This is a genomic window from Paenibacillus polygoni, from assembly GCF_030263935.1.
Lineage (GTDB): Bacteria > Bacillota > Bacilli > Paenibacillales > Paenibacillaceae > Paenibacillus > Paenibacillus polygoni.
Genome location: NZ_CP127162.1, coordinates 603,399 through 661,069 on the forward strand (window position 1 = coordinate 603,399; position 57,671 = coordinate 661,069).

The 57,671-nt window shown below is 42.6% G+C and carries 47 protein-coding genes, 3 rRNA genes and 2 riboswitches (2 of these 52 cut by a window edge); of the genes, 46 read left to right on the forward strand and 4 right to left on the reverse strand.

Annotated features, from left to right (window positions below; genetic code table 11):
• The 6 genes from QPK24_RS02960 to guaA all read left to right on the forward strand — a co-directional run.
• A protein-coding gene (locus QPK24_RS02960; protein ID WP_285746035.1) for a polysaccharide deacetylase family protein crosses the window boundary here: on the forward strand, positions 1-509 show its final stretch. The gene continues 865 nt to the left of window position 1, outside the view; 509 of the gene's 1,374 nt are visible here — the last part of the coding sequence; the start codon falls outside the window, past its left edge; its stop codon occupies positions 507-509.
• 358 nt (positions 510-867) lie between these two features.
• The gene (locus QPK24_RS02965; RefSeq protein WP_285746037.1) at positions 868-1,698 is read left to right on the forward strand and encodes a TerC family protein; all 831 of its coding nucleotides are present in this window, start codon (positions 868-870) and stop codon (positions 1,696-1,698) included.
• A gap of 196 nt (positions 1,699-1,894) precedes the next feature.
• The gene (locus tag QPK24_RS02970) at positions 1,895-2,863 is read left to right on the forward strand and encodes an AAA family ATPase (protein WP_285746039.1); all 969 of its coding nucleotides are present in this window, start codon (positions 1,895-1,897) and stop codon (positions 2,861-2,863) included.
• Between the two features lie 4 nt (positions 2,864-2,867).
• The gene (locus QPK24_RS02975; RefSeq protein ID WP_285746041.1) at positions 2,868-4,076 is read left to right on the forward strand and encodes a DUF58 domain-containing protein; all 1,209 of its coding nucleotides are present in this window, start codon (positions 2,868-2,870) and stop codon (positions 4,074-4,076) included.
• A gap of 32 nt (positions 4,077-4,108) precedes the next feature.
• Positions 4,109-6,382, forward strand: a complete 2,274-nt coding sequence (locus QPK24_RS02980) for a transglutaminase-like domain-containing protein (protein ID WP_285746043.1) — start codon at positions 4,109-4,111, stop codon at positions 6,380-6,382.
• Positions 6,383-6,544: 162 nt separating this feature from the next.
• On the forward strand, positions 6,545-8,083 hold the full coding sequence (guaA, locus tag QPK24_RS02985) for a glutamine-hydrolyzing GMP synthase (RefSeq protein WP_285746045.1): 1,539 nt from the start codon (positions 6,545-6,547) through the stop codon (positions 8,081-8,083).
• Between the two features lie 151 nt (positions 8,084-8,234).
• On the opposite strand, the gene QPK24_RS02990 is transcribed toward guaA, so the two are convergent.
• A complete protein-coding gene (locus QPK24_RS02990) occupies positions 8,235-8,699 on the reverse strand; it encodes a helix-turn-helix domain-containing protein (RefSeq protein ID WP_285746047.1) in 465 nt (154 codons plus the stop codon).
• A gap of 249 nt (positions 8,700-8,948) precedes the next feature.
• Here QPK24_RS02990 and QPK24_RS02995 point away from each other — a divergent pair, with 249 nt between their 5' ends.
• The 37 genes from QPK24_RS02995 (at position 8,949) to QPK24_RS03175 (ending at position 53,435) form a co-directional block, all read left to right on the forward strand.
• Positions 8,949-9,140: a DNA-binding protein gene (locus QPK24_RS02995; RefSeq protein WP_285746049.1), complete on the forward strand. Its 192-nt coding sequence runs from the start codon at positions 8,949-8,951 to the stop codon at positions 9,138-9,140.
• Positions 9,141-9,156: 16 nt separating this feature from the next.
• Positions 9,157-10,263, forward strand: a complete 1,107-nt coding sequence (locus QPK24_RS03000; RefSeq protein ID WP_285746051.1) for a site-specific integrase — start codon at positions 9,157-9,159, stop codon at positions 10,261-10,263.
• Complete coding sequence (locus QPK24_RS03005; protein ID WP_285746053.1) at positions 10,232-10,558, forward strand: plasmid mobilization protein; 327 nt, start codon at positions 10,232-10,234, stop codon at positions 10,556-10,558. The genes QPK24_RS03000 and QPK24_RS03005 overlap by 32 nt, the downstream gene beginning before the upstream one ends.
• Positions 10,545-10,670, forward strand: a complete 126-nt coding sequence (locus QPK24_RS03010; protein WP_285746055.1) for a hypothetical protein — start codon at positions 10,545-10,547, stop codon at positions 10,668-10,670. Before QPK24_RS03005 ends, QPK24_RS03010 begins: the two co-directional genes overlap by 14 nt.
• A gap of 21 nt (positions 10,671-10,691) precedes the next feature.
• Positions 10,692-13,055, forward strand: coding sequence for a phage NrS-1 polymerase family protein (locus QPK24_RS03015; RefSeq protein ID WP_285746057.1), 2,364 nt, complete (start codon positions 10,692-10,694; stop codon positions 13,053-13,055).
• Between the two features lie 68 nt (positions 13,056-13,123).
• Positions 13,124-13,366, forward strand: a complete 243-nt coding sequence (locus QPK24_RS03020; RefSeq protein WP_285746060.1) for a hypothetical protein — start codon at positions 13,124-13,126, stop codon at positions 13,364-13,366.
• A gap of 129 nt (positions 13,367-13,495) precedes the next feature.
• Entirely contained in the window at positions 13,496-13,855 is a 360-nt protein-coding gene (locus QPK24_RS03025) for a plasmid mobilization protein (RefSeq protein ID WP_285746061.1), read from the forward strand.
• The gene (locus tag QPK24_RS03030) at positions 13,852-15,528 is read left to right on the forward strand and encodes a relaxase/mobilization nuclease domain-containing protein (protein ID WP_285746063.1); all 1,677 of its coding nucleotides are present in this window, start codon (positions 13,852-13,854) and stop codon (positions 15,526-15,528) included. The genes QPK24_RS03025 and QPK24_RS03030 overlap by 4 nt, the downstream gene beginning before the upstream one ends.
• A 168-nt stretch (positions 15,529-15,696) precedes the next feature.
• Positions 15,697-16,425 (forward strand): class I SAM-dependent methyltransferase, encoded by a 729-nt coding sequence (locus QPK24_RS03035; RefSeq protein WP_285746065.1) that lies wholly within the window; start codon positions 15,697-15,699, stop codon positions 16,423-16,425.
• 59 nt (positions 16,426-16,484) lie between these two features.
• Positions 16,485-16,928: a GNAT family N-acetyltransferase gene (locus tag QPK24_RS03040; protein WP_285746067.1), complete on the forward strand. Its 444-nt coding sequence runs from the start codon at positions 16,485-16,487 to the stop codon at positions 16,926-16,928.
• Positions 16,929-17,650: 722 nt separating this feature from the next.
• Entirely contained in the window at positions 17,651-18,361 is a 711-nt protein-coding gene (gene deoD / locus QPK24_RS03045; RefSeq protein WP_213536158.1) for a purine-nucleoside phosphorylase, read from the forward strand.
• A gap of 209 nt (positions 18,362-18,570) precedes the next feature.
• A complete protein-coding gene (locus tag QPK24_RS03050) occupies positions 18,571-19,965 on the forward strand; it encodes an MFS transporter (RefSeq protein ID WP_213536147.1) in 1,395 nt (464 codons plus the stop codon).
• Between the two features lie 14 nt (positions 19,966-19,979).
• On the forward strand, positions 19,980-21,158 hold the full coding sequence (deoB, locus tag QPK24_RS03055) for a phosphopentomutase (RefSeq protein ID WP_285746069.1): 1,179 nt from the start codon (positions 19,980-19,982) through the stop codon (positions 21,156-21,158).
• Between the two features lie 251 nt (positions 21,159-21,409).
• Positions 21,410-22,150 (forward strand): GntR family transcriptional regulator, encoded by a 741-nt coding sequence (locus tag QPK24_RS03060; protein WP_285746071.1) that lies wholly within the window; start codon positions 21,410-21,412, stop codon positions 22,148-22,150.
• 315 nt (positions 22,151-22,465) lie between these two features.
• Positions 22,466-24,124, forward strand: a complete 1,659-nt coding sequence (locus tag QPK24_RS03065; RefSeq protein ID WP_285746073.1) for a DUF262 domain-containing protein — start codon at positions 22,466-22,468, stop codon at positions 24,122-24,124.
• A 279-nt stretch (positions 24,125-24,403) separates the two neighbouring features.
• A riboswitch (purine riboswitch) is annotated at positions 24,404-24,503 on the forward strand.
• A gap of 171 nt (positions 24,504-24,674) precedes the next feature.
• Positions 24,675-26,042, forward strand: a complete 1,368-nt coding sequence (locus QPK24_RS03070; protein ID WP_213536154.1) for an NCS2 family permease — start codon at positions 24,675-24,677, stop codon at positions 26,040-26,042.
• A 717-nt stretch (positions 26,043-26,759) separates the two neighbouring features.
• Positions 26,760-28,311: ribosomal RNA gene (locus tag QPK24_RS03075) — 16S ribosomal RNA — on the forward strand.
• 370 nt (positions 28,312-28,681) lie between these two features.
• Positions 28,682-31,612: ribosomal RNA gene (locus QPK24_RS03080) — 23S ribosomal RNA — on the forward strand.
• Positions 31,613-31,815: 203 nt separating this feature from the next.
• Positions 31,816-31,932: ribosomal RNA gene (gene rrf, locus QPK24_RS03085) — 5S ribosomal RNA — on the forward strand.
• The 16S, 23S and 5S rRNA genes sit together here, the layout of an rRNA operon.
• Positions 31,933-32,203: 271 nt before the next feature.
• Positions 32,204-33,202 (forward strand): ketoacyl-ACP synthase III, encoded by a 999-nt coding sequence (locus tag QPK24_RS03090; RefSeq protein ID WP_285749057.1) that lies wholly within the window; start codon positions 32,204-32,206, stop codon positions 33,200-33,202.
• A gap of 165 nt (positions 33,203-33,367) precedes the next feature.
• Entirely contained in the window at positions 33,368-35,509 is a 2,142-nt protein-coding gene (locus QPK24_RS03095) for a DNA topoisomerase III (protein WP_285746076.1), read from the forward strand.
• A 93-nt stretch (positions 35,510-35,602) separates the two neighbouring features.
• The gene (locus QPK24_RS03100; RefSeq protein ID WP_201450772.1) at positions 35,603-35,740 is read left to right on the forward strand and encodes a hypothetical protein; all 138 of its coding nucleotides are present in this window, start codon (positions 35,603-35,605) and stop codon (positions 35,738-35,740) included.
• A gap of 236 nt (positions 35,741-35,976) precedes the next feature.
• The gene (locus QPK24_RS03105; protein WP_407082949.1) at positions 35,977-36,264 is read left to right on the forward strand and encodes a DUF1294 domain-containing protein; all 288 of its coding nucleotides are present in this window, start codon (positions 35,977-35,979) and stop codon (positions 36,262-36,264) included.
• A 65-nt stretch (positions 36,265-36,329) separates the two neighbouring features.
• Positions 36,330-36,764: a universal stress protein gene (locus QPK24_RS03110; protein ID WP_285746080.1), complete on the forward strand. Its 435-nt coding sequence runs from the start codon at positions 36,330-36,332 to the stop codon at positions 36,762-36,764.
• Between the two features lie 253 nt (positions 36,765-37,017).
• A riboswitch (purine riboswitch) is annotated at positions 37,018-37,119 on the forward strand.
• 165 nt (positions 37,120-37,284) lie between these two features.
• Positions 37,285-37,770, forward strand: coding sequence for a 5-(carboxyamino)imidazole ribonucleotide mutase (gene purE / locus QPK24_RS03115; RefSeq protein ID WP_285746082.1), 486 nt, complete (start codon positions 37,285-37,287; stop codon positions 37,768-37,770).
• Positions 37,767-38,981, forward strand: a complete 1,215-nt coding sequence (gene purK, locus QPK24_RS03120; RefSeq protein ID WP_285746084.1) for a 5-(carboxyamino)imidazole ribonucleotide synthase — start codon at positions 37,767-37,769, stop codon at positions 38,979-38,981. The genes purE and purK overlap by 4 nt, the downstream gene beginning before the upstream one ends.
• Positions 38,978-40,273, forward strand: coding sequence for an adenylosuccinate lyase (gene purB, locus QPK24_RS03125; protein ID WP_285746086.1), 1,296 nt, complete (start codon positions 38,978-38,980; stop codon positions 40,271-40,273). The genes purK and purB overlap by 4 nt, the downstream gene beginning before the upstream one ends.
• Positions 40,274-40,422: 149 nt before the next feature.
• Complete coding sequence (locus tag QPK24_RS03130) at positions 40,423-41,292, forward strand: phosphoribosylaminoimidazolesuccinocarboxamide synthase (RefSeq protein WP_285746088.1); 870 nt, start codon at positions 40,423-40,425, stop codon at positions 41,290-41,292.
• 603 nt (positions 41,293-41,895) lie between these two features.
• On the forward strand, positions 41,896-42,141 hold the full coding sequence (purS, locus tag QPK24_RS03135) for a phosphoribosylformylglycinamidine synthase subunit PurS (RefSeq protein WP_191802743.1): 246 nt from the start codon (positions 41,896-41,898) through the stop codon (positions 42,139-42,141).
• Positions 42,142-42,144: 3 nt separating this feature from the next.
• The gene (gene purQ, locus QPK24_RS03140; protein ID WP_285746091.1) at positions 42,145-42,834 is read left to right on the forward strand and encodes a phosphoribosylformylglycinamidine synthase subunit PurQ; all 690 of its coding nucleotides are present in this window, start codon (positions 42,145-42,147) and stop codon (positions 42,832-42,834) included.
• Positions 42,812-45,055 (forward strand): phosphoribosylformylglycinamidine synthase subunit PurL, encoded by a 2,244-nt coding sequence (purL, locus tag QPK24_RS03145; RefSeq protein WP_285746093.1) that lies wholly within the window; start codon positions 42,812-42,814, stop codon positions 45,053-45,055. Before purQ ends, purL begins: the two co-directional genes overlap by 23 nt.
• Positions 45,040-46,521, forward strand: a complete 1,482-nt coding sequence (gene purF, locus QPK24_RS03150; RefSeq protein WP_285746094.1) for an amidophosphoribosyltransferase — start codon at positions 45,040-45,042, stop codon at positions 46,519-46,521. The genes purL and purF overlap by 16 nt, the downstream gene beginning before the upstream one ends.
• A gap of 708 nt (positions 46,522-47,229) precedes the next feature.
• On the forward strand, positions 47,230-48,270 hold the full coding sequence (purM, locus tag QPK24_RS03155; protein ID WP_285746096.1) for a phosphoribosylformylglycinamidine cyclo-ligase: 1,041 nt from the start codon (positions 47,230-47,232) through the stop codon (positions 48,268-48,270).
• Positions 48,270-48,914, forward strand: a complete 645-nt coding sequence (gene purN, locus QPK24_RS03160; protein WP_285746098.1) for a phosphoribosylglycinamide formyltransferase — start codon at positions 48,270-48,272, stop codon at positions 48,912-48,914. Before purM ends, purN begins: the two co-directional genes overlap by 1 nt.
• A gap of 224 nt (positions 48,915-49,138) precedes the next feature.
• Complete coding sequence (gene purH / locus QPK24_RS03165) at positions 49,139-50,686, forward strand: bifunctional phosphoribosylaminoimidazolecarboxamide formyltransferase/IMP cyclohydrolase (protein ID WP_285746100.1); 1,548 nt, start codon at positions 49,139-49,141, stop codon at positions 50,684-50,686.
• Between the two features lie 281 nt (positions 50,687-50,967).
• Entirely contained in the window at positions 50,968-52,233 is a 1,266-nt protein-coding gene (gene purD / locus QPK24_RS03170; protein WP_285746102.1) for a phosphoribosylamine--glycine ligase, read from the forward strand.
• A 590-nt stretch (positions 52,234-52,823) separates the two neighbouring features.
• Positions 52,824-53,435, forward strand: coding sequence for an alpha/beta hydrolase (locus tag QPK24_RS03175; RefSeq protein WP_407082986.1), 612 nt, complete (start codon positions 52,824-52,826; stop codon positions 53,433-53,435).
• 397 nt (positions 53,436-53,832) lie between these two features.
• On the opposite strand, the gene QPK24_RS03180 is transcribed toward QPK24_RS03175, so the two are convergent.
• Positions 53,833-54,117 (reverse strand): DUF4176 domain-containing protein, encoded by a 285-nt coding sequence (locus QPK24_RS03180; protein ID WP_191802756.1) that lies wholly within the window; start codon positions 54,115-54,117, stop codon positions 53,833-53,835.
• Positions 54,118-54,336: 219 nt separating this feature from the next.
• On the opposite strand from QPK24_RS03180, the gene ilvA reads away from it, so the two are divergent.
• The 3 genes from ilvA to QPK24_RS03195 all read left to right on the forward strand — a co-directional run bounded on the left by ilvA (position 54,337) and on the right by QPK24_RS03195 (position 56,944).
• Positions 54,337-55,617, forward strand: a complete 1,281-nt coding sequence (ilvA, locus tag QPK24_RS03185; RefSeq protein WP_285746106.1) for a threonine ammonia-lyase IlvA — start codon at positions 54,337-54,339, stop codon at positions 55,615-55,617.
• A gap of 176 nt (positions 55,618-55,793) precedes the next feature.
• The gene (locus tag QPK24_RS03190) at positions 55,794-56,138 is read left to right on the forward strand and encodes a helix-turn-helix domain-containing protein (RefSeq protein WP_285746107.1); all 345 of its coding nucleotides are present in this window, start codon (positions 55,794-55,796) and stop codon (positions 56,136-56,138) included.
• Positions 56,135-56,944 (forward strand): IS3 family transposase, encoded by an 810-nt coding sequence (locus QPK24_RS03195; protein ID WP_249716869.1) that lies wholly within the window; start codon positions 56,135-56,137, stop codon positions 56,942-56,944. Before QPK24_RS03190 ends, QPK24_RS03195 begins: the two co-directional genes overlap by 4 nt.
• 87 nt (positions 56,945-57,031) lie before the next feature.
• Here the strand turns inward: QPK24_RS03195 and QPK24_RS03200 are convergent, their stop codons facing one another.
• Positions 57,032-57,412 carry a VOC family protein gene (locus QPK24_RS03200; RefSeq protein ID WP_285746109.1) on the reverse strand — a complete coding sequence of 127 codons (381 nt, stop codon included), beginning with the start codon at positions 57,410-57,412 and terminating at the stop codon, positions 57,032-57,034.
• A 101-nt stretch (positions 57,413-57,513) separates the two neighbouring features.
• Positions 57,514-57,671: the 3' portion of a hypothetical protein gene (locus QPK24_RS03205; RefSeq protein ID WP_285746111.1), read on the reverse strand. The gene runs 814 nt beyond the window's last position; only the last 158 of its 972 coding nucleotides appear in the window; the start codon falls outside the window, past its right edge; it ends in the stop codon at positions 57,514-57,516.

The following is a 57,671-nucleotide window of genomic DNA, read 5'->3' on the forward strand; positions in this document are numbered from 1 at the left end:
TCATTGAATATTACCAAGCGCATAATTATGAATTTAGAGGCCTGAATCCTGCGGAGAAACCCGTTCAGTTTCAAGTGAAAAAGCAAAATTCTCAAGAAAAGGTGATTCAGCCAAGCAAAGAATGGATAAATAATCATATCACTGAGAATGCTGCTCTATTTGGTACAGGACCTTCCCTTGTGATTGAAGCAGGGAAACTTGTGACAAAGCTTGCGCCTGGTGAATATCAAGAAGTTGAAGGCGAACTTCTGGTTCCGCTTCGAGTTCTTGTAGAGCGATATGGGGGTACAGTGAAGTGGAACGGTACCGATCGGTACGCAGCGGTTAAATGGGCTGGGAATGAGATTACAGTAGATCCAGCACAGCAACTGCTTGACTCAATAGAAGGCCGAGTAGAGATGAGATCGGGCTCTCTATGGGTTTCCCTTCGAGATCTTCTTTCTGCCGCAGATTATAAGATTAAGTCGATCGATCGGAATCAAGCTGAATTTATTATAAAAGCGAGCTAGTCTGCGTATTGGGTTCAGTGATATTACGTATTCAGTTCAGTGATATAGGAAAGATAAATGTTGCTGCATGAGTTAGAAGAGTTTTATAAATAATTCTTGACTATAAGCTTTGATTTTTATATGTTTATTACACGGTTTAGCTGATCATCATATCAGTTAAGCAGGAACGTGTTTAAAGGGGAGTAGCTGTTACAGCAAAGTCGTCAGTTCGGGAGAAAATCCCCGGCTTTGTTGGCAACCATTCGTTGTTAGCGAGACCTTTACCACACTCTGTGGTAGAGGTCTCTTTTTTTGTTGGAGACCTTTGCCAAGCCGGCAAGGTCTCTTTTTTATTTTATTATTTTAGGAGGATGTTTTTATGGATTTACTCTTAGAGTATGGTTGGGTACTTCTTGTACTCATTGTACTAGAAGGGCTGCTTGCCGCAGATAATGCGCTAGTCCTTGCCATTATGGTGAAACATTTACCAGAAGATCGACGTAAGAAAGCTTTGTTCTATGGTTTAGTGGGGGCCTTTTTCTTCAGGCTCGGATCCTTGTTCCTGATTTCCTTCTTGGTTGACGTTTGGCAGGTACAGGCGCTTGGTGCGATCTATCTCTTGTACATTTCCATTAACCACACCATCAAGCATTTCCTTAAAGGAAAAACAAAGACGGACGAGGCACAAGATGCACCGAAAAAGCCTAAGAAACAATCTGGCTTCTGGATGACCGTATTCAAAGTAGAAGTCGCGGATATTGCTTTTGCTGTAGATTCCATTCTGGCAGCTGTTGCTTTGGCTGTTGCACTGCCTCCAAGCGGACTTCCGAACATCGGCGGTTTGGACGGAGGACAGTTCATTGTTATCTTCCTCGGCGGATTTATCGGACTTATCATTATGCGTTTTGCAGCAACCTTCTTCGTGAAACTTCTGCAGCAACGTCCGGGCCTCGAAGTTGCGGCATTCCTGATCGTAGGCTGGGTAGGGGTTAAGCTTGCAGTGATTACGCTGGCACATCCGGATGTTGGCTTAATTGATTCACACTTCCCGCATAACACCATTTGGAAAATTTCATTCTATTTCGTCCTTGTAGCAATTGCTGCACTCGGATGGTTCCTTTCTTCTAAGGTAGAAGTTGAGGGCAGCGAGAATGCGATTAAAGAAGTCGAAGAACAACAACCGGCAAAAGATACAGACACGTCCAAGTAATCGAATAACTTGCTTATCGAATAACGTGCTAATAGTAAAGTCTGGAGATTCCCTCCAGGCTTTTTTTGTTTTGTATCTCGATGTCTATTTACTCTATGTGAGGGGAATACTAGCAAACATAGAATAGAAACCAGAAGAGTAGAAATAAAGTTGTTGAAAAACGAGTAATACTGCGGATACAGGAGGGATGCTGGCCATGGAATATATGAAGTCTAGTGATTATGCTGCAGAGCTGCTTGAGAGAGTGACTGAGCGGGTAGAGAGCGTCATTGTAGGAAAACGGCGAGAAATTAGGTTTATTCTCATCGCGATGCTGTCGGGAGGACATGTGCTGCTAGAAGACGTGCCGGGTACGGGGAAAACAAAGCTGATTCGCACACTCGCTTCCTGCCTTTCTGCGAGTTTTGGCCGAATTCAGTTTACGTCTGATGTGTTGCCTTCAGATGTGACAGGAACTTCTGTATATAAACCGATAACGGGAGAATTTGAATACCGTCCGGGTCCGGTAATGGCTAACATTGTTCTTGGGGATGAGATCAATCGTGCTTCGCCTCGAACCCAGTCAGCGCTGCTTGAAGCGATGGAAGAGAAGAGTGTTACTGTAGATGGGGCGACTTATGCACTACCGAGGCCTTTCCTGCTGATGGCTACTCAGAACCCGTTGCAATTTGAAGGCACTTATCGTCTTCCGGAAGCTCAGCTCGATCGTTTTCTTATTAAATTAAGTCTCGGATACCCTGGTATTGAGGAGGAGGTCGAGATTATGAATCGGCAGGAGTCAGGTTCTCGATCTCTCGTCAAACCTGTCATGTTAGCGGAAGAACTTGTTAAGATGCAGCGTGAAGTGTCTGGTGTCTTTGTAGATCCTGTAATCAAAAAATACATTGCTGAATTTGCGGCAGCATCACGCAAACATAAAGACCTTTTACTCGGGATCAGCCCGAGAGGAAGTCTTGCATGGATGATTGCTTCTCAAGCCGCCGCTTACCTGAATGGCCGTTCTTATGTCATTCCTGATGATTTAAAGGAAGTTGCTTTGCCTGTCTTAACTCACCGAATTCGTACCCGATATGAGATGGTGCAATCTTCCGATGCCGAACGTATCATAGCGGACTTGTTGCAGCACATCCCTATCCCTGTACCGTCCTCAAGAATGAGGGGGTGAGTTTATGTGGAGAACCGTAATCAGTCCGCTGATTATGATTATACTTACGAGCCTTCTCTTTTTTCTATATCAGATTCAGGGCGGAAGGACTCTGCTATTCCTGTTGGTATCTTGTATGATCTTGATCTGTTACGGTGTGTTAGCTCAGTTTATCGGTCCTCGGCATGTCCACATAACAAGAGAATTTCGACCGGGCAGAGTGGCGGCAGGCGAGAGAGCAGAAGTTAGAATTCATGTCAGCATAAATAGCTGGCTGCCTTTATTGTGGTTAAAGATTGAAGAAGAGGCCGCTCCTTTCAAACATATTCATATTATTTTTCCACGCAAACGCAGCTATGAATGTTCTTATTCCTATCATCTAAAAGCAGTACACCGGGGAGTGTATGCTTATGAACACTGTAAAATCACATGGGGAGATGCATTCGGCTGGTTTACATGCAGCAGACGTGTACATGCGCCGGGAGAGCTGATTGTACACCCTTCCTTCCACCCGGGTCATCCGGGATTAGAAGAAGGTTACGGAGAATCGCAGCATCCGCAGCACACCCGAAACAGTCTGGTAGAGGAGTGGAAAGGGTATGAAGTGAGGGAATATACCCCTCGTGACGGATTTCGTTTTATACACTGGAAAAGCTCTGCAAGAAAAGGGAAACTTCAAGTTCGTATCCCAGAAAAAAGTGTGGCTAATAACATATATCTTTTACTGGATAATGGAAAAGACTCATACACGCATAAGGGAAAAGAGCAAGGAAATGAACTGTCATGGCAAGCCTATGATTCAGCAATCTCATTATGTGCAAGTATGTTAAGGGATGCATATAACAAAGGAGAAACGCCTGTAATAGCCACTTATGTTGTCCAATCGGGGAGAGCATCGTTCCAAGGGGAGATAAACACGAGTGAAGCGGTATTTTCAAATGGGAAATTGCTCCGTCAGTTGGATTTCTTAGCCCGGTTGGAGCCAGGAGAAGGGTTACGAAATACACGGGACCTCTCCATACCCGCAGGGACAGAAGTATATATGGTCACCGGCAGTTTAAATGAGCAAAATTCAAAGCTGGCTAGGGAGCTGAATACACAAGGAGTACGTGTTCGACTCTATGAAATGACAGATTGGAAACAGGAACATAAGACACATCAAATCAGAGAAAACTCGTTAGCGGCAGAGCTAGAGAAAGAACAGATTCGGGTGAAGACGATTGCTTCATTCTGAGCTTGTCCAAAGGATAGAGAGGAGGAACACGGGTGGAGACAACAGATCTAAATGTAAAGGGAAAAGGATATATCGAACCTTGGTTATACCGCGTTGGCATCTCTTTTCTGTTATATATCATGTTTATGGAGTGGCTCATGCCCGCTGGCTTCGGAGAGCAGACCGACATTCCTGCATCGATGAGGGTCATGTTCCTCCTTACGGCAGGGCTCCTTCTGGTCGGCAGTCTGCATATCCCTCTACGATACATGATCTTTTTAAGAGCAGGTTGTGCCCTGTTTTTTTTATGGTGGATGCTGGTCCCCTCTGCGGGAGAGAGCTGGGTATTTAATTATATCTATACGCTTCAAAGCGATATCGCAAGCTGGGAGAGATCAGGACATTTTCGGAATGTGAGTGAAGAAACAAGAGCGGTCTTCGTTGTGTTCGGATGGACGCTTTTTGTGACCTCTGTTCAAATGCTGGCTATTCAGCTTCGGACCGTGCTTCTATTTGGTGTGGTTACGATTGTCTATTTACTCTGCATGGAATTGCTAAGCGGTATCTATTCCCCAGGCGGGATGATACGTATGATTTGTTGTTTTCTTTTAGTACAATCCCTATTGCAAATGCCAAGATTAGTAGGGACATCAAAAGTACTGGTAAAGGATAGAAAATCTCATTTGATCTGGGCTGGGACAGCGATTGGGACAGTGCTTGTAACGACGATGATGACATCCTCTATTGCTTCTGCAATTCCTGCAAAAGCAGAAAATAAAGAAGTCCTGACAAGGATATGGGACAAGATCTCCGAGTGGTCGAGTGCTGACACGAAGACGAATGCAGTACCTGCTTTTTCAACGACAGGGTATGATCCGGCAGGGAGAGACATGGGAGCTCCGCTTATTCAGAGTAATACCGTATATTTTACGGCCACAACTCCTGTTCGGGCATACTGGAGAGGTCAATCTCGCAGCATCTACGACGGGAGAAGCTGGAAGCTGAATGAATCAGCAGGTCAATCCTTTGAATATATCAGTACTGGGCAGAGACTCAGAGAGGACGAGATTGAAGAGAACCCGTATTTTCGTATCGTAAAACAGACAATTAGTCTTAAGGAACCTGCTAAAGGCGGTTCTGATATTTTTGTAGGCGGGGTCCCTCTGCGATTATCGTTCAGAGATCGTATGGGAGACGGTACAAAGAAGGAAAGTGGATTAACAGGAAACGGTAACGAGTCTGACTTTCCATACATATGGAGTGATATATCTTCGGGGAATGTAAGATTTGATGATAAGCCAAAAGCACAGCCGATTCAGCATTATAGTATGGATGTACTGATTCCTGTACAAGACAAAACAGTGCTTCGTAAAACGGTGGGAGAAGATCCCCCTTCGATCCAGAAGACCGATCTTCAGCTTCCATCTAGTCTACCTGAAAGGGTCACGAAGCTGGCGAATTCAATAACTAGTGATACAGATACGCGTTATGACGCGGTCATGGCTGTATCGAATTATTTAAAATCGAACTACACGTATACACTAAATACTCGTGTTCCGGCAGTAGATCAAGATTTTGTGGATGATTTTCTGTTTGTAACCAAGAAAGGGTATTGTAATCATTTTTCTTCAGCCATGGTGATTCTCCTGCGGAGTAAAGGGATCCCTGCAAGATATGTACAGGGGTTTGCTCCAGGTCAGCAAGATGAACAAGAGCCGGACAAGTACACTGTTACTCAAGGGGATGCACATGCCTGGGTGGAAGTGTATTTCCCGGGAGCCGGATGGTTTCCATTTGAAGCCACACCTGGCTTCGATCCGGCAGCTGAACTGCAAGCGGCATCTGCTGCTGATGAACCGAAAACGGGGGCTATGAAAAATGGCGAGTTTGCTATAGATCTGAGTCAGTTGATGACTCTCTTTCAGACAGGGCTGAGAAGCATTGCTCAGCCGAGTACACTAGCATGGTCTGCAGCAGCGGTGCTGTTGCTTGCAGCAGTGATTACAGCGGGGCATGTTTACGGCCCAGTTATACAGCTCCGGCTTCGGATGATTTGGCCGCGCCGGACCTTTCCAGACCGAGAGCGCCTGCTTCACATCGGTGCTCCTGTATGGGACATGCTCGCTAAGCGTTATGGTGAGCGGGACAGCAGACTTACGCTGCGGGAATATATCGCAGGGCTGCCTGTGGAAGAGGACGCCCTGCGTGAGGAAGTGCGGCAGTTCGCCAAAGACTGGGAAACGATGGTCTACAGCCCGGCAAGTCCTTCCCGAGGAGAGAGCATCGCTTTTTTACAGAGTTGCCTGCGTATGGCAAAAGTTTTGTGAATGATTCCCTTAAAAGTAATAAGTAGAGATGGTGATCATACCATCTTTTTCAACATACTTTTTTTTACAATATTTTATTAATAAGAAGAACGCGAGCTTTCCTTGACGTCAGGTTTTGTCGGCAAGTATAATTAGTCTCATTGAATTGAGGGAGGCACGGTAATGATAAAGCCAAATGAAATTGTTGTTGTTCTAGATTTCGGGGGACAGTATAACCAACTAATTGCAAGAAGGATCCGCGATCTCGGAGTATACAGCGAGTTGCTTCCATATAACACACCTGCTGAGAAGATACGTGAACTTGCACCAAAAGGGATCGTATTCTCCGGTGGACCATCCAGTGTATACGCTGAGAATGCACCGCATGTAGACCCTGCTGTTTATGACTTGGGATTGCCGATTTTCGGTATTTGCTATGGTATGCAGATGATGGCCCAGCAATTAGACGGTAAAGTAGAACGTGCTCACAAACGTGAGTATGGTAAAGCAGATGTATTGTTTAACGAAGGATCTGACCTTGTAGCAGGTCTTGAATTGAATCAAACGGTATGGATGAGTCATGGAGATCACGTTGTTTCCTTGCCTACAGGTTTTAAACTTGATGCAGGAACAGAAAGTGCTCCAATTGCAGCAATGAGCCATCCAGAACGTAAATTTTATGCAGTTCAGTTCCACCCAGAAGTACGCCATTCCTTGAATGGTAATGATATGATCCGTAACTTCCTATATAACGTGTGCGGTTGCGAAGGCAACTGGAGCATGGAGACTTTTATCGAAGACAAAATCAAGGACATCCGTGAACAAGTTGGCGACAAAAAAGTGCTTTGTGCCCTCAGCGGCGGCGTTGATTCTTCTGTAGTAGCAGCACTGCTTCACAGAGCAATCGGCGATCAACTTACTTGTATGTTTATCGACCACGGTCTTCTTCGTAAAGGAGAAGCAGAGAGCGTAATGGAAACTTTCGTAGGTAAATTCGATATGAAAGTGTTTAAAATTGATGCTCGTGAACGCTTTATGTCCAAGCTTGCTGGAGTAGAGGATCCAGAACAAAAACGTAAAATTATCGGTAACGAATTTATTTACGTATTTGATGAAGAGTCCAGCAAATTCGATGATTTCACATTCTTGGCACAAGGAACACTTTATACAGATATCGTAGAAAGTGGTACAGCTACAGCTCAAACGATCAAATCTCACCACAATGTCGGCGGACTTCCTGAGAACATGAGATTTGAGCTTATTGAGCCGCTGAACGCACTCTTCAAAGACGAAGTTCGTAAAGTCGGTGAAGAATGTGGATTACCAGAAGAGATCGTATGGCGTCAGCCATTCCCAGGTCCGGGTCTAGCAATTCGTGTACTTGGCGAAGTAACAGAAGAAAAACTGAAGATTGTTCGTGATTCTGACTACATTTTGCGTGAAGAGATTGCTAAAGCAGGTCTTGACCGTGAAATTTGGCAGTACTTCACCGCTCTTCCTAACATGAAGAGTGTAGGGGTTATGGGCGATGCTCGTACGTATTCCTACACTGTAGGTATCCGTGCAGTAACATCCATCGACGGTATGACAGCAGACTGGGCACGTATCCCTTGGGATGTGTTAGAGAAAATCTCTGTTCGTATCGTTAACGAAGTAGATAACGTAAACCGTATCGTTTATGATGTAACTTCTAAACCGCCTGCAACGATCGAGTGGGAATAAGAACTGTAATCGCTTGAAGCCTTGAAAACACTGGATTTTTCGAGTGAAAAAAAGGCGACTGATAACAAAATGATAACAGATTGATAATTTTAGTAAAAAATTGACCTGTCTGAGGGTAAAAATTCAGACAGGTCTTTCTTCTTTTTTGGGTCTATTTGTTGTTCTTTTTCACAGTGCTTTCTGGATAGTTGTATCTCCACTGATTGTACTCTTCTTCTGTGATCTCCCCTGATTCAAATCTTGCACGCTGCTCATGCCATTCATAAAGCATTCTGAATAGTGTGACATATGCTTGTCCTCTTTCTTTTTCAAGCTTCAAGCTAAGGTCGCCATCAGCATAATCAACATGAATGCCATACATGTCTTCTAGGGCAAAAAAAGTATGCATAAGCCCCTCATAAGAATCTATGTCAGGAACCGTCAGAGACTGAGGAGAAACTTCGAATATTTCTGCCAGCTGATCGATAAGCTCTTTTTTCGGTCCTCTTACGCCGTTCTCATATTGTGACATTCTTACATGTGCTGACTTCTGGGGATAACCAAGTTTCTCTCCCAAATATTCCATTGTCATTCCGTGCAGCTTACGGAAATGCCTGATTCTCTCGCCTGTGGCCATGTGTATATCCTCTCTTTCTAACTAAGAAATACTATAACAAAAATGCTTACATTTATCAATGCGAATTGAGAAAGTCTGGAAATTTTACTGGCTAGTGGTCGTTTTTTACAAAGGTAGGTAATATCTAGACGTAATAAAAAATAGATAATGTAAACAAATTTGTTTATTGACTCAGTAAAAGTATGGGTATATAATGTGAAATGTAAACAAATTACGTTACATTAAGTAATTTGGAAAGGAGGAAAAAGCATGTCAGCAAAGATTTTCATGACAGCCAGCGAAGTCGCTGCAGAATTAGGGGTTTCAGAATCTTTTGCATACAAAGTAATGCGAGAGATGAACAAGGAACTTAAACAGAAAGGTTACTTTACTATTTCAGGTAAAGTCGATCGGAAATATTTTCATGAAAAATTTTATGCAACAAAACTAGAAGAGAAATAGCAGGAGGTGAACAATTATGTCAGTTTTCAGAAATGAAGACAACGGAACATGGTATGCAATGGTTCGGTATGATGACTGGACTGGTAAAAGGAAGCAGAAAATGAAGCGAGGCTTCCGTACAAAGAGGGAGGCACTTGCCTGGGAAAGAGAGTTTCTACTGGAGAAACAGGCAGACCTTGATATGACATTTGAAAGCTTCTATGAACGTTACAAGGCTGATGTGATACCAAAGATAAAGCACAATACATGGCTTACAAAGCAGCACATTATAGAAACTAAGATTTTGCCGTATTTTAAGGGGCGTAAAATATCAGAGATTACACCGGCTGATATAATTGCGTGGCAGAATAAGATGAGGGTCCAGCCTGACCGTTACGGCAAGCCGCATTCTAAGACGTATCTGAAAACCATTCACAATCAATTAAGTGCAATTTTTAATCATGCATACAGATACTACGGGCTCAAGGTGAATCCTGCAAGAAGAGCAGGTAATATGGGCTCAGAGGAAACAGGGGAAATGCTTTTCTGGACAAAAGAAGAATATCTTAAATTCTCAGATGCAATGATGGATAAGGACTTATCCTTTTATGCATTCGAACTTCTCTACTGGACAGGAATCCGTGTAGGAGAGCTGCTGGCACTCACGCCATCAGATTTTGACCTTGAAAACAGGAAGCTTCATATAACCAAGTCATATCAAAGATTAGAAGGTAAAGATATCATTACTACTCCTAAAACAAAGAAAAGCAATAGAACCATTATTTTGCCTCAGTTTCTTGCAGATGAAATTGGAGACTATATCAGCAGCTTCTACAGTATAGAACCTGATACAAGGCTTTTTCCTGTGACAAAGAACTTCCTGTATCACGAAATGAAAAGAGGCTGCAAGGAAACAGGGGTAAAAAAAATCCGTGTACATGATTTACGCCATTCCCATGTGTCGCTGCTTATTCATATGGGATACTCAGCACTTGCAATAGGCGCCAGAGTTGGGCATGAAGCAGAGAACATAACCTATAGATATGCTCATTTGTTTCCAACTGTGCAGACGGAAATGGCAGAAGATTTGAACGTTGAAAGGAGCAATAACTATGTCGGAGAAAAGCCTGGACAAAAAAGGTAGATGGAGAAGTGTCACAGTCGGATTTCGGGTTTCTCCAGAGGAAAACAAGCAGATTGATACAATGGTGGGCTTATGTGGTATGACAAAGCAGGATTACATTACAAGCCGCCTTCTTGAAAGGGATATTATTGTAAATGGAAACCCGAGAGTGTTTAAGGCACTGAGAAATACGCTTTACGATGTACTAGAAGAACTAAAACGGATAAAAGCCGGAGACGAAGTAGAGGATGAGCTTCTTGACACAATTCGAATGATTTCTTGGATTATGGAGGGCTTATCACATGAAGCTAGATAAAATAAAAGATCGCTTTATTAACCTGTGGCAAGGCAAAGCGATCCTAAAGACACGGCGGTCTTCATATAACACACATATTCTATCATTAAGACTGCCTGTAATCAAACTATAAATGGAGATTATGGAGGCAGATATGAATAACAAACAAGCACTTGATGCAAATGTCCCGAAAAAGCTTAAGAAATACGGAATTTTCTGCTGCTGGAAGTACGAAAAGAGAGACGGCAGAATGACTAAAATACCATACAATCCAAACAACGGAAACAACGCTAAAAGTAATGATAAAACGACATTTGGTTCATACGATGATGCAGTAATAGGCATGAAGGAAATGGGTTTTGATGGCATCGGCATCGGCGTATTTGACAATGTGTGCGCCATTGACATTGATGACTGCGTATCGGCAGATGGAAGACTGTCATATCTTGCAGAAGACATTGTCAAGATCATGCAGAGCTATACAGAGTACAGTCCCAGCGGTGAGGGCATTCACATTCTCTTTACTGTGGATAATTTTGAATACGATAAAGACTCTTACTACATCATGAATCGAAATAAAGGGCTTGAAGTATATATAACAGGTGCCACAAACAAATACGTCACAGTTACAGGAAACAGAATCGGAATCTATGAACTAAAGGACTGCACACAGCAGCTGCAAATCGTTTTGGACAAGTATATGAGAAGAGAAAACCCTGTCGTAAATGGGGAAATTGCCGTAAATGAAAAATTCGCCGCAAATGATGGACTACCGGAAAGAGCTTTCAATGCCAAAAACGGACAGAAATTCAAAAAACTGTATTATGGTGACTGGTCAGGTTACGATTCACAGTCTGAGGCCGATCAGGCACTGTGCAACCTTCTTGCATTTTGGACAGGGAAGAATCCTGAGCGAATGGACGAGCTTTTCAGAAGTTCCGGTTTGATGCGGGATAAATGGAACCGAAAGCAAAGTGGAAGCACATATGGCGAAATCACAATACAAAAAGCATTGAAAAGCTGCACTAAAATAGCACCACCCTATGCAGGAGGCATAGATGGTGAATCAGAGTTTCCACCTATAAAGGAACTGAGTACTGAAGAATACGATTTGCCTACTTTTCCGGTAGAAACCCTTCCTCCTTTTATCGGTGATTATGTAAGGGCGGTTTCAGAGCATACTCAGACATCTCCTGATATGGCAGGTACAATATCTCTTGGTGTGCTTGCCGTGTGTCTTCAGGGTAAATACCGGATTGAGGGCAGCCCGGGATACTATGAACCTCTCAGTTTGTACACTGTGGTCATAGCCGAGCCAGGAGAACGGAAGTCTAGCGTTATGACGGCCATGACCGACAGTCTTTATGAGTATGAGGAAAAGTACAACAAAACCCATTTAAAGGAAATGCGTGAGAATAATCTCCAAAGAGATAAACTGGAGCAGCAAATAAGCTTTTGCGAGGAAAAACTGAAAAATAAGGACGATGAGGAACTGGAACGTGAAATCCTGAACATGCAGGAGAAGCTTGACAGCATCCCTGAAATAAAGCCCTTAAGACTACTTGCAGATGATGCATCCGTGGAAGCTTTGACAAGTCTTCTTGCCAATAACAACGGAAGAATAGGACTCATATCTGCAGAAGGAGGAGCCTTTGACAACATCAAAGGACGGTATTCACAGGTACAGAATATCGATGTATGGCTGAAAGGGCACTGCGGTGACCCTATTTTGATAGATCGATTAGGACGGATAGAAGAGAAAATACGTCATCCACATTTGTCTGCAATTCTTGCAATTCAGCCTTACGTTTTAACTGAAATCATGTCAGACGAAAAACTGGGTGGAAGAGGACTTCTTGCAAGGTTTCTATACTGTTCTCCACCTACTTTTGTAGGTAAACGGAAGTTCGGAGCTCCAGGTATTCCTGAGGATGTGAAAGATGAGTATAAGAGACTGATTGGTAAACTTGTAGACATTCATGCAGGAGATGAGCCGGAGACTCTTAAGCTATCACCGGAGGCCATGGAACGAATGGAAATATTCTTTGCTGAGCATGAAGCATATCTTAGTGGAGAAGGACAGATTATTGCTGAATGGGCAAGCAAATACATTGGAGCGGTTTTACGGATTGCAGGTTTGATTCATGTGGCAAGCGAAAGCAATGACTTGATTGTATCGGGAGAAACAATTGATAAGGCAATTGCCATAGGAAGATATTTTCTTGAACACGCAAAGTTTGCATATGCTCTTGCAGGAAATGACAAGACCCTTAAAAGAGCAAAATTCATTTTGTTGAAGATTAAAGAGCGCGGAGAATCCGCTATTAAATTGTGGCAGCTGGATAAAGACTGCAGAAACAAACTGTTTAAGAATAAAGCTGATATAAGGGAAGCACTGCAGCTTCTAGAAGAATGCGGATATTTGAAAGTAATGCATCCGGAAGTTGTCGCAGGTCCGGGAAGAAAACCTGATGATTATGTTAAAGTCAATCCTCTTGTCTTTGAACTAGACTTTTAATTTGCGCCATTGTGCCATTTTTTCCAAATCCCCCAATTACGGCAGGGGTGTTAAGAAGGGAGACAAAAATGACAGAGCAAGAAAGGGAAATATATCTAAAGGGATATGCTAATGGTAGAAAAGATCTATGCAAGTACTTGCGAGATGCTTTTCACAGGAATGAAGCGAAAGCAGATGAGGAAAGTGGAAAACCAGAAAATCTTCGTGTATCTTCTTTTTACCGAGGAATGTCATGTGCTTTTGGACAATGCAGGATGATAGTTCTTGATGCCGATTATGACATCACAAAATTTAAGTCTATCGATAGATAGCAAGCACTGCCTCCTGGTGCCAGTCGGCGGGTTTCAGGGGCTTTGGCCCCTATGACCCCGGCTCCGCATCAGCGGAGTTGCTTGCGCAAGAGGCTTCGCCTCCAGGTGAAAAAGGGAGTGATTTCACATATGGGAAAGAGATTAAATCTACGAATGGAAGATGAAATCTATGAGAAAATCAAAGAAAATGCAGAAAAAATCGGTCTATCCATGAACAAATATATTATCCATGCAGCTGCAGATCCTGTGATTATAAGGTATAACTACGATGCTGTTAGAGAGCATTTAAAGGAAATACAGGGAATCCACAATGATATTTTAGAGTTGATTGGACATATTGTGCAGGAAGAAACTGTATTTATGGCTGATATGGACAAGCTTTACAGGATTGCAGACAAACTTTTAGAGTCTGAAAAGTCTCTTTTATCCGCTTGTAAAAAGGAAAGAAATGTAATTTTAAAGATAATTTCAGGAGAAAAATCGTCATGATTTGCAAGATTTGGCCCATAAAATCAGGTAAAAAGAGTCTGGATCAGGGCATAAAAGCATCAATAAAATACATAACTGATAAGAAAAAAACAGAAATTCAGTATGATTTTGATGCTGAAAACAGCATGAATGATGTCTCTTCCGCACTCAGATATGTAAAAAATGATGAGAAAACAAAGAAAATTTATGTCTCCGGATATATGTGCAGCCCTGAAACTGCAGCTGAAGAGTTCGCTTTTACAAAGATGATCAACCTATCAAACATCGGAAAAGAGCTTGAAGATGACAGTGAAAACCAGGCATTTCACATTGTTCAGTCTTTTCCAGACAATCTTGATATATCAGATGAGGAGGTTCATCAGTGTGGAATTGACCTTGTGAAGAAGCTTGGAAAGTATCAGGCAGTGATTGCATCCCATGTGGAACCAGTCATTGGCAAAGACGGAAAGGTTCACGGCAAGGCAAAACACAATCATATCCTGATAAATTCACACATGAATCCAGAGTTTATTGCCCATGATAAGCCAGAAAAAATGAAATATCATGACTGCAAAGCGACATACCAGGAGCTTAGAAGGCTTAATGATGAGGTCGCAATTGAACACGGACTGCTTGTAATTGAGTCAAAACCACCAGGAGGAAGTAAATCCTGGTATGAATATGAGGCAGAAACAGAGGGAAAGAGTTGGAAAAAACAGGTGAAGGGAGATATAGAAGCAGTCAAAAAATGCACTTCATCATGGGCAGAATTTGTGAAACTAATGGAAAAATACGGTTATGAAATCCATGATGGCAAGCATGAAACATACATTACACCTGATAATCACAGAGTCAGAGGAAGCACTTTAGGTGAGTTATATACTCGGAAATCTCTTGAGGCATACTGGGAATGGCGCAGGAAACTAGAGTACGGATCGGATAGAAACAATCAGTATGAAGCAGAAATAGAGGAAGAAGCGCTTAAAAATACTCTTAAATATCTAGCTGATGCAGGTGCACAGTCTATATATAGGCCTTCTGGATGGACTAGTTCTAAGTCCAATGAGCAGTATTTTGTCGGCCTTTACGATGAGGATGGAAACAGAAGAACACTCCTTGAACAGATTTTCATTCTTGCATATGTTGTAATAATAGGCGAATCTCCCGAGTATCTGGCATCTAAAGTGCTCGAAACAAATAATGAACAGGAAGAATTCACTCTTTCTAAAGAAACAGAAAGAAGACTTGCTGATATTAAGTCAGCCTTAAATGCAGTAAGAGAGGAGCATATTTCGACTGAAGAAGAACTTTCTGAGAAGATAAACGAGCTTGGAAAACAGATTAGCAGATTAAAAAGAAAGATTAAAGTCAACGATGAAATTAAAGAAAAGATGCTCCCAATTGCTGATTTAGTGGCTGTGATTGGTGTGGAAGAGGTATCTGAAGAGAGAATTAAGACCATTAAAAGAGAACTATTAAAGTATGATATTACTACTGACGATGAAATTGAAAACTTCAAAATGCGTTTTAAAGAATGCAAACGACTTGAAACAGAGTTCCCTGGACGATTACAAAGAATGAGCGAACGCTATACCAAGCTTAAGAAAGCTGCTCATCAGCTTGAACTGGCGAAGGACAGGGACTACTGTTACGGCCTGAAAAAAGAGTATGAAAGTTACGAGATTATGAGATAAACTGGATTGGAGAGGGGATGTGGTGCACATCCTCTTTTATATATGCTGTGATTTGATCTTAGATGGGATATGATTTACTAGGAAATATATGGAATACACAGAATATTTGTCGTAAAATTATTCTAATATAACATTTAGATAAATTAGAAGTTGTGGAGGTAATTATCAATGAGAAATATTTACGATAATAGTGAATTTTTTGCCGCATATGCGGAAATGGGAAGAAGCAAAGATGGTCTGGAAGCTGCTGGAGAGTGGCATCAGTTGCAACCGTTATTCCCTAAATTACAGGGAAAAAAAGTTTTGGATTTAGGATGTGGTTACGGTTGGCATTGCAAATATGCCGCACAAATGGGAGCTACTGAAATTCTTGGTATTGATAGTAGTCAAAAAATGATTGCAAAAGCAGTAGCTGATAACTCTGATGACAAAATCAAGTATAAAGTTTGCGGTGTTGAAGAATACATTTATCCTGAAAATACTTATGACCTAGTTGTTTCTAACCTGGTACTGCACTATATCGAAAATTTAGCTAATGTTTATCAAAAGGTGTATTGCACATTAAAAGTAGGTGGGTATTTCCTATTCAATATTGAACATCCGACTTTCACCGCAGGTGTTAATGAGGATTGGATTTATGATGAAAATGGGGAACCTAAATATTGGCCAATCGACAATTACTATTACACAGGCGAAAGAGAAACCAATTTTCTTGGTCAACGAGTAATTAAACAGCACCACACATTAACGCAGATATTGAATCCACTTATAAAATGTGGTTTTCAAATTGAGGCTATTGAGGAAGCAATGCCTCCGGCAGATATGATGGGTATGCCGGGAATGTGTAATGAAATGCGTAGACCTATGATGTTGTTGGTTAAGGTTAAAAAGGTTTAATAAACAACTTCCAATTTGATGAATTAAAATAGATGGCAATTGATGGAGTAACAAGTTGTATGAAAATTCGAGAAGTTAACAAAAATAAAAAGCAGTTTATATCATTATTGTTATTAGCTGATGAACAGGAGAGCATGGTTGATCGCTATCTTGAAAAAGGAACTATGTATGTACTTGAAGACAATGATGTAAAAGCTGAATGTGTTGTCACCGATGAAGGTAACGGAATACTTGAAATCAAGAATATCGCAGTCAATCCGGAAAATCAGGGAACGGGCTATGGCAAAGCGCTAATTGATTTTCTTGTCAGTAAATATGCAGATGAATATTCTGTTTTGCAAGTTGGAACAGGTGACAGTCCATTGACGATACCATTTTATGAAAAATGTGGATTTGTCCGTTCTCACAAGATTCCCAATTTCTTTACTGACAATTATGACCACCCAATTTATGAGAGCGGTGTGCAGTTAATAGATATGGTATATTTGCAAAGACATATATAACTTCCAGTTTGTGCAAGAATAATTATACTGTAAAACCTGAATGTCGGCATTCTCTATATTCTGTTTAAAATGTAATACGAATTATTATGCTTGAAGTGTTGCACACTCTCAGTTTAAAGGTACTGTAAATTACCGTGTAAGCGAGAGAAACCGAATTCCAAGCTATCGCGTGATTGATAACAAAATGATAACAGAAGCAAATGCACTGGAATAAAAGACGATAATATATGTAATACGAATTACATATACAAACCAAGTCAAATCACTTAAGCAAAAACGTTTACATTGCACAAGAGCTTTTTGAGTGGGAATAGGATAGGAACATTTTTATAAAAATCAAAACCTTCTATTTGCTTATACAGCAAGTAGAAGGTTTTTTTTGTGTACAACTTGCCATACAAGTTTCTGTATAATGGACATTTTTGGTCAAGCTTAGGGATAAAAGTATAAGCACTACGAATTCTGTTTATGATAAAAAGGTGAGTAGCTCATGATGATTCTTCGTGTAATGACTGGTTGTGAAGATACCATTTTACACGGATCTATCATGAGTATTTTAAATATGTGAGAAGTTTCACATTGACAAAACAACTTTTATGAAAGTGCTTGCAAGGAATGAAAAGTTATGATAAATTGAACTTGTATAAAAAACATACAAGTTATACAAGTTAGACATGTTGTTCTAACCAGCATAATTATCTATAAAGGAGCAAAAGAAAATGATGACTACCAAAGAAACCCCTCATATTAAACCAAATGGAGTAGAAATAGCTGAAACGATTCTGTTACCTGGAGACCCTCTAAGAGCCAAGTTTATTGCTGAAACCTTTTTGGAAGATTACAAATGCTTTAACGAAGTAAGAGGAATGCTCGGGTATACCGGTACTTACAAAGGGAAAAAAATATCTGTAATGGGTACGGGAATGGGACCAGCGAGTATGGGGATTTATTCTTGGGAATTAATCAATGTATTCGGGGTTAAGAATTTAATTCGAATTGGTACTTGTGGTGCGATGCAAAAAGACATCGAGCTATATGATGTTATTTTTGGTATGGGAGCTGCAACAGATTCCAATTATGGTCATCAATTTAACTTACCAGGACAATTTCCATTAACTGCTTCCTTTGAACTTTTAGAAAAAGCGAAGAAAATCGCAGATGATAAAGGTCAAAAAGTTCATATTGGTAATATTTTATCAAGTGAAATTTTCTATAATGCAGATCCAACAGCAAATCAAAAATGGCGTGACGTTGGAATCATGGCCGTTGAAATGGAATCTGTAGCACTTTACTGGAATGCGATTAAAGCAGGTGTAAATGCGCTTTGTATTCTAACGGTGAGTGATCACCTTATTACAGGAGCACAAACGACTCCAGAGGAACGCCAAACTGCATTTACGAACATGATGGAGATTGCATTAGAGTTAGCGTAAACGGTTCTTTTTGATCCATCTAAAAATATAAATAAGCCTCCTTCACTTTACGGTTTGGTTGTGAGTGAAGGAAGCTTTAAATAGTGAAATACTTAATCAAATGCTAAGTAAGATAGTTAATTAAAAGAAAAAGTTTACTTTTATGCAGATGATGTAAGCGCTATTATAACATCTTTGTTTATGCAGCATGAGATACTTGGAGGTATATTATGAATAGTTCAGTTGGAAAACCGGTAGTCAACATGGGGAAAATCGTTCCGGTTATATTACTTTTAATGATCTTTTCCATCGTTATCGATAACTCATTTAAGATCATCTCCCCAGATTTAGTTGATTATTTTGGTGTATCCGCAAGTACGGTAAGCTGGCAAGTAACGCTTTCAGGTTTAGTGATTGGTATCGGTGCAGTTGTGTATTCATCTCTATCTGACTCGATCAGTATACGAAATCTACTAACGGTAGGTATTTTATTAATTTGTGTAGGTTCTTTACTCGGTTATATTACACATGAGAATTATTGGTTGATCGTTTTTTCTAGAATTATTCAGTCTGCCGGTTTAGGTGCGACAGAAACGCTGTATTTGGTGTTTATTACTAAATATGCAACCGAACAAGAACAGAAAAAGTATATGGGATTTAGTACAAGCAGCTTCCAGCTTGCTACGGTTATTGGTACATTAACCGGCGGGTTTGTTGCGACTTATCTGGCATGGCAAAACTTGTTCCTAATTCCGCTGCTTAGCATTATATTACTGCCATTCATTCTTAAGAATTTGCCAAAAGAAGAGAAAAAGAAAAATAATGTAGACTTCTTAGGTCTTATTATCGTCGCAGTGATTGCTACTTCAATCATGCTGTATATGTCTTCTTTCAACTGGGGACTTTTCATCCTCTTTATTGCAGCTGTGATTGTATTCTTACTTTATATCAGCAAAAATAAAAATGCTTTTATTACAATTGATTTCTTTAAAAACAAACAATTTCTATTTGGATTAGTTGTGGCGTTTATTCTTAACTCTCTATACGCTGCTTATGCACTGAATACGTTGTCGTTCCTGCTAACATCTGTATATGATATCCATCTGGATAAAGTCTCCCTACTGTTCATACCAGCATGTTTACTAGCAGCAGGTGTTGGAGCTCTATCTGGTAAAATAGGAAAATTCTTAGATAGTAAGCAATGTGTTTACTTAGCGATTAGTTTAATTATTATTAGTTTATTACTTGGTGTCTTCTTTATTAAAATGTCCATCGCCGTATTTGTTGTATCGCTTATTTTATTCTCTTGTAGCTTTGCACTGCTATATGCACCACTTATTGATATTGCTATTAAAAAAGTGCCAACAGAAAAATCGGGTACGGCTTTAGGTTTCTACAATTTGTGCATCAATATCGCAATGTCCGTTGGTTTCACATACTCAGCTCTATTGATCGACAAGAAAGATTTACAATTTGGATTTTTGAGATTTGTAACAGAGGAAGGAACGGCATTAAACTATAGTAGTATCGTTGCTGTTCTTGCGGTAATTGCGGTACTGGCTATCGTATTGTTTTGGATTTTGTTGGGTCGCAAATCAGAGAGCCACACTCAAGAAACTAGATAAAGGAAGCGAGTTAAATGAAAAAATTTAAACGTGTGCATTTGGTCGTAATGGATTCTGTGGGAATTGGAGAAGGAAAAGATGCGGCAGATTTTAATGATGTTGGTTCCCACACTCTCTTACACATTGCCGAACATATGAACGGATTAAATCTGCCTAACTTAGCCAGATTGGGTCTGTCCAATATTGAAGAAATCTTAGGTGTGCCAAAAGCCGATAAACCTCTTGCCTATTACACGAAATTACAAGAGAAATCAGTCGGCAAAGATACAATGACAGGTCACTGGGAAATCATGGGTCTTAATATTGATAAACCGTTTAATGTGTATCCAAATGGATTCCCAGACGAATTAATCAAACAGATTGAAGAGGTAACTGGACGAAAAGTAGTTGCGAATAAGCCTGCAAGTGGAACAGCCATTATTGATGAATATGGCGAACATCAAATGAAAACAGGGGATCTGATTGTGTATACATCTGCTGACCCGGTTCTGCAAATTGCAGCTCATGAAGAAGTCATTCCACTCGAAGAGTTATATGATATTTGCGAAAAGGTACGGGAGATCACAAAAGACCCTGCTTATTTAATCGGTCGGATCATCGCAAGACCTTATGTAGGTGAACCAGGAAACTTTACGAGAACATCTAACCGTCATGACTATGCATTAAAACCATTTAATAAAACCGTCATGAATAGTCTGCAAGATGGAGGCTATGATGTAATCGCCATTGGAAAGATCAATGATATCTTCGATGGTGAAGGAGTTACGGAATCCATTCGTACGAAAGACAATATGGATGGTATGGATAAACTGCTGGAAGTCATGAAAAAAGATTTCACTGGAATGAGCTTTTTGAATCTAGTTGATTTCGATGCCTTATACGGTCATCGCCGTGACCCAGAAGGTTATGGAAAAGCACTAGAGGAATTTGATAAGCGATTAGATGAAGTATTCGACTCACTCCGAGAAGATGATTTGCTAATTATTACAGCTGACCATGGAAATGATCCAACATTCCCTGGCACAGACCATACTCGTGAGTTCATTCCTGTCTTGGTATATTCCAAGCAATTAAAGGATAGTGGAAAATTACCTGAAAATGATACATTTGCTGATATTGGTGCAACCATAGCAGATAATTTTGATGTTCATATGCCAGATTACGGTGAGTCTTTCTTACAATTTCTTAAATAAGTGATTACTTTGTATAAACCTCCAAAAACCTTTTTTTTGGAGGTTTGTATGCTATATTTGGAGAAGAAAATGACATTCCTTGTCGTCTAGAAAGTGATATGTCATAATGAGTTAATTATAATATTGATTAACCTAGGGAAGCTGAGGGAGAATCTCCTACTTCCCTTTACTTTTATCCATCTCTTGTCAATGTTCGGCCATTAAAACGAGTTAATTAATAGTTTGAATTTACAGTAAAGGACACAACTTTAATGAATACAAATAAACTAGATAAATTAAAACGGCCACTCTATATAACTGTATATGACGAGCTTCTCCTTCAGATTACGAAAGGAGAATACCAGGCAGGAAGTCAGCTTCCTTCAGAACCGGATTTAGCTAGAAAACTAGGGGTTAGCCGTGCAACGTTAAGACAAGCTTTAGTCCTTTTGCAAGATGATGGATTAGTAAGAAATATACGCGGCAAAGGAAACTTTGTACTAGAATCTTCTTATAAACAAGAGGATGTTCAATTAGAAAAACTAAGTAATCCCATGCATAAATGCCATATAAGTACATTTGACCAAATAGACTTACATTATCGATTAGACCCGGAAACGGAGCATACGAAACAAGTTTTAAAGAGGGATTCATCTGCTGTAGTGGCTTTAGAACGTTTGTATAGAAAGGGAGGCGATTTACTTGCTTATGCCTTCACTTTCATGTCCATGCAAACAGTAGAAAGCTTATCTCTGGACCTTAATAATAAGGAGCGGCTACTAGAATTTCTAGAGAATGAGGCCTATGGAATCGCTAACCATGGAAATATTGAAATAAAATATACACATACGGTTAATTTGGCTAATCGGAAAGAAAAATTAATAGGACAAAATGAATGCTTTTTACTGCTAGAAGCCCTTTACAATAAAACGGAGGCAGATCCTCCATTGATGTATAATAAATTTTATATACCGCAGCAGTTTTCGAATATTAAATTAAATGCATTTAAATGAAAATATACGTTCACAAAAAACACAGGTAAGTTCATTATTGGTAAGATGATCAGCTACGCTCCTTAACGAAATTAATATATGTAGGAGCTTCATTCATTGGGAGCTTGGCACTGTCGTCGTATCTAGTAACTTGATAGAGTAATAAAAAACTCTCTTTTATTTGCTTTGTTCAGCAAAAGAAAGAGAGTTTTTACTATTGAAATAGAATAGTACGCATTCAATATATTTAAATTGAATCAAGAAATACCAGGGTGGTACTATAACTCTATAACAACATCATGAGTAATTAGAAACTTGCAGAAATGGCGGGGTTTTATGTCTATTAAGAAATTTAATTTTTATTCTGTTGGCCAATTTTTAATAAGTGACAAATTTTATATTCCAGATTATCAACGCGAATATTCGTGGGAAGAAGATGAACAAGTCAAAGATTTTTGGATGGATCTAGAGGACTTAGTTGAGAATCAAAGGGATAGTCACTTTTTTGGACAGATCGTAGTTCATGATGATCAAGAAGATAGAAAAAAGTATATCATCGATGGTCAACAACGCAGTTCAACATCTATTATTTATTTGGCGGTAATTAGAGATTTATTTGAGAAAATTTATACGGAGACAAAAAAAGACGGGGCAAGAAATAAAGTAGAAGATATTCGGTTGAAAATCATTGGGCGCTGGAGTGAAGAGGAGAATGAACTTCAGTTCCATTTAGGAAAAGTAGATCATGTATTTTTTAGAGACTTTATTCAGCGTGGCCTCCCCGTAAATGATGATGTAACTGAAGCATCCCACAAGCGAATAAAACAAGCGTATGAATTTTTATATCAGGAACTATCCGATAAAATTGCGAATTTGAACGATGATGATAAATATAATAAGCTAGTTGATTATTATACTGGATTTAAAGATAGGTTTAATCTGATGTGTGTTGAAACAGACGATATGAATGAAGCGTTTATTATTTTTGAGACACTGAATGCAAGAGGGAAGGAATTAGAAACTTCCGATCTGTTGAAAAACCATTTATTTAAAACAGCTGGTAATTTAATTGACGATGTGAAAAATCAGTGGTTAAAAATGCAAAGAAATGCAGAAGGTATTGATTTAACAAAGTTTATCAGAACAATTTGGAATTCTAAATTTGATTTTACTAGAGAGAAAGAGCTTTATAAAAATTTGAAAGCTGTCATAACAACTCCAAAAGAGTGCTTAGAATTTACCGATGTATTAGTGAATAGTATTGGTGTTTATAAAGTGCTAGTTGATCCTAATAATGAAGCATATTTTGAGGATAAACATATAGAAAAGCATTTGGAAAATTTAAAGTTGCTGAATGCTAGTACGTATTATCCAGTACTTATTGCGATGGCAAATAGTTCATACAGTGAAATGGAAATTAGAAATGTGATGGAAGCAATTGAAAGTTTCATTGTCAGGAACTGCGTAATTGCGGGAAAAGTAGCTAATCGCTACGAACTATTATTTGCGAAATTAGCTAAAAAAATTTCAGCACAGCACATGTCATTTTCAGAGATTGTTCAAGAGTTGAAAAGTGAAATGCTGAGTGATGATGAATTCGAGAACCATTTCTTAATCTGTACTATAAAAAAAGCCCCTGTTGCCAAATTTATTCTTAGAAGAATAAATGATTATTCTCAAAAAGAAACGTTAATTAATCCGAGTAATAAAGACATACATTTAGAACATATCATGCCTAAGAAATTGGGAACGTGGAAAGTACATGAGGATCTTCATCAGAAGTACCTTCATAGAATAGGGAACCTTACACTGTTAGCGGATGAGTACAATACAGCTATTAAAAATAAAGGGTTTGATGAGAAGAAGAAAACATATAAAAAATCAGCTATCGTAATGACAAGCAAACTTTGTACATCCAATGAATGGACACCAACACGAATTGAGGAGCGACAAAAAGAGTTGTTTCTTATGGCAAAAGAAGTGTGGAAATTTTGATTTGCTAAATTTAAAGCTTGGGTCTTAGATTGGCTGTCCTATTAATAGGATTACCTTTATAGGTTTCTAGAGTTATATAAAAGTCCCTAAAATATAGGGGCTTTTTTTAGTTCTATTTTTATTCATACGTCACATAAATTAGTTTCATGAAAAATGATGAATGATTTTCAGTACTTTCGCAAAAATGTAATATACGAACGTTACACGCATGGTTAGGTATTAACATTCGCTTTTTGTATTGACAATATGATCTATCCCTCCTAGAATAAAAAATGAAAAACGAATAAACACATGCTTTTTCGTATAATCTCGGGGATTGGCCTGAGAGTTTCTACGAGATCACCATAATGATCTGGCTACGAAAAAAGATAATGCAATGGGATGACAAATTAAGGGTTTCTAAGCATCTGGATTCAACAACAAGAAGCTGAAACTTTTGAGATTCCTGCGTGTCTTTTTTAGCGTTAGCCCTTGAAGATCAATTTCTTTGAAGGGCTTTTTGTCGTTTTGAAGTTTATTCGACTTATCTCTAAGGGGGAATATTCGGATTATGGAGAGTTTCTTTAAATTAAAGGAACGCGGAACAAATGTCAGAACAGAGATTATTGCAGGTTTAACCACGTTTATGACCATGGCGTACATTCTGATAGTAAACACGATCTTTTTAGGTGAAAGTGGAGCAGGTATACCAGATAATGCCGTATTTTTTGCAACAGCGGTGGGCGCTGGTCTGATGACGATCGTAATGGGTCTTTTTGTGAATGTTCCGATTGCTCTTGCTCCGGGTATGGGTCTTAATGCATATTTTATGACGGTTGTACTGAGCTCGAACGGTATGATTACATGGCAGGCTGCGCTGGGTGCCGTCTTTATCTCAGGTCTAGTATTTATTCTGCTGACGGTAACAAAGATTCGACAAAAACTCCTAGTTGCTGTACCAGATAGTTTAAAAACAGCAATAACCGTAGGTATTGGATTATTCGTAGCCGTAGTTGGACTAAAATTAAGTAATTTAGTTGTAGCAAATGTGAACGCTAATACAGATATATCACAACCCGTTGCAGGAGGAAGTTTCAGTCTTGCTTTTGGTAACCTGACACATGCAGATGTTCTTCTTACCCTGATTGGATTACTTATTATTGCGATCCTTATGGTACTGAATGTGAAAGGTGCTATGCTTATCGGGATCGTAGTTACTACTATTATTGGTATTCCAATGGGAGTGACTGATCTCAGCGGTCTCAGCGGTTCGAATTGGATTCCTTCTTTTAGTGGGCTTGCAGTAGGGCAGCTGGATATCATGGGTGCTCTAAAACTTGGTTTGTTCGAAATTATTTTTGTTTTTACTTTTGTAGAGTTGTTTGATACATTTGGCACCCTTGTTGGAACATCTACACGGATGGGTCTAATGAAAGATAAGGAGAAGGGTGAGAAGATTGTCGGAAAAGCAATGCTTGTTGATGCGGCTGGCGTAAGCGCAGGGGCTGTGCTTGGTACAAGTACGATTACAGCATTTGTAGAAAGTTCGGCTGGTGTTGAAGCGGGAGGACGTACAGGACTGACTTCGGTAACAACGGGAATCATGTTCCTTCTGGCTTTATTCATCGCTCCTCTAGCACTGGTTGTACCTTCGGCAGCTACAGCACCTGCTCTGATCATTGTGGGTGTGCTGATGATGAGTCAAGTTCGTAATATTGATTGGGATGATTTCCTTCAAGCATTCCCTGCATTTTTAACGATTGTTATGATGCCATTTACGAACAGTATCGCCAATGGTATTTCACTTGGAATTATCTCTTACGTTGTTCTTGCTTCATTCTCTTCTCTAGCTACAAGCCGTAAGGTGAAAATTCATTGGCTGATGTGGATCTTGTTCGCCATTGTTCTGGCAAGATACATTTTCATCGGTTCGGAGTAAAATAAAACATATATAATAGTAGTTCATATAGAAAAGCCTTGCTCTTCGGAGGAAGGCTTCTTTTGTTTCTTTTATATAGAAGGAATAGGAGAAGACAAAAGATGTATTACTATCTGCTCATTTTTGACTAACTCACTCTGGTTGGCATTCGCCAAAAGTCGTTCGTCATTCAAAAGTTTCGCTAAGTAAAGCTGTTTCACCGAAACAGCGATCATGGAATTTTGGTCTATCACAAACGGTGTAGATAAAATTACATGTCTGTGTTTTGAGAGATTGGACTCACAAAACTGAAGAGTGAGTGTTTTCAAGCTTAGGTTCTATATATTATCACCTTTAAAAATATAGTAGAGATAAATCTAGCGACTTTTTTATAAAAAAAGGGTTGCATTCTATTTCTCAGCATGGTATATTCTAATTCCGGCCAAGAAGTTAGTCAGTAAGCAACACACTGAATAACAAGCTTCATAAAACGAAGTTGAAATACTTCGAAAAAAAGCTTGCATTTCTGAACCGGACATGATATGATATAAAAGTTGCTGACGGCGAGAGTTGTTAGCAAGATTGATCTTTGAAAACTGAACAACGAGGAGTTTTACGCAAGTAAAACTCGTGAGTGAATTAATACAAATTCAATTTGTTGGTCATAACAAATTGAATAGAGAACGTTAAGTTCTCGTCAGCATTTTCTAAATGAGCTTATCGCTCTTTTCAATAACTTTATTGGAGAGTTTGATCCTGGCTCAGGACGAACGCTGGCGGCGTGCCTAATACATGCAAGTCGAGCGGAGTTAATGAGAAGCTTGCTTCTCTGAGACTTAGCGGCGGACGGGTGAGTAACACGTAGGCAACCTGCCCATAAGACTGGGATAACTACCGGAAACGGTAGCTAATACCGGATAGGTTCTTTTCTCGCATGAGAGAAGAAAGAAAGACGGAGCAATCTGTCACTTATGGATGGGCCTGCGGCGCATTAGCTAGTTGGTGGGGTAAAGGCCTACCAAGGCGACGATGCGTAGCCGACCTGAGAGGGTGATCGGCCACACTGGGACTGAGACACGGCCCAGACTCCTACGGGAGGCAGCAGTAGGGAATCTTCCGCAATGGACGAAAGTCTGACGGAGCAACGCCGCGTGAGTGATGAAGGTTTTCGGATCGTAAAGCTCTGTTGCCAGGGAAGAACGTCCTTGAGAGTAACTGCTCAAGGAGTGACGGTACCTGAGAAGAAAGCCCCGGCTAACTACGTGCCAGCAGCCGCGGTAATACGTAGGGGGCAAGCGTTGTCCGGAATTATTGGGCGTAAAGCGCGCGCAGGCGGTTGTTTAAGTTGGGTGTTTAATCCCGGGGCTCAACCTCGGGTCGCACCCAAAACTGGATAACTTGAGTACAGAAGAGGAAAGTGGAATTCCACGTGTAGCGGTGAAATGCGTAGAGATGTGGAGGAACACCAGTGGCGAAGGCGACTTTCTGGGCTGTAACTGACGCTGAGGCGCGAAAGCGTGGGGAGCAAACAGGATTAGATACCCTGGTAGTCCACGCCGTAAACGATGAATGCTAGGTGTTAGGGGTTTCGATACCCTTGGTGCCGAAGTTAACACATTAAGCATTCCGCCTGGGGAGTACGGTCGCAAGACTGAAACTCAAAGGAATTGACGGGGACCCGCACAAGCAGTGGAGTATGTGGTTTAATTCGAAGCAACGCGAAGAACCTTACCAGGTCTTGACATCCCTCTGACCGGTCTAGAGATAGGCCTTTCCTTCGGGACAGAGGAGACAGGTGGTGCATGGTTGTCGTCAGCTCGTGTCGTGAGATGTTGGGTTAAGTCCCGCAACGAGCGCAACCCTTGATCTTAGTTGCCAGCACTTTGGGTGGGCACTCTAAGGTGACTGCCGGTGACAAACCGGAGGAAGGTGGGGATGACGTCAAATCATCATGCCCCTTATGACCTGGGCTACACACGTACTACAATGGCCGGTACAACGGGCAGCAAAGCCGCGAGGTGGAGCAAATCCTTAAAAGCCGGTCTCAGTTCGGATTGCAGGCTGCAACTCGCCTGCATGAAGTCGGAATTGCTAGTAATCGCGGATCAGCATGCCGCGGTGAATACGTTCCCGGGTCTTGTACACACCGCCCGTCACACCACGAGAGTTTACAACACCCGAAGCCGGTGGGGTAACCGCAAGGAGCCAGCCGTCGAAGGTGGGGTAGATGATTGGGGTGAAGTCGTAACAAGGTAGCCGTATCGGAAGGTGCGGCTGGATCACCTCCTTTCTATGGAGAATCGTTTCCTGAAACGGAAACATTCAAATATACGTACGACGAAAGTCGGCGGACCACTTTGCAGAAGCAAAGTAACACTCACTCGTTGTTCAGTTTTGAGAGTTTAATCTCTCAAAAAAGACATGTAATTTTATCTACACAGTTTGTGTTAGACCAAAATTCCATGGTCGCTGTTTCGGTGAAACAGCTTTGCTCATTGAAAACTAGATAACGAAACAATTTTGCGATTTTAGAAATATCCTTTAAGCTGAACTTGTGTTAAACAAGTGAAGATTAATAGATTGCTGAGTGAGGTTTTTGGATGAAGAACGACTTTTGGCGAAGCCAACTGGAGAGATTCAGCCAAAACACCGAACAATATGGTTAAGCTATTAAGAGCACACGGAGGATGCCTAGGCGCTAGGAGCCGATGAAGGACGTGGCGAACAACGATACTGCCTCGGGGAGCTGTACGCAAGCTTTGATCCGGGGATGTCCGAATGGGGAAACCCAGCTATCGTAATGGATAGTTATCTCCACCTGAACACATAGGGTGGTTGAAGGCATACCAGGGGAACTGAAACATCTAAGTACCCTGAGGAAGAGAAAACAATAGTGATTCCGTCAGTAGCGGCGAGCGAACGCGGATTAGCCCAAACCAATCAGCTTGCTGGTTGGGGTTGTGGGACGTCTCACATGGAGTTACAAAGGAGTAGGTTAGTTGAAGAGGTCTGGAAAGGCCCGCCAGAGAAGGTAAAAGCCCTGTAGTCAAAAGTCTGTTCCCTCCGAGACGGATCCCGAGTAGTGCGAGGCACGTGAAACCTCGTATGAATCCGGCAGGACCATCTGCCAAGGCTAAATACTCCCTAGCGACCGATAGTGAAGCAGTACCGTGAGGGAAAGGTGAAAAGCACCCCGGAAGGGGAGTGAAATAGAACCTGAAACCGTGTGCTTACAAAAAGTCAGAGCCCGTTTTATGGGTGATGGCGTGCCTTTTGTAGAATGAACCGGCGAGTTACGTTCCCGTGCAAGGTTAAGGTGAAAAGCCGTAGCCGCAGCGAAAGCGAGTCTGAATAGGGCGACATAGTACGTGGACGTAGACCCGAAACCGTGTGATCTACCCCTGTCCAGGGTGAAGGTGCGGTAACACGCACTGGAGGCCCGAACCCACGCACGTTGAAAAGTGCGGGGATGAGGTGGGGGTAGCGGAGAAATTCCAATCGAACTCGGAGATAGCTGGTTCTCCCCGAAATAGCTTTAGGGCTAGCCTCGGATTAAGTAAGTCGTGGAGGTAGAGCACTGATTGGGTGCGGGGCCCGCAAGGGTTACCAAGCTCAGTCAAACTCCGAATGCCATAGACTTGTATTCCGGGAGTCAGACAGTGAGTGCTAAGATCCATTGTCAAGAGGGAAACAGCCCAGACCATCAGCTAAGGTCCCCAAGTGTGTGTTAAGTGGGAAAGGATGTGGAGTTGCACAGACAACCAGGATGTTGGCTTAGAAGCAGCCACCATTTAAAGAGTGCGTAATAGCTCACTGGTCGAGTGACTCTGCGCCGAAAATGTAACGGGGCTAAACACACCACCGAAGCTATGGCTTGATACTATGTATCAGGGGTAGGGGAGCGTTGTATACCGGGTTGAAGGTAGACCGGAAGGACTGCTGGACTGTATACAAGTGAGAATGCCGGTATGAGTAACGAAAAGATCAGTGAGAATCTGATCCGCCGAAAACCTAAGGGTTCCTGAGGAAGGCTCGTCCGCTCAGGGTAAGTCGGGACCTAAGGCGAGGCCGAAAGGCGTAGTCGAAGGACAACAGGTCGAAATTCCTGTACCACCGTAAATCGTTACGAGCGATGGGGGGACGCAGTAGGGTAGTGACGCAGACTGATGGATGTCTGTCCAAGCAGTGAGGCTGATGTGTAGGCAAATCCGCACATCATTAAGGCTGGGCTGTGATGGGGAGTGAAAATTACAGTAGCGAAGGTCATGATCTCAGACTGCCAAGAAAAGCCTCTAGCCAGATGAAGGTGCCCGTACCGTAAACCGACACAGGTAGGTGAGAAGAGAATTCTAAGGCGCGCGGAAGAACTCTCGTTAAGGAACTCGGCAAAATGACCCCGTAACTTCGGGAGAAGGGGTGCCCCGGTAGTGTGAATAGCACGAGGGGGTCGCAGTGAAAAGGCCCAAGCGACTGTTTAGCAAAAACACAGGTCTGTGCGAAGCCGCAAGGCGAAGTATACGGGCTGACGCCTGCCCGGTGCTGGAAGGTTAAGGGGAGTGGTTAGGAGTCATCCGAAGCTATGAACCGAAGCCCCAGTAAACGGCGGCCGTAACTATAACGGTCCTAAGGTAGCGAAATTCCTTGTCAGGTAAATTCTGACCCGCACGAATGGCGTAACGACTTGGGCGCTGTCTCAACGAGAGATCCGGTGAAATTTTAATACCTGTGAAGATGCAGGTTACCCGCGACAAGACGGAAAGACCCCATGGAGCTTTACTGCAACTTGATATTGGATTTGGGTACGATCTGTACAGGATAGGTGGGAGCCTAGGAAGCATGAGCGCCAGCTTGTGTGGAGGCAACGTTGGGATACCACCCTGATCGTATCTAGGTTCTAACTTGGTACCGTAATCCGGTGCGAGGACAGTGTCAGGCGGGCAGTTTGACTGGGGCGGTCGCCTCCTAAAGAGTAACGGAGGCGCCCAAAGGTTCCCTCAGAATGGTTGGAAATCATTCGCAGAGTGTAAAGGCACAAGGGAGCTTGACTGCGAGACCTACAAGTCGAGCAGGGACGAAAGTCGGGCTTAGTGATCCGGTGGTACCGCATGGAAGGGCCATCGCTCAACGGATAAAAGCTACCCTGGGGATAACAGGCTTATCTCCCCCAAGAGTCCACATCGACGGGGAGGTTTGGCACCTCGATGTCGGCTCATCGCATCCTGGGGCTGAAGTAGGTCCCAAGGGTTGGGCTGTTCGCCCATTAAAGCGGTACGCGAGCTGGGTTCAGAACGTCGTGAGACAGTTCGGTCCCTATCTGTCGTGGGCGTAGGAAATTTGAGAGGAGCTGTCCTTAGTACGAGAGGACCGGGATGGACATACCGCTGGTGTACCAGTTGTTCCGCCAGGAGCATCGCTGGGTAGCTATGTATGGAAGGGATAAGCGCTGAAAGCATCTAAGCGCGAAGCCCACCTCAAGATGAGATTTCCCAATTTAGTAAGACCCCTTGAAGACGACGAGGTAGATAGGCTGGAGGTGGAAGTGCAGCAATGCATGGAGCTGACCAGTACTAATCGGTCGAGGGCTTATCCTACAAGCTTTCTGAAGGAAAGCTACTTCGAAAGCATATGCTATAAATTGCAAAGATTGTTTCGTATCTAGTTTTCAGGGAGCAAATCCTTGAGGGAAACTAAACGCTTGTTTCTTGATTCACACTTCGGTGTTGAACCCAAGCAAACGCGAAGAGCGAATGAATTTTCCGAAGATTTTCGAGAAGCGTAAGCTGAGAAAATCCTGTTTGGTGGCGATAGCGGAGGGGTTCCACACGTACCCATCCCGAACACGACCGTTAAGCCCTCCAGCGCCGATGGTACTTGGACCGCAGGGTCCTGGGAGAGTAGGACGTCGCCAAGCAATAGTTAAAAGACACTGCCATTTAGGTAGTGTCTTTTTTTGTTTTTTCTTTTATTTACATTCTAATATTGAATCGGTTTTATTTTACTTGTATTTCCTTTTCACCCTATTTATACTTGATAAGACTGACTTAGATGGGGAAGATTCATCTATATCCTCTTGGGTATTTTACGTTGGAGGATAATGATGTTTTCTTCTAATAATAAAAATTAGTACCAGGTACTAGTATCTAGTGATATAATACATATATTAAATATGGGAAGGTGATCGTATCGTATATTCTAAAGCGCAAATTACTGCAATAGGTACCTATGTTCCAGAGAAAGTGCTAACCAATTCAGATTTAGAAAAGATCGTAGATACGAATGATGAGTGGATTGTTCAGCGTACAGGGATGCGGGAGAGACGCATTGCTGGAGAGCATGAATACGTATCAGATATAAGCTGTAAAGCTATTGAAGATATGGTGAAGCGATATCATATTGATATTAGTGATGTAGATATGATTCTTGTAGCTACGAGTACAGCAGAATATACCTTCCCTAGTGCTGCCGCAAGGATACAGCATTATTTTAATATAGCTCAGACGGGAACGATGGATATAAGCGCTGCTTGCGCAGGATTTGTATATGGTTTACAACTGGCAGACGGACTGGTCACTAGCGGGATGTATCATAAAGTTCTCGTTGTTGGTGCTGAAACTTTGTCTAAAATTACAGATTACACGGATCGATCTACCTGTATATTATTTGGAGATGGAGCAGGTGCGGTTCTTGTTGAGAGAAGTGAAGATAAGCCTGGTTTCCTTGGTTCTACTTCGGGAACTCAGGGTAGTGGAGGAATACACTTATATAAAACGGCTTTAGGAGAACAAATAGAGGGGCAAGAACTCCAGAAAGATGGCTATCTCGTGCAAAATGGCCGTGAAGTTTATAAATGGGCAGTACGTAATGTGCCTGAAAAAACAAGAGAGCTGATTCATAAATCGGGTCTAACTCCACCTGATATTCAGTGGTTTGTACCTCATAGTGCAAATCTTCGTATGATTGAATCTATTTGTGAAAAAGGCCCAGTACCAATGGAACGAACTTTAACTAGTGTAGAATATCGAGGGAATACCTCGGCAGCTTCTATTCCTCTTGCCATTCAGCTTGCTCTAGACGAGGGGCGAGTGAAATATGATGATACAATGCTTTTATTTGGTTTTGGAGGAGGACTAACCTACGCGGGAAGCATTATCCGTTGGGGAGTTCCTGATTTAGAGAAATAGAGAAGTTGTACAAAAAGATCTCTCCTGGCTGCAATAGGCTAGGAAGAGGTCTTTTTTGTTTTTTATATAAAAAGAGAGAGTTACAGAGAGTACGCTGATACTTTAGCATTTTCTCAGCGCTTTACGTGAATGTTATAATAGAAGTATTGCAGAAAGGGGAGAGTTATGAAAGTACTCGTATTAGCAGAAAAACCCTCGGTAGCACGTGAGATTGCACGCGTCATGGGAAGCCGTGAAAAACATAAAAGTTATTTTGAAGGACCACAGTATGTGGTGACTTGGGCCCTTGGCCATCTGGTTGGTCTTGCAGAGCCTGAGGATTATGATCGCAAGTATGCAACATGGAATTTAGAAGATTTGCCGATTCTGCCGAAACAAACCAAGCTTAAAGTGCTTCGGGAGACGAATCATCAGTATAAAGCAGTAGCACAGCTCATGAAAAGATCGGACATTAAAGAACTGATTATTGCTACAGATGCGGCAAGAGAAGGAGAACTGCTTGCTCGCTGGATCATTCAGATGGCACATTGTAAGAAACCTTTTAAACGTCTATGGATCTCTTCACAGACGGACAAAGCAATCAAACAAGGTTTTGCTAACTTAAAGCCTGGACATCAGTTTGATCGTTTGTATGAATCCGCTCGTTGCCGCGCGGAAGCAGACTGGATGGTAGGTCTTAATGTAACAAGAGCTCTTACTGTGAAGTATGGGGCTCAGCTATCTGCTGGGCGGGTTCAAACGCCGACTCTTGGTATGATTATGGACCGTGAAAAAGAAATTATGAATTTCCGCTCCGAAGAGTACGATACCATTGCGGCAGACTTCGGAAATTTCCAGGCCATGTGGCGTGCAGCTCAAGGAGACTCACGTATTTTTGACAAAACACGGACTGAAGAGTTGAAAAGAAAACTAGATGGAGCGTCTGCAAAAGTCGTTCAAGTGAAGAAAAGCGAAAAAGTGGAACCTCATCCTCTTGCTTATGATCTTACAGAACTGCAACGAGATGCGAATAAAAAATACGGATTCTCGGCAAAACAAACCTCTAACCTGCTTCAACGTTTGTATGAACAGCACAAATTGGTTACGTATCCTCGGACGGACAGCAGATATTTAACGAGTGATATGACAGGTACACTAAAAGAACGACTGGAAAGTGTTGCCGTTGGACCTTACAGTGCACTGGCACGCCCATTATTACGTAAGACACTTCCTATTACAAAACGTATTGTGGATGATAGTAAAGTGAGCGATCACCATGCAATTATTCCAACAGAGCAAACGGTCATTTTAAATGCACTCTCTACGGATGAGCGAAAGCTATATGATCTCATTGTAAGAAGATTTATAAGTTTATTCTATGGGCCTGCACGGTATGATGCTGTACAAGTAAAGTTAGAAGTGGAAAGAGAATTACTTACGGTAAAAGGGACTACGGTAAAAGATCATGGCTGGCGTGAAGTTTACGGGGCAGAGGGATATGAGGATGACACAGATATAGAAGAAGAATCCCATGAAGGAAAATCAAGCGGACAGCAGCTTCCGGAACTTCGTGAAGGTGAAACTTTTAAAATTCAGCGCTGCATTGTGAAACCAGGCAGAACACTTCCGCCAAAACGTTATAATGAAGCTGCCTTACTCGGTCAAATGGAGAAACATGGTCTTGGTACTCCTGCAACTCGTGCCGATATTATTGAGAAGCTGGTTAGTTCCGATACGATTGAACGCCAAGGAAATTCACTGCATCCGACAGGAAAAGGTAAACAGCTGATTGAACTTGCGGCTCCTCAGCTTCGTACACCGGAATTAACTGCGAAATGGGAAGCAGAACTTGAGCGAATTGCAAAAGGACAAGGGCAGCCGGAACCATTTTTAAATGGAATTCGCACCATGGCGGGTGAGCTTGTCCGCAGCGTGAAAAATAGTACAGTGGAATATAAGCCGCATAACGTTTCCAACAGCCATTGCCCAGACTGCGGAACGCGGTTATTAGAGAAAAAGTCGAAACGTGGAAAATTCCTCGTGTGCCCTGCAAATGACTGTGGTTATAAACGATCTGCAGAAAAAAGACTTTCGAATCGCCGTTGTCCTCAGTGTCATAAAAAAATGGAACTTAAAGAAGGAAAAGCAGGACTGTATGTCCAGTGCCTTCCTTGCGGAATCACCGAAACACTTGATAAAGAGAAGAAGCATGTGAATAAGCGTGAACAGCAGAAATTGGTGAAGCAATTTGAGAAAAAAGAGTCCATCGGTTCTAACCTCGGTGAACTTCTTAAAGCTGCGATGGAGCAGAAAAAAGAAGGGGAATAGAATAAGTTCCCCTTTCCTTTGGCAACATGTAAATTTTCCTTCGCATAATGGAACTAGAGGATGGCACCCTATACTTTAGGGGGTGATCCACGAATGCCACATCATAAGCCGCTAAAAACGAAAAATCAGCAAAATAAGTCAAGTATACTTGAAGAAAGCAAGACGCTTCGTCCGAAAAAGGCAGCAGAATATCCGCCGAGTTTGAACGAAATTCCAAAACAGGAGTCGTAAGCGGCAAATCCTGTTAGCTTTCCTTTTATAAATGCTTATATAAAACTTGAAGTAAATAGCAGCGCTTTTGAACTAAAGCGCTGTTTTTCTTATCATGGATTTATGCATAAAAATAACAAGGTTTTGTTACAATAAAATGTGAAATGATGACCACTTTACCCCCTCTTGCAGTGAGTACATTCATTGCCTATGTGTTCCAGCTAGCGGTATAATAGAAGAGAACAAGGAAACTTAGAATGTTCACTGAAAGAGGTGATCGGGTGAGAGAGGGAATTATGGTATGGTTTGTTTTTATTAATTTGGTAGCCTACCTGGTGATGTCTGAAGATAAGAGAAGGGCCCAGAAAAGAAGAGACAGGGTGCCGGAAAAGACATTGTTCCTGCTTGCCGCAATTGGTGGGTCACTCGGTATTCTTATTGCGATGTACCGCAAACGCCACAAAACGAAACATACCAGCTTTACGATTGGCATCCCTATTCTTTTGTTTATAAATGCCGTACTGTATGGATACTTTCTTAGCTAAGATGTGTATTGATTAATTTTGAAGAAAATTGGTTAAAAACTACATACAGAAAGGTGGAGGTCCTCATGTCATTTTCAAAAATATTATTAGCTTATGATGGCTCACCGGTATCAAATAAAGCACTTGAAAAGGCAGTAGAGTTAGCGGAAATGTCAGAGAATTCAGTTCTGGATGTTGTACACGTATATGATTTCCCAAGAGTGTTTATTGGTGAGGGGCTTGCTCCGATCCCGCCTTCCGTCAACAACGAGGTATATGAACTTGCTGAACGAACGGTAGATGAGGCCAAACAACGGTTGGCTGCTGTCGGATCGAATGCTCGAGTTGAACTCATTCAAGGCTCCCCAGTAGATGTGATTATTGAATATATTAAGCAAAATGATATTGATTTGATTGTCATCGGCAGCCGCGGGCTCAGCGGAATACGTGAGTTTATGCTCGGAAGTGTCAGCCACCGCGTTGCCCAGGAAGTAAGTATTCCGGTTCTTATTGTAAAATAAGCAAACGTATACAACATATTTAGAAAAAGTACATTCCATACAAATAAATGCATAAAACCAGCATCTATCATTCTATGTGGTAGTTACTGGTTTTTTTATTTTATTTAGTTACAACAATTCCGAACAATATAATTATTGTCCTACAGAATGTTCGCCTTTAAGTTGACATCCGGTGTAGTGGATTGGTAAACTATGAAAGGTAAAGTACGTAAACGTAGACGTAAACGTTTGTGTAAATAAAAATGTGAATTTTATTAAAACCATATAAATGACTCGTATAAAGCCGGGGATATGGCCCGGAAGTATCTACCTGGGAACCGAAAATTTCCGGACTACGAGGGTATCTGTACTTTTACAGCATAGGAAACTGCAGTTCATGACTGATATTTTCCCATGTTATAAAGAGGAATACAGGTATCTTCTGTAAACTGTCCGGAATCCGTGAATTGATAATCATCTCAAGGATTTCGGTTTTTATTTTTAAATAGAGTTTGGATCAAGGGACAAGGGAGAGGATTGGATGTCAGTGCAAGTCGGTGTTATTATGGGAAGCAAATCAGATTGGGAAACCATGTCGCATGCATGTGAAGTACTCGAGGAACTTGGCCTTTCTTATGAGAAAAAGGTAGTCTCTGCTCATCGTACGCCAGATCTTATGTTTGAATATGCAGAGTCTGCTTATGAACGTGGAATCAAGGTCATTATTGCCGGAGCGGGAGGCGCTGCGCACTTACCTGGGATGGTAGCATCCAAAACGGTCGTGCCTGTCATTGGTGTTCCTGTACAGACAAAAGCTCTAAGTGGTCTGGATTCTCTGCTATCCATCGTGCAAATGCCGGGCGGCATTCCTGTGGCTACCGTAGCGATAGGAAAAGCAGGTGCAATAAACGCTGGGCTGCTGGCTGCACAGATGATCAGCTCCTTTGACCCGGAGATTGCAAAACGTGTAACAGAAAGAAGAGATCGGATTCGCACTGAAGTCCTAGAAAGCAGTGACACTTTATGAGTCAGAACACAACTAGCAGAGTAGTGACTGAACGGAACGTGATTGATTCAGAGAGTAAAGTACTGAAACCAGGTTCAGTTATAGGGGTACTGGGCGGTGGACAGCTTGGACGCATGATGACTCTCTCAGGAGCTGCGATGGGATACCGGTTCATTACTTTAGATCCGGCCCATGCATCTCCCTGTGGTCAGATTGCGGAGCAGATTGTTGCGGATTACAGTGACCAAGATGCGGCTCGTGAGCTTGCAAGACGGTGCGATGTTATCACCTATGAATTCGAGAATGTAGATGCAGAGGTTGCAGCTCTTTTAGAAGAAGAATCTTATGTTCCTCAAGGAAGTAAGCTGCTGTACACAACACAGCACAGACTTAGAGAGAAACAAGCTATAGAAGCTGCAGGTGTTCCTGTTGCTCCTTACCGGGAAGTGAAAAGTGCGGCGGACATGGAAGAAGCAGTGGAAGCGCTCGGTGTACCTTGTGTACTTAAGACAGTCACTGGCGGCTATGATGGAAAAGGTCAGCGAGTGATTCGTGAGAAAGAGGCAGCACTTCGCGCATATGAGGAACTGGGCGGATCTTCAGTGGAACTTGTTCTTGAGCAGTTTGTTCCTTTTACTTGTGAAATCTCTGTCGTTGCAGCGCGTAATCCGCAAGGGCAGACCAAAACATTTCCGCCGGCAGAAAACATCCATGTAAACAATATTCTTCATACCTCTATTGTACCTGCCAGAGTATCTTCCGAGCTTCAGCTCGAAGCACAGCATCTTGCTTCACAGCTTGCTGAATCCTTACAGGTTGTAGGGCTGCTGGCTGTAGAGCTATTTGTTACAGAGGATGGGAAACTTTACGTTAATGAACTGGCTCCGCGTCCTCATAACTCAGGACACTATACGATGGAAGCTTGTACGACAACTCAGTTCGAGCAGCATGTAAGAGCGATCTGTGGTTTGCCTCTTGCAGATACAACGTTATTAAGTCCTGTGGTTATGGTCAATGTACTTGGCGAACATATGGAAGAAGTAGTAGATCGCTTTTCTGTATCCGACCCGGAAGCAGAGGAACTGGGTATAGCGGCTAAACTTCATCTGTATGGAAAAGCGGAAGCAAAAACAGGACGTAAAATGGGACATATTAATCTCTTATGCCACGATGTGCAGCATGCAATGATGTGGATTGAGAAAACGAATATTTGGAGGAATCAAAATTCATGATTGAACGTTATAGCAGACCCGAAATGAGGGCTATTTGGACGGAAGAGAATAAATTTCAAGCTTGGTTAGAAGTTGAACTTTGCGCTTGCGAAGCATGGGTAGAACTTGGTGTTATTCCTAAAGAAGATGCGGAGTTACTTCGGAAAAATGCAAGTTTCGATATTGAGCGGATCTATGAAATTGAGAAAGAAACGCGCCATGACGTGATTGCTTTTACTCGTACGGTATCGGAGAGCTTAGGCGAAGAGCGCAAATGGGTGCATTACGGTTTAACTTCTACGGACGTAGTGGATACAGCGAATGGTTATCTGCTTCGTCAAGCAAATGAAATTTTGGAAAAAGATATCTTGAATTTCATTGAAATCTTGAAAGACAAAGCGATCGAATACAAACATACCCCGATGATGGGACGTACGCATGGTGTACACGCAGAGCCGACTACTTTTGGTCTGAAAATGGCACTTTGGTACGAAGAAATGAAACGGAATTTGGAGCGGTTCCGCCGTGCAGCTGACAATGTACAATTTGGTAAAATTTCAGGTGCGGTTGGAACGTACGCAAACATCGATCCTTTTGTTGAGGAGTTTGTATGTAAGAAACTTGGAACAAAAGCAGCTCCAATCTCTACCCAAACACTGCAGCGTGATCGTCATGCGGAATACATGGCTACTCTCGCTCTAATCGCAACATCACTCGACAAATTTGCAACAGAAGTGCGTGCGCTTCAGAAGAGTGAGTTCCGTGAAGTGGAAGAGGCTTTTGCTAAAGGTCAAAAAGGTTCATCTGCGATGCCGCATAAACGTAACCCAATCGGCAGCGAAAATATTTCCGGTCTGTCCCGCGTTATCCGCGGACATATGCTGACTGCTTACGAGAACGTAACGCTCTGGCATGAGCGCGACATCTCTCACTCTTCTGCTGAACGTGTCATCTTACCGGATGCAACGATGCTGCTGAATTATATGTTGAACCGTTTTGGTAACATCATTAAGAACCTGACGGTATTCCCAGAGAATATGAAACGTAACATGGCTAGAACATATGGTGTTCCTTTCTCCGGCCGCATTATGACGAAGCTGATCGACAAAGGGTTCAGCCGTGAGCAAGCGTATGACACGGTTCAGCCACGGGCAATGGAAGCATGGGAAACACAGCGTCAGTTCCGTGAGATTGTAGAATCTACACCAGAGATCACGGAAGTGCTGAGTGCAGAAGAAATTGAAGATGCATTTAACCCAGCATGGCACCTGAAGCATGTGGATACGATTTTTGCGAAGCTTGGTCTGAATTAGAAACGAAGATAGCATGTAGTAGCCTTAGCATGATATGAATTGATATTTGTTCTTTAGTAACATGATTCCTGATCTGCCTTTGACGCTTTATAAGAAAATGAGAAGGCAGATCGATTTTCTAAATATAAAGTTGTGGAGTGATTCAGGCTATGACACTATCAACCGCGGTAGAGCTCGTAAACGCACCGCTGTTATACAAAGGAAAAGTTCGTGAATTATATGATCTTGGCGAACATTATCTGATTGTTGTAACGGACCGCATTTCCGCATTTGACTATATACTTGAGCCGGCTGTCCCTGAGAAGGGGAACGTTCTTAACCGCCTGAGTGCATTCTGGTTCGAGCAGACAAAAGATTGGATGGAGAACCATGTTGTTCATACCGATGTTGAGTTGCTTGGTGACGTGGTCAAGGATAAAGAGCAGTTAAAAGATCGCATCATGGTTACCCGCAAAGCAGAACGTATTGATATCGAGTGTGTTGTTCGCGGCTATATTACAGGCGGCGGCTGGAGACAATACGAAGCTTCAGGAACCGTGAACGGAATTCAGCTTCCGCAGGGACTGCGTAAGAATTCCAAGCTGGAACAGCCGATTTTCACGCCTGCTGCCAAAAATGATGTCGGTCATGATGAAGATATCTCAATGGCTCAGATGGAAGAGATGGTTGGAAAAGAGCTGGCTCAGGAACTCGAAGCGAAAAGCCTTGAACTTTACGCCTATGCAAGAGATTATTGCGAGAAGCGTGGCATTATCTTAGCAGACTGCAAGTTTGAATTCGGTATGGTAGATGGAAAAGTGATTCTCATCGACGAGATTTTTACACCGGATGCTTCAAGATTCTGGGCAAAAGAGAATTACGCGCTGGATGTAGAAATCGACAGTATGGACAAGGAACCAGTAAGAACGTACCTTTCTTCTACCGATTGGGATAAAAATAGTCAGCCTGATCCGCTTCCGCAGCATGTGGTGGAAGCAACATCAGCCCGCTATATGGATATTATGAACCGATTGATATAGGAGGCCTCATATTCAACTCCCTCACTCCAGTTGAAGGCCTCATATTCAACTCCCTCACTCCGGTTGGCTTCGCCAAAAGTCGTTCGGGATTTGAATATTTCGGCCTAGCAGGGAAGAGAAGAGACTAAGAGCAAGAGCAAAAGCAAGAAGCAAAAGCTAAAAGCAAAGGCAAGAAGCAAGGGCAGAGGACAATAATAGCAAGGGCAATAGCAATGGTTAGCAATAAAAAGCAAACCAACAACGAGTCCAGATGAACACTCTCTCATTTGAAGGCGTTAAAGAGAGTGTGAAGGTAAAGAAAAGCAACAAAACGTAGATTAGAGTGTAGATAAAAGGATGCGGCTCGGCAAACAACGGTCAAACGCGACCTAATACTTCATCCCATAAATCATTAAGATAAGAAGTTTTTAACCTCATATCTATTTGGTGCAATGAATGAGAGATCGGGCACGGCCTGAAATATTGATAGATTCATAAATAGATAGAATCTTAACGATACTAGATTTTGAAAAACAATTAAATTTTATATCATCACAGTTAATCGCAAGCCTGTAACGACTACTACCAAAATCTTTTACCATTCCTTAGGAGGAACTTCCGATTATGATAAAAGCTACTGTATACGTAACGATCAAACAAAGCGTGCTAGATCCACAAGGGGTTGCGGTGCAAGGAGCACTTCATTCCATGGGTTTTGCAGAAGTGGACAGTGTACGAATTGGGAAATACCTTGAACTTACTTTAGATACAAGTGATAAAAAGGAAGCAGAAGAACGCGTAAAAGTGATGTGTGAGAAACTGCTCGCAAACACAGTTGTAGAAGACTATCGCTTTGAATTGGAGGGTTAATCCATGAAATTTGCAGTTCTTGTGTTTCCGGGTTCCAACTGTGATATCGACTGTTACAAAGCAGTAGAGGAAACGATTGGACAAACGGTCGATTATGTATGGCATACGGCGACGGATTTGTCAGCTTACGATTGTATCATCGTTCCTGGAGGTTTCTCCTATGGTGATTATCTCAGATGCGGAGCGATCTCTCGCTTTGCTCCTGTCATGAATGAAGTAGCTAAAGCAGCAGAACAAGGCAAATATATCATCGGAATCTGCAACGGATTCCAAATCCTGACGGAAGCGGGTCTCCTGCCAGGTGCACTCCTTCGCAACGAAGGGATGAAGTTCATTTGTCATGATGCGGTACTTAAAGTGGAAAACAACAATACTCCGTTCACTCGCGAATATGAGGCAGGCGAAGAAATCGTCATTCCGATCGCACACGGGGAAGGTAACTATTACTGTGATGAAGAGACACTGGCTGAGATTACTGAAAATAACCAGATCGTCTTTACTTATAAAAATAACCATAACGGATCTTTAAATAACATCGCCGGTGTCAGCAACAAAGCCGGTAACGTCGTTGGCATGATGCCTCATCCGGAACGTGCCGTAAACGAAGTGCTTGGAACAACGGATGGCAAACGTATGTTTACTTCGATTTTGAATGCTTGGAGGGATCAACATGACGCAGCAAGTATCCGTTAAAGAACCAACCGCAGCACAGGTTGCGGAGCATAAACTTTATCAGCAAATGGGCGTTTCGGACAGTGAGTATGATCTGATCGTATCCTTTATGGGACGTCAGCCTAACTATACAGAGATCGGCGTATTCAGTGTAATGTGGTCTGAGCACTGTGCATACAAGAACTCAAAACCATTGCTTCGCCGTTTCCCAACGACAGGAGAACGTGTTCTCATGGGACCTGGGGAAGGTGCCGGAATCGTTGACATCGGTGATAATCAAGCAGTTGTATTTAAAATCGAAAGTCATAACCATCCATCCGCAGTTGAACCTTTCCAAGGTGCTGCAACAGGTGTGGGCGGGATTATCCGCGATATTTTCTCAATGGGAGCAAGACCGATTGCAACACTGAACTCCCTGCGTTTCGGTAAACTCGAAAGCGACCGTGTGAAGTATTTGTTCGAACATGTTGTCTCCGGTATTGCTGGCTATGGTAACTGTATCGGGATTCCAACCGTTGGCGGCGAAGTAATGTTCGATGAGAGCTATGACGGTAATCCGCTCGTGAATGCAATGTGTGTTGGACTGATCGATCATGATAAAATCCAGCGCGGTGTAGCTAAAGGGGTAGGTAACCCTGTGTTTTATGTGGGGCCTCCTACGGGCCGTGATGGAATTCACGGGGCAACATTTGCTTCTGTTGAACTTACGGAAGAGTCCGAATCCAAGCGTACCGCAGTTCAAGTTGGCGATCCATTCATGGAAAAACTCGTTATGGAATCTTGTCTTGAACTGATCGACTCCGGTATCGTGCTTGGTATTCAGGATATGGGCGCAGCGGGACTTACATGTTCTAGTGCGGAGATGGCAAGTAAAGCGGGAAATGGTCTAGAACTATACCTTGATCAAGTACCGCAGCGTGAAGAAGGTATGACTCCTTATGAAATGATGCTGTCTGAATCTCAAGAGCGGATGCTGTTCGTTGTTGAGCCAAAAGATGAAGCACAAGCGATGGAAATCTTTGAACGTTGGGGCGTTATCTGCGCCAAAGTTGGTAAAGTAACCGATGATGGAAGACTCAAACTATATCATCACGGCGAGGTTGTTGGCGACATGCCAGTTCATGCACTTGTTGACGAATGTCCGGTGTACAACAAACCTTCAGCTGTTCCTGAATATTATGTTGAAAATGGAAAAATCGACACCCTTCGTTATGAAGAAGTGTCGGATCTTACAGGCGCTCTAAAAACGGTATTGTCCTCGCCGACCGTTTCAAGCAAGGCGTGGGTATACAACCAATATGACTATATGGTTCGGACAAGTACAGCCGTTCGTCCTGGTTCCGATGCAGCGGTGGTAACCGTTCATGGAACACGCAAAGGACTTGCTATGACAACTGATTGTAACGGACGTTACGTATATCTAGACCCAGAAGTGGGCGGAAAAATTGCAGTCAGCGAAGCTGCTCGTAACATTGTCTGCTCTGGTGCAGAACCACTGGCAATTACAGATAACCTAAACTTTGGTTCTCCTGAGAAACCGGATATTTTCTGGCAAATGGAAAAATCCGTAGACGGTATGGCAGAAGCTTGTAACGTACTTGGAACACCAGTTATCGGCGGTAACGTAAGTATGTACAACGAAAATGCTAAAGGAGCAATCTATCCAACGCCGGTTGTTGGTATGGTGGGTCTCGTACATGATACAGATCATATTACGACACAAGGTTTCAAAAACGAGGAAGACGTTATTCTCTTGCTCGGAGATACTTTCGCTGAACTTGGCGGCAGTGAATTCCAGTATGCGGTTCATGGTGTAACTGAAGGACGTCCGCCGAAACTGGATCTGGCTACAGAGAAAGCACTTCTAGATACAGTACTTGGCGCGATTCAAAAAGGACTTGTCGAGTCTGCACATGATTTATCTGAGGGCGGTCTCGCTGTTGCTCTAGCGGAAAGCTGTATCAGCGGCGGTAAAGGGGCTAAGGTAAGTATGGCAACAGAGCTTCGCAAAGATCATGCTTTGTTTAGTGAAAGCCAGTCTCGAATCTTGCTGACAGCAACAAAAGAAAATGCAGAAGCTTTAGAAGCATTTGTGAAAAATAACGGGGTTCCTGTACAAGTGATCGGACAAGTAACAGGCAGCAATCTAACAGTGGAGTTGAACGGTACATCAGCTGTGGACGAATCGGTAGCGGTTCTGAAACAGGTCTGGGAGGATGTTATTCCATGTCTGATGAAGTAAGCGTTCCGAAGTTCTGGACAGGTGACTATTACAACGAAGGTTCGGGTAAAGAAGGACTTTTCGATAAATTAAAAGAGGAATGCGGGGTTTTCGGGGTGTATAGACACCCTGAAGCCGCTTCTTTATCCTATTACGGACTTCACGCCCTTCAGCATCGTGGAGAAGAAAGTGCCGGCATGTGTGTTAGTGACGGTAATGAGTTCCATTACCACCGCGGGATGGGACTTGTAAAAGAAGTATTTACAAAAGATCTTATGGCTACGTTGACTGGAGATATCTCCATAGGTCATGTGCGCTACTCCACTAGTGGAGACAGCAAACTGACGAATGCACAGCCGCTTGTATTTAAATATCGTGACGGCGATCTTGCCGTTGCGACGAATGGTAATATCGTGAATGCGCCCGAAATCCGTAAGGAACTGGAGCAAAGCGGTTCGATTTTTCAAACAACCAGCGATACAGAAGTGATTGCTCACCTGATTGCGCGGTCATCGAAGGATTTAGTCGAGGCAGCAAAAGATGCTTTCCGCCGAATCGTGGGGGGATATGCTTTTCTGATTATGACGAACGATCGTCTGCTCGTAGCATCTGATCCACACGGACTTCGTCCGCTGACGATGGGCAAGCTCGGGGATGCTTATATTTTTGCTTCCGAGACTTGTGCACTGGAGACCATTGGCGCGGAACTGATCCGTGACATTGAGCCTGGCGAGCTGCTGATCTTAGATGAAAACGGACTTCATGAAGATCGTTTTGAAGAGCAAAAGCACCGGAAAGCACTTTGTGCAATGGAGTATATCTACTTTGCTCGTCCAGATAGTGATATGAATGGTTCTAACCAGCACGCAGCAAGAAAACGGATGGGCAGCCAAATGGCGCTTGAATCCTTTGTTGATGCTGATGTAGTAACAGGGGTACCGGACTCTAGTATATCGGCAGCGATAGGATATGCAGAGCAAACGGGCATTCCGTATGAGCTTGGAATGATTAAGAACAAATATACAGGTCGTACATTTATTCAGCCAAGTCAGGAACTGCGAGAGCAGGGCGTGAAGATGAAGCTGAGTGCTGTACGCCGGGTAGTAGAAGGTAAACGTGTGGTTATGATTGATGATTCCATCGTGCGGGGAACGACATCGCGCCGGATCGTCAATATGCTGCGTGATGCAGGAGCAACGGAGGTACATGTACGGATTACCTCACCTCCGTTTAAAAATCCTTGTTTCTACGGGATCGATACACCAAATCGAGATGAACTCATTGCTTCTTCCAGATCGGTTGAAGAGATTTGCAGAGAGATTAATGCGGATTCCTTGTCTTTCCTAAGTCCCGAGGGCCTGATTGCTTCGATTAAAGGCAATCATCAAGATGAATATAAGGGCGGCTTATGCCTTGCCTGCTTTGATAATGATTATCCAACGACCCTGAATTTTAAAGAAGGGGCGAAGGCCGGCTGCGGTTGCTAAGCTACGCAGCATAGAAAGCTCGAGGAAGAATCACCCTGTCTTTGCAACGCAAATAGGGGATGATCTCTTGAGGAGCCGGCGCGAAGCGCAGCTCTTGCGAAGCTGAGAATCCCTGCATTTGCCGCAGGCAAACAGGGAGATTCGGCGGAGCTAACACGCGGGAAGCGTGAAAGCACTTGCGTAGCCAAGGAAGCCACTGCATTTGCCGCAGGCAAACAGGAGGACTTCCTAGCGGAGCTACGCGCGCAGCGCAGCTCTTGGCGAAGCCGAGAATCCCCGTATTTGCCGCAGGCAAACAGGGAGATTCGGCGGAGCTAACACGCGCAAAGCGTGAAGGCACTTGCGCAGCAAAGGAAGCCACTGCATTTGCCGCAGGCAAACAGGAGGACTTCCTAGCGGAGCTACGCGCGCAGCGCTGCACTTGGCGAAGCCGAGAATCCCTGCATTTGCCGCAGGCGAACAGGGAGATTCAGCGGAGCTAACACGCGCAAAGCGTGAAGGCACTTGCACTTGTGCACGATGAGCCACATGTAAGCCGGTCTGAAAGACCATTAGCGATCCAATCACCAACGTAAACATAGCAAGAACACCCAAAACTCCGGTCCGCTAGCAAATTTGCGGGTGTCCAGAGGGGCGCTGCCCCTCTGGGGTCCTCCCTGTCAGGGAGGATTTAGGTGGGTGATTTTCCCCTTAAGGATGGTGTCCAATTTGTCAGAAGCCTACAAGAATGCCGGCGTTGATATCGCGGCAGGCAATGAAGCGGTAGAAAAGATGAAAAAACATGTGAAGCGTACATTCCGGCCAGAAGTGATGACAGACCTCGGTGGATTTGGCGCTTTGTTTGGTTTGAATAAAGATAAATACGATGAGCCGGTTCTGGTATCGGGTACAGACGGGGTAGGAACGAAGCTCAAAATTGCATTCGCCATGGATCGTCATGACACCATTGGTATTGATGCAGTGGCGATGTGTGTGAATGATATTGTCGTTCAGGGTGCGGAGCCTCTTTTCTTCCTGGATTACCTTGCTTGTGACAAAGTCGTTCCAGATAAAATTGAAGCCATCGTAGCGGGCATTGCGGAAGGTTGTCATCAATCAGGCGCAGCACTGATTGGCGGCGAGACAGCGGAAATGCCAGGGATGTATAGTGATGGTGAATATGATATAGCTGGTTTTACAGTGGGTATCGTAGATAAAGCCAAAATCATTAACGGAACTACCATTACACCTGGAGATACTGTGATCGGGGTTGCTTCTAGCGGAGTTCATAGTAACGGATTCTCTCTTGTTCGTAAGCTGCTTCTGGAGCAAGCCGGCTACAGTCTTCAGGATGAGGTTGCGGAACTCGGCGGTAAGCTTGGAAATGAACTGTTGAAGCCAACTAAAGTCTATGTAAAGCCAATCTTGGCACTTCTGGATGAAGTAAAAGTTAAAGGTATGGCACATATTACGGGCGGTGGATTTATCGAAAATATTCCGCGGATGCTTCCAGCAAACGTGAATGTAGAGATTAACTATGGCTCATGGCCGATTCTGCCAATCTTTAAACTGATGCAGCAAAAAGGAAGTATTTCTAACAAAGACATGTTCACTACCTTCAATATGGGGGTTGGCATGGTGATTGTAGTAAGTGAAGCAGATGCAGAAAAAACACTCGAATCCTTGCGTGCAAATGGAGAGGAAGCTTACACCATTGGCCGTGTAACCGAAGGAAACCAAGTAGTGACCTTTACTGGAGCGGAAGTATAATGTCCGGTTTACGTATTGCCGTATTCGCTTCCGGGCAAGGAAGTAACTTTCAGGCTTTAGTAGAAGCTGCATCTAATGGAAAAATAAAGGGTTCAATTGAGCTTCTTGTCAGCGATAAACCGCAGGCGCTTGTTGTCCAAAAAGCACAGTCTGCGGGGATTCCCTGCCACCTCTTTCAGCCGAAAGACTATCCTTCACGTGAAGCGTATGAACAGGAAATCGTCGAAAAGCTGAACAACCTCAAGATTGATCTTGTTGTACTGGCAGGTTATATGAGACTACTGACTCCCGTTATTGTCGAAGCGTACGCAGGAAGACTCATCAACATTCATCCATCTCTGTTGCCAGCTTTTCCAGGTAAAAATGCAATTGGACAAGCTTTGGATTACGGGGTAACTCTTACGGGTATAACGGTACACTTTGTTGACGGAGGAATGGATACAGGACCCATTATTGCACAGCGTGCAGTAGAGGTTTCTGCGGAAGATACCGCGGAATCGTTAGGGGCATCCATTCATGCAATAGAGCAGCAGTTATATCCGGAGGTTGTTTCTTGGTTTGCGAGAGGCCTCGTAAAACTGGAAGGACGGAAAGTTACGATTCTTGCGAAAGAATGCCAGGAAAATACTCAAACTGCAACATAGCGGAGACATTCCAACATTTTGTGCAAGGCTAGTAAAACGTATCCCGGCATGATGTGATATTTCTCGGGAAATAAACGTAGTTTCGACGTTGGTCATTAGTTGTAAAAAACTGCGAAAAACTGCATTTTTCAAATAATTATTATTCTTCAAAATGAGACGTGTATCGGAATTAAGTTCAGAACTATTCATTCTATGTGGTGACACACAAGAGGAGGAGCTTCATCGTGAGTATAAAAAGAGCACTCGTTAGCGTATCAGATAAAACAGGCATCGTGGATTTTTGCCGCGAGTTGTCTAATTTAGGGGTCGAAATTATCTCGACAGGCGGCACCAGCAGCCTGCTGTCGAAAGAAGGGATTCCAGTCATCGGTATTTCCGACGTAACGGGATTTCCTGAGATTATGGATGGACGAGTAAAAACACTTCACCCTGCCGTACACAGCGGGCTTCTCGCAGTTCGAGACAACGAAGAACATCAAAAACAAATGAAAGATCTTGGTCTTGACTACATCGATCTGGTTGTTGTAAATCTCTATCCTTTCCAAGAAACCATTGCTAAACCAGATGTATCTTACGAGGACGCAATCGAGAATATCGATATTGGCGGGCCGACTATGCTTCGTTCTGCTGCGAAAAACCATGCATTTGTAAGTGTTGTTGTAGATGCGAATGACTACAGTCAGGTACTTGCTGAGGTTCGTGAACAAGGAGATACCACCCTTGAGACTCGTAAACAGCTTGCGGCAAAAGTGTTCCGCCATACGGCATCTTACGATGCACTTATTTCCGATTATCTGTCTAATGTGAACGGCGATCCTCTTCCTGAGCGATACACGGTTACTTATGAGAAAATTCAGGACCTTCGTTACGGAGAAAATCCTCACCAGCAAGCTGCGTTTTACCGGAAACCTCTTGCACCGCAAGGGACGCTCACTACAGCAGAGCAGCTTCATGGTAAAGAGCTTTCTTACAACAATATTAATGATGCTAACGCTGCACTTCAGATTGTCAAAGAATTCGAAGAGCCGGCTGTTGTGGCAGTAAAACATATGAATCCTTGCGGAGTAGGTACAGGGGAAAGCATTTATCAAGCTTATATGAAAGCTTACTCAGCAGATCCAACTTCCATTTTCGGAGGTATTGTTGCAGCAAACCGAATCATTGATGCAGATACAGCGGCAAAACTTAGCGAAATCTTCCTTGAAATTGTGCTTGCTCCAGACTTCACAGAAGAAGCACTCGAAATTCTGACGAAGAAGAAAAATATTCGTCTGCTCAGAATGGGTGAACTTTCTTCTGCTAAAGAACGCACAAGTCAGTTTGTTGTTACAAGTATTGACGGTGGTATGGTCGTTCAGCAAAGTGACGTACACTCCGTGGATGCAGACGATTTACAGGTCGTAACTGACCGTGATCCTTCTGAAGAGGAACTAAAACAGCTTCTGTTTGGATGGAAAGTAGTTAAGCATGTGAAATCTAATGCGATTGTACTTGCTTCTGATAATATGACAGTCGGTGTTGGTGCAGGACAAATGAACCGTGTAGGCGCAGCGAAAATTGCACTAGAACAAGCGGCAGATAAAGCAAAAGGAGCTGTGCTGGCTTCCGATGCATTCTTCCCAATGGGCGATACGGTAGAGCTTGCAGCAAAACACGGTATTACTGCGATTATTCAGCCAGGTGGTTCCATCAAGGATGAAGAGTCCATTAAGGCAGCGAATGAGAACGGAATTGCCATGGTATTCACAGGAGTACGTCATTTTAAACATTAATTTCCCGAAAATAAAGTAACAAGGAAATTTTTCTTTTCATCATATGAAACATATAGTACCTAAAATGGATTCATATTCGAGCGTGATCTGCACACGATCAAAAAGGGGTTTTTGAACGGAACAGAATCAATTTCATAAATTCATAATAAAAACAAGGTTTTATGAAATGAATTCTTCAGCAGAGCGTTATCTTATCTTTCCTGGGGCTGGGAGTGCAAAGCGGAGAGCTTGGCCTCTCAGCCTTTATTCTTATTCAAAGGTACATACTTAAGGAGGAACTTATGGATATTCTCGTTATTGGTGCTGGTGGACGCGAGCATGCAATCGTATGGTCTCTATCAAAAAGCGAAAAGGTAAACACCATTTACTGTGCCCCTGGAAACGCAGGAATCAGCCAAATCGCACAGTGTGTGCCGATTGGTGTACATGAATTTGAAAAACTAGCTGAGTTTGCAATCCAAAAAGAAGTGGGACTTGTTGTCGTTGGCCCTGATGATCCATTAGCAGATGGAATTGTCGATGTGTTTGAAGCGAAGAACATACCAGTCTTTGGACCTCGAAAAAATGCAGCCGAGATTGAAGGAAGTAAGACATTTATGAAAGATCTCCTTCGCAAATATAACATCCCCACTGCAGCTTACGAGAAGTTCGATAACTATGAAGCAGCTCTTGAATATCTTCGTTCTCGCCCGGTTCCGATCGTCATCAAAGCCGATGGACTTGCTGCTGGTAAAGGGGTAACTGTAGCTTATACTCATGAAGAGGCGGAAACGGCACTTCATAGCATGATGGTAGAAAAAACATTTGGTGAATCAGGTACTAATGTCGTAATTGAAGAGTTTCTGGAAGGTCAGGAAATGTCGATTTTGGCATTTGTCGATGGAGAAACGGTAAGATGTATGCCAGCAGCACAAGATCATAAACCCGTATACGATGGGGATAAAGGTCCAAATACCGGCGGGATGGGGACATATTCTCCACTGCCGCACATCGATCAGGCGATTATTGATAAAGCCATAGAAACCATTGTCGTTCCAACAGCAAAAGCGATGGTATCCGAAGGTCGCCCGTTCCGCGGTGTTCTTTTTGCAGGTCTCATGATCTCACCAGACGGTACACCGAAGACTGTAGAATTCAATGCTCGTTTTGGTGATCCCGAAACGCAGGTTGTTCTCCCAAGACTAAAAACAGACTTGTTCGATATTTTCCTGGCAGCTGTGAACGGTACGCTTGCTGACATCGACATTGAGTGGAGTGACGAAGCAGCGGTATGTGTCATTCTCGCTTCTGGCGGATATCCTGCTTCTTATCCGAAGGGGATTGTCATCTCTGGACTTGAACAAGCAGGGGATGCTCTCGTATTCCATGCAGGGACAGCGAAAAATGATGCAGGTGAGTATGTAACAAATGGAGGACGCGTACTTGGCGTTGTCGGTAGAGGAACATCTATTGAAGAAGCAAGAAATAACGCTTATGCGGCTGCAAAACAGATCACTTTCGAAGGTAAACACCAGCGCTCTGATATTGCAGCAAAAGCTTTAGTGTAGTGTGAAAATATAGCTCCCGCATACAAATAGCAAAAGATCAAAAACTAAAGATCAAAAAGAAATAGATCAAGAGCAAACAGATCAAATCAGAGCAGGAACGCTCGGTTTGGTCTGTTTTTCTTTTACTCAAGAGGAAATCAGATCTACTCTTGAACTGAGGACGAAAAAGAAGTATGATGAATTCAAGAATTTATCTTAAAATTAAGATAAACGAGTGAGAACGCGCAAAAAATGAGAGTACCAGAGTACTGGGTCACAAGACTGGGTATTAGGTAATAGAACTGGAATAAGAACTGAAACTGGAATAAGAACTGAAACTGGAATTAGAACCTGAACTGAGAAAAAGACAAAAGAACTAAACAGAAAAGAACAGAAAGAACAGAAAAGAACTAAACAGAAAAGAATCGAACTGAACACAAAAGAAACTGAACAGAAAAGAATTGGAATAAACTGAACTGAATTGATAACAGCTTGATTGATATTAAGGATAATGTCTCGTATTAATGATAACGGATCGATTGTCTAAGGGTAAAGTCTCGATTGACTTTAGGTAGAGTGATACGAAATAAAAGGAGAGCGAAGATATGACGATGAAACATGTATTCCATAAAGGGTCAAATCCAGAATTGCCTACCCTATTAGTGCTTCATGGCACAGGCGGAACGGAAAGTGATTTAATTCCTCTTGCAGAGATGGTATCTCCATACTCAAATATTTTAGGGGTTCGTGGAAATGTAAATGAACACGGAATGTCCCGATTTTTCCGCCGTTTGGCAGAAGGGGTATTTGATGTAGAAGATCTGATTTTCCGCACAAAAGAATTGCACGAGTTCTTAGATGAAGCAGCTAAGACTTATGAATTTGACCGAAGTAACGTGGTAGCGATTGGTTATTCAAACGGCGCTAATATTGCGGGAAGTCTCCTATTCCACTATGCCGATTCATTAAAGGGAGCCATTCTGCATCATCCTATGGTTCCTTTACGTGACAAAGAACTGCCTGATCTATCAGGAGTTCCAGTTTTTATCGCTGCCGGCAAAAACGATCCGATGTGCGCACCGCAAGAATCCGAAGATCTACAGCAACTACTTGAAGGGGCAGGGGCGAGCGTACAATTACACTGGGAAAATCATGGACATCAGCTAAGCCGTACTGAAGTGGTAGCTGCCGCAGCATGGTTTAAGCAAAACATCATTTCTTAAGACGCAGAATCCGATAAGAGAAGTTGCGCGACAGGTTTATTAGTAGCATAGTAAGTGAATAAGTGAGAGAGTAAGTGAGTAAGTGAGAGAGTAAGTGAGTAAGTAACTAAGTAACTAAGTAACTAAGTAATTAATTAAATAAGTGAATCATATTCATAATACTTGTCGGTGTTTAAACAAAAGTAAATAAAGAACATAACAGTTTCTTTATATAAAATGTTGCCTGAAATGTTGTCTGAAATTTCGTCTACAATATAGCCTCAAAATAGCCTCAAATCTAATGGATTAAAAACTTGATACAAGTAACATACAAAAACCCAAAGGATCCTCTCTATACGAGGGAACACCTTTGGGTCTTTTTTTCTACTGCTAGTTGCAGTCACGGTCGTAAATTGATTTACTCTGCTTCTTTAATCGCTTCAGCAAGAATCTTGCGGAAAGCAACTTCCTCATGATCCTCAAATCCTTTGAAAATAACGTCTTTAATATCTTCATGATTAAAGAATGCGTTGGAATCTTCCGTCAGATTTCCGTGAGGATAGTAGCATGCAACATAATCCCATGTATTTTGAGATTCCGTATCATTTTGTAAACGGCCGTAAATCATCAGCTTCTGTTTCCATTCTTTGATACGTACAACAGAGCCAATCGGCAGTAAGTCTTGTTCGTAGTTAATCGACATTGGTTAGGGTCCTCCTCTTTCAAACACTGCTTTTATTTAAACATAGGTTTGTGGTGATATGCAAAATGTAACCTGAAAGAAACGTTGTTTTTTAAGAAAATTTAGGAAAATCCGCAAAACGAACCGTCCCTCGTCCGTCCAAAGATGGTACAATACATAAAATAGAAAATATGTGCAGCAAGCGTAAAGCTGACCAAATCAAGCGGAGTGTGGGAGAAAATGAAATCAGTAGAGACACCTAATCATGGAACTGTCCCTGTAGTGGGAATGGAAGATATCGTTAGAGCACATCATGTACTGAGAGAGGTCATTGTAAGAACGCCCCTCCAGCATGATGCTGTATTATCTGCAAAGTATGGTTGTGAAGTCTATCTGAAAAGAGAAGATCTGCAAGTCGTTCGTTCTTTTAAAATTCGCGGTGCCTATAACATGATCCGAAACTTATCTGCTGAAGAGCGTGAGCGCGGCATTGTATGTGCGAGTGCAGGAAATCATGCACAAGGGGTTGCTTTTTCATGTAATGCCCTTGGGATTCAAGGCAAAATCTTTATGCCAAGCACAACACCGAATCAGAAGGTTAAGCAAGTGAAACGTTTTGGCGGCAGTAACATTGAAGTTGTCCTTACGGGGGATACGTATGATGATTCCTATGAAGCGGCTATGCGAGTAAGAGATGAGCAGGAACTTACATTCATTCATCCATTTGATCAGCCGAAGATTATTGCAGGGAACGGGACGATCGGGATGGAAGTCATGGAGGATTTGGATGGTCCTGCAGACTATGTATTTGTGACAATTGGCGGGGGCGGTCTAGCTGCTGGAGTGGGAACCTATGTTAAAACAGTACATCCACAGACACAGGTAATTGGGGTGGAGCCTTTAGGCGCAGCATCCATGACTGAGGCGATGGAGCAGAAACAGGTGGTTACCCTTCAGAAAATTGATAAGTTTGTCGATGGGGCAGCGGTGAAGAGAGTAGGAGATCTAACCTATGATATCTGTACCCAAACCCTGGATGATATAGTTAAGGTGCCGGAAGGAAAAGCGTGTACGACCATCTTGGAACTGTATAACGAGAATGCAATAGTAGTCGAACCTGCGGGCTCTCTTGCCGTAGCTGCACTCGAACAGTATAAAGATAAGATCAAAGGGAAAAAAGTCGTATGCATAATTAGCGGTGGGAACAATGATATTGACCGGATGCAGGAGATCAAAGAACGTTCACTTATTTATGAAGGACTTAAACATTACTTCATGATTAATTTTCCGCAGCGTGCAGGTGCCCTTCGTGAATTTCTCTCGGATGTACTTGGTCCAGATGATGATATTGCAAGATTTGAATATACGAAGAAAACGAATAAAGAAAATGGACCTGCCCTTGTCGGTATAGAACTGATGAATAAAGAGGATTACGAGCCGCTGGTTGAACGAATGAAGGCGAAAAACATTCAGTATACAGAACTCAACAAAGATCAAAACTTATTTAATCTACTGATTTGATCATTTTCTGAAAAAACCATAGTAGATGGATGGATTCAAATTTTAAAGTGCTGGCTCTAAAAAGTGAATATAAACGAACGACAAACCCCCGTGAAGAATAGTGAAGTGCACCCCTTAGAATAGACATTGGAAAAACCCCTGGGTTAACCGATGAAATTCTAGGGGGTGTATTTTTTATGGCAATGAAAGGTCAAAAGTTTAAGACATATTCTGAGGAACTCAAGATGGAGGCAATCCGTTTGCACGTAGAGGAAAAATGGACGTATCGGCAAATCAACGATCATTTAGGAATTCAAGATCAGGGCCGAATGAAACGTTGGATGCGTAAATACCGTGAACAAGGTGAGTTTGGTCTGTTGGATCAACGAGGAAGACGAAAAGAGTATTTAGATCAGGAGCGATATGTCCAGCAGCTGAAACGGGAGAATGCCACGCTAAAAAAGTATTTGAAAATCTGGATGCAGGAGGGAAAGAACAAAGCTTCAGGCTCATCGAACAAACGGCGACCACCGGCCAAATAGCAGAACATTGCCAACTTCTTGGCGTCTCTAGAAGCGGCTACTATGCATATGTAAAGCGGAAGAAGAACGACCGAGATGCCGAGGCTAAACAACTCATCCGTACGGTGTACAAACGCTATGAAGGGAAATATGGCTACCGACAGATCCAGCTATTCTTGTGGCAGGATGAAGGTGTATGGATGAACCACAAGAAGGTACTACGCCTGATGCAAAACATGGGTCTTCAAGCCAGTATTCGCCGGAAACGTCGATTTAACGCGACATACCAGGCAGCCGAGCGTGTTGCTGATAATCTGCTTAAGCGTAATTTCACGGCTGAAAAACCAAACCAGAAATGGGTGACGGATGTGACCCAATACCGAGTAGGCGAGCGCTGGTTGTATCTCTCGGCAGTGAAAGATCTATTTAATAACGAGATTGTAGCCTACCAACTTAGTGAGCGTAATGATAATGAGCTGGTACTTCAAACGTTCGCAAAAGCCTTTTCCAAGCAAAAAGACGTGACCGGACTAGTCGTTCACAGCGACCAAGGGTTCCAGTACACGTCTCATGCTTACCACGACATGCTGCCAAAGGTTGGCGCCCAAATCAGCATGTCTCGCCGAGGCAATTGCCTAGACAACGCCTCTATGGAGAGTTTCTTCTCGCATCTCAAAACGGAAGGACTCTACCCTTATGATATACGAAATCTTGCAGAGGCACAAAGGCGAATGGAGAAATACATCCGTTTTTATAACCGAAGGCGGCCACAACGGAAACTAAAAAAACTGACGCCGGTAGAGTACCGACGCCAGTTTACCGCCTAGGGTCTTTTTTCAATGTCTACAAAATGGGGTCTTGACCATAGTTCGCGGGGGCTTGTTTATTTGGCTGCATATCATAAATATCGATTATTAAAGATTGCTTCGTTCCATAAACTCCAGGCGATTTCCAAAAGGATCATGAAGATAAAATCGAACGACACCTTCCTCTTGGCGGGCATCATCTGCGATGATCGGAATTCCTTGATCTACTAAGGTACTGCGTAAAGATTCGATCTGTTTAACATTAAAAGCTGGATGAGCCTTGGTAGCTGGAGAAAAGTCAGCCTGCACACCGATATGAACCTCGTGACTTCCACAAAGAAACCATACACCGCCCCTTTTTTGCAGTACTTCCGGTTTAGGGATTTCAGTAAATCCAAGGACTTCACTATAAAAATGGCGAGCTTCTGCCTCGCATCCCGGTGGACCTGCAAGCTGAACATGATCAATACCAACATAATGATAGGTCATCTCTTCACTCCTAATCAGGTTTCATATAATGAAACCATATTTCATTATATGAAATAAATACAATTTTACCATTAAATTGGAAAATAGAGAAGGGCTAATTATTACTGCTTTTCATTGATGTTTTCTGTAAGCCAATTCTGTACCTTTGCTGTTTTTTTATATTTTTCCTCTTTTACAAGCTTCATGAATTGTTTAAGTTGATTGCGTAACTCACTCTTATTTGTGTTTGGAATCTGGGATATGAATTCGTACGCTTTTC

Excerpts from the sequence above, each read along its gene's own strand:
- QPK24_RS02965 (WP_285746037.1), top strand. The coding sequence starts at position 868 with ATGGATTTACTCTTAGAGTATGGTTGGGTACTTCTTGTACTCATTGTA.
- QPK24_RS02970 (WP_285746039.1), top strand. The coding sequence starts at position 1,895 with ATGGAATATATGAAGTCTAGTGATTATGCTGCAGAGCTGCTTGAGAGA.
- QPK24_RS02975 (WP_285746041.1), top strand. The coding sequence starts at position 2,868 with ATGTGGAGAACCGTAATCAGTCCGCTGATTATGATTATACTTACGAGC.
- guaA (WP_285746045.1), top strand. The coding sequence starts at position 6,545 with ATGATAAAGCCAAATGAAATTGTTGTTGTTCTAGATTTCGGGGGACAG.
- QPK24_RS02990 (WP_285746047.1), bottom strand. The coding sequence starts at position 8,699 with ATGGCCACAGGCGAGAGAATCAGGCATTTCCGTAAGCTGCACGGAATG.
- QPK24_RS02995 (WP_285746049.1), top strand. The coding sequence starts at position 8,949 with ATGTCAGCAAAGATTTTCATGACAGCCAGCGAAGTCGCTGCAGAATTA.
- QPK24_RS03000 (WP_285746051.1), top strand. The coding sequence starts at position 9,157 with ATGTCAGTTTTCAGAAATGAAGACAACGGAACATGGTATGCAATGGTT.
- QPK24_RS03005 (WP_285746053.1), top strand. The coding sequence starts at position 10,232 with ATGTCGGAGAAAAGCCTGGACAAAAAAGGTAGATGGAGAAGTGTCACA.
- QPK24_RS03010 (WP_285746055.1), top strand. The coding sequence starts at position 10,545 with ATGAAGCTAGATAAAATAAAAGATCGCTTTATTAACCTGTGGCAAGGC.
- QPK24_RS03015 (WP_285746057.1), top strand. The coding sequence starts at position 10,692 with ATGAATAACAAACAAGCACTTGATGCAAATGTCCCGAAAAAGCTTAAG.
- QPK24_RS03020 (WP_285746060.1), top strand. The coding sequence starts at position 13,124 with ATGACAGAGCAAGAAAGGGAAATATATCTAAAGGGATATGCTAATGGT.
- QPK24_RS03025 (WP_285746061.1), top strand. The coding sequence starts at position 13,496 with ATGGGAAAGAGATTAAATCTACGAATGGAAGATGAAATCTATGAGAAA.
- QPK24_RS03030 (WP_285746063.1), top strand. The coding sequence starts at position 13,852 with ATGATTTGCAAGATTTGGCCCATAAAATCAGGTAAAAAGAGTCTGGAT.
- QPK24_RS03035 (WP_285746065.1), top strand. The coding sequence starts at position 15,697 with ATGAGAAATATTTACGATAATAGTGAATTTTTTGCCGCATATGCGGAA.
- QPK24_RS03040 (WP_285746067.1), top strand. The coding sequence starts at position 16,485 with ATGAAAATTCGAGAAGTTAACAAAAATAAAAAGCAGTTTATATCATTA.
- deoD (WP_213536158.1), top strand. The coding sequence starts at position 17,651 with ATGACTACCAAAGAAACCCCTCATATTAAACCAAATGGAGTAGAAATA.
- QPK24_RS03050 (WP_213536147.1), top strand. The coding sequence starts at position 18,571 with ATGAATAGTTCAGTTGGAAAACCGGTAGTCAACATGGGGAAAATCGTT.
- deoB (WP_285746069.1), top strand. The coding sequence starts at position 19,980 with ATGAAAAAATTTAAACGTGTGCATTTGGTCGTAATGGATTCTGTGGGA.
- QPK24_RS03060 (WP_285746071.1), top strand. The coding sequence starts at position 21,410 with ATGAATACAAATAAACTAGATAAATTAAAACGGCCACTCTATATAACT.
- QPK24_RS03065 (WP_285746073.1), top strand. The coding sequence starts at position 22,466 with ATGTCTATTAAGAAATTTAATTTTTATTCTGTTGGCCAATTTTTAATA.
- QPK24_RS03070 (WP_213536154.1), top strand. The coding sequence starts at position 24,675 with ATGGAGAGTTTCTTTAAATTAAAGGAACGCGGAACAAATGTCAGAACA.
- QPK24_RS03095 (WP_285746076.1), top strand. The coding sequence starts at position 33,368 with ATGAAAGTACTCGTATTAGCAGAAAAACCCTCGGTAGCACGTGAGATT.
- QPK24_RS03100 (WP_201450772.1), top strand. The coding sequence starts at position 35,603 with ATGCCACATCATAAGCCGCTAAAAACGAAAAATCAGCAAAATAAGTCA.
- QPK24_RS03105 (WP_407082949.1), top strand. The coding sequence starts at position 35,977 with ATGTTCACTGAAAGAGGTGATCGGGTGAGAGAGGGAATTATGGTATGG.
- QPK24_RS03110 (WP_285746080.1), top strand. The coding sequence starts at position 36,330 with ATGTCATTTTCAAAAATATTATTAGCTTATGATGGCTCACCGGTATCA.
- purE (WP_285746082.1), top strand. The coding sequence starts at position 37,285 with ATGTCAGTGCAAGTCGGTGTTATTATGGGAAGCAAATCAGATTGGGAA.
- purK (WP_285746084.1), top strand. The coding sequence starts at position 37,767 with ATGAGTCAGAACACAACTAGCAGAGTAGTGACTGAACGGAACGTGATT.
- purB (WP_285746086.1), top strand. The coding sequence starts at position 38,978 with ATGATTGAACGTTATAGCAGACCCGAAATGAGGGCTATTTGGACGGAA.
- QPK24_RS03130 (WP_285746088.1), top strand. The coding sequence starts at position 40,423 with ATGACACTATCAACCGCGGTAGAGCTCGTAAACGCACCGCTGTTATAC.
- purS (WP_191802743.1), top strand. The coding sequence starts at position 41,896 with ATGATAAAAGCTACTGTATACGTAACGATCAAACAAAGCGTGCTAGAT.
- purQ (WP_285746091.1), top strand. The coding sequence starts at position 42,145 with ATGAAATTTGCAGTTCTTGTGTTTCCGGGTTCCAACTGTGATATCGAC.
- purL (WP_285746093.1), top strand. The coding sequence starts at position 42,812 with ATGACGCAGCAAGTATCCGTTAAAGAACCAACCGCAGCACAGGTTGCG.
- purF (WP_285746094.1), top strand. The coding sequence starts at position 45,040 with ATGTCTGATGAAGTAAGCGTTCCGAAGTTCTGGACAGGTGACTATTAC.
- purN (WP_285746098.1), top strand. The coding sequence starts at position 48,270 with ATGTCCGGTTTACGTATTGCCGTATTCGCTTCCGGGCAAGGAAGTAAC.
- purD (WP_285746102.1), top strand. The coding sequence starts at position 50,968 with ATGGATATTCTCGTTATTGGTGCTGGTGGACGCGAGCATGCAATCGTA.
- QPK24_RS03175 (WP_407082986.1), top strand. The coding sequence starts at position 52,824 with ATGAAACATGTATTCCATAAAGGGTCAAATCCAGAATTGCCTACCCTA.
- QPK24_RS03180 (WP_191802756.1), bottom strand. The coding sequence starts at position 54,117 with ATGTCGATTAACTACGAACAAGACTTACTGCCGATTGGCTCTGTTGTA.
- ilvA (WP_285746106.1), top strand. The coding sequence starts at position 54,337 with ATGAAATCAGTAGAGACACCTAATCATGGAACTGTCCCTGTAGTGGGA.
- QPK24_RS03190 (WP_285746107.1), top strand. The coding sequence starts at position 55,794 with ATGGCAATGAAAGGTCAAAAGTTTAAGACATATTCTGAGGAACTCAAG.
- QPK24_RS03200 (WP_285746109.1), bottom strand. The coding sequence starts at position 57,412 with ATGACCTATCATTATGTTGGTATTGATCATGTTCAGCTTGCAGGTCCA.